The sequence below is a fragment of the Streptomyces sp. NPDC002566 genome, from assembly GCF_042889585.1.
Lineage (GTDB): Bacteria > Actinomycetota > Actinomycetes > Streptomycetales > Streptomycetaceae > Streptomyces.
Genome location: NZ_JBIARD010000003.1, coordinates 1 through 57,671, shown reverse-complemented (window position 1 = coordinate 57,671; position 57,671 = coordinate 1). Strand labels below are relative to the sequence as shown.

General features: G+C 70.5%; 46 protein-coding genes, 1 rRNA gene and 1 pseudogene (1 of these 48 running past the window's edge). 30 read left to right on the top strand and 18 right to left on the bottom strand.

The annotated features are described in order from the left end of the window. From ACFYXA_RS13045 to ACFYXA_RS13025, 5 genes are all read left to right on the top strand, one after another. Positions 1-848, top strand: partial view of a caspase family protein gene (locus ACFYXA_RS13045; protein WP_389031864.1) — the final stretch only. 4,417 nt of this gene lie to the left of the window's left edge; 848 of the gene's 5,265 nt are visible here — the last part of the coding sequence; its start codon lies off the left edge, out of view; its stop codon occupies positions 846-848. A 7-nt stretch (positions 849-855) separates the two neighbouring features. Then, positions 856-1,203, top strand: coding sequence for a hypothetical protein (locus ACFYXA_RS13040; protein WP_352247659.1), 348 nt, complete (start codon positions 856-858; stop codon positions 1,201-1,203). Beyond that, positions 1,200-1,850, top strand: a complete 651-nt coding sequence (locus ACFYXA_RS13035; protein ID WP_389031861.1) for a hypothetical protein — start codon at positions 1,200-1,202, stop codon at positions 1,848-1,850. Before ACFYXA_RS13040 ends, ACFYXA_RS13035 begins: the two co-directional genes overlap by 4 nt. Positions 1,851-1,950: 100 nt before the next feature. Continuing rightward, a complete protein-coding gene (locus ACFYXA_RS13030) occupies positions 1,951-2,856 on the top strand; it encodes a sterol desaturase family protein (protein ID WP_389031858.1) in 906 nt (301 codons plus the stop codon). Beyond that, complete coding sequence (locus ACFYXA_RS13025; protein WP_389031855.1) at positions 2,853-3,554, top strand: lysoplasmalogenase; 702 nt, start codon at positions 2,853-2,855, stop codon at positions 3,552-3,554. The genes ACFYXA_RS13030 and ACFYXA_RS13025 overlap by 4 nt, the downstream gene beginning before the upstream one ends. 72 nt (positions 3,555-3,626) lie before the next feature. Here ACFYXA_RS13025 and ACFYXA_RS13020 read toward each other — a convergent pair whose 3' ends face one another. Beyond that, positions 3,627-5,159, bottom strand: coding sequence for a S8 family serine peptidase (locus ACFYXA_RS13020; protein WP_389031852.1), 1,533 nt, complete (start codon positions 5,157-5,159; stop codon positions 3,627-3,629). Between the two features lie 293 nt (positions 5,160-5,452). Here ACFYXA_RS13020 and ACFYXA_RS13015 point away from each other — a divergent pair, with 293 nt between their 5' ends. The 3 genes from ACFYXA_RS13015 (at position 5,453) to moaA (ending at position 8,565) form a co-directional block, all read left to right on the top strand. Further along, a complete protein-coding gene (locus tag ACFYXA_RS13015) occupies positions 5,453-5,809 on the top strand; it encodes a DUF485 domain-containing protein (RefSeq protein WP_352247664.1) in 357 nt (118 codons plus the stop codon). Then, positions 5,806-7,425, top strand: a complete 1,620-nt coding sequence (locus ACFYXA_RS13010) for a cation acetate symporter (protein ID WP_389031848.1) — start codon at positions 5,806-5,808, stop codon at positions 7,423-7,425. Before ACFYXA_RS13015 ends, ACFYXA_RS13010 begins: the two co-directional genes overlap by 4 nt. A 150-nt stretch (positions 7,426-7,575) precedes the next feature. Next, complete coding sequence (gene moaA, locus ACFYXA_RS13005) at positions 7,576-8,565, top strand: GTP 3',8-cyclase MoaA (RefSeq protein ID WP_352247666.1); 990 nt, start codon at positions 7,576-7,578, stop codon at positions 8,563-8,565. Between the two features lie 38 nt (positions 8,566-8,603). Here moaA and ACFYXA_RS13000 read toward each other — a convergent pair whose 3' ends face one another. Both ACFYXA_RS13000 and ACFYXA_RS12995 read right to left on the bottom strand, forming a co-directional pair. After that, positions 8,604-8,822: a hypothetical protein gene (locus ACFYXA_RS13000; protein WP_130437472.1), complete on the bottom strand. Its 219-nt coding sequence runs from the start codon at positions 8,820-8,822 to the stop codon at positions 8,604-8,606. Positions 8,823-9,035: 213 nt separating this feature from the next. Next, complete coding sequence (locus ACFYXA_RS12995) at positions 9,036-9,452, bottom strand: DUF3099 domain-containing protein (protein ID WP_389031843.1); 417 nt, start codon at positions 9,450-9,452, stop codon at positions 9,036-9,038. Between the two features lie 201 nt (positions 9,453-9,653). Here ACFYXA_RS12995 and ACFYXA_RS12990 point away from each other — a divergent pair, with 201 nt between their 5' ends. Then, on the top strand, positions 9,654-9,932 hold the full coding sequence (locus tag ACFYXA_RS12990; RefSeq protein WP_351096794.1) for a GlsB/YeaQ/YmgE family stress response membrane protein: 279 nt from the start codon (positions 9,654-9,656) through the stop codon (positions 9,930-9,932). 153 nt (positions 9,933-10,085) lie between these two features. On the opposite strand, the gene tyrS is transcribed toward ACFYXA_RS12990, so the two are convergent. The 3 genes from tyrS to ACFYXA_RS12975 form a co-directional block, all read right to left on the bottom strand. Beyond that, positions 10,086-11,357, bottom strand: coding sequence for a tyrosine--tRNA ligase (gene tyrS / locus ACFYXA_RS12985; protein WP_389031840.1), 1,272 nt, complete (start codon positions 11,355-11,357; stop codon positions 10,086-10,088). A 67-nt stretch (positions 11,358-11,424) separates the two neighbouring features. Next, positions 11,425-12,819, bottom strand: coding sequence for a metallopeptidase TldD-related protein (locus tag ACFYXA_RS12980; RefSeq protein WP_389031837.1), 1,395 nt, complete (start codon positions 12,817-12,819; stop codon positions 11,425-11,427). A 168-nt stretch (positions 12,820-12,987) separates the two neighbouring features. After that, complete coding sequence (locus ACFYXA_RS12975; protein ID WP_389031834.1) at positions 12,988-14,511, bottom strand: TldD/PmbA family protein; 1,524 nt, start codon at positions 14,509-14,511, stop codon at positions 12,988-12,990. Between the two features lie 192 nt (positions 14,512-14,703). Here ACFYXA_RS12975 and ACFYXA_RS12970 point away from each other — a divergent pair, with 192 nt between their 5' ends. From ACFYXA_RS12970 to ACFYXA_RS12960, 3 genes are read left to right on the top strand one after another with little or no spacing between them, the layout of a single operon-like run. Further along, positions 14,704-19,971 (top strand): DEAD/DEAH box helicase, encoded by a 5,268-nt coding sequence (locus ACFYXA_RS12970; RefSeq protein WP_389031831.1) that lies wholly within the window; start codon positions 14,704-14,706, stop codon positions 19,969-19,971. Then, the gene (locus tag ACFYXA_RS12965; protein ID WP_389031828.1) at positions 19,968-22,979 is read left to right on the top strand and encodes a helicase-related protein; all 3,012 of its coding nucleotides are present in this window, start codon (positions 19,968-19,970) and stop codon (positions 22,977-22,979) included. The genes ACFYXA_RS12970 and ACFYXA_RS12965 overlap by 4 nt, the downstream gene beginning before the upstream one ends. After that, positions 22,976-27,475 carry an Eco57I restriction-modification methylase domain-containing protein gene (locus ACFYXA_RS12960; protein ID WP_389031825.1) on the top strand — a complete coding sequence of 1,500 codons (4,500 nt, stop codon included), beginning with the start codon at positions 22,976-22,978 and terminating at the stop codon, positions 27,473-27,475. Before ACFYXA_RS12965 ends, ACFYXA_RS12960 begins: the two co-directional genes overlap by 4 nt. A gap of 61 nt (positions 27,476-27,536) precedes the next feature. On the opposite strand, the gene ACFYXA_RS12955 is transcribed toward ACFYXA_RS12960, so the two are convergent. After that, positions 27,537-27,758: a DUF397 domain-containing protein gene (locus tag ACFYXA_RS12955; protein ID WP_389031822.1), complete on the bottom strand. Its 222-nt coding sequence runs from the start codon at positions 27,756-27,758 to the stop codon at positions 27,537-27,539. After that, the gene (locus ACFYXA_RS12950) at positions 27,755-28,621 is read right to left on the bottom strand and encodes a helix-turn-helix domain-containing protein (protein WP_389031819.1); all 867 of its coding nucleotides are present in this window, start codon (positions 28,619-28,621) and stop codon (positions 27,755-27,757) included. Before ACFYXA_RS12950 ends, ACFYXA_RS12955 begins: the two co-directional genes overlap by 4 nt. Before the next feature lie 154 nt (positions 28,622-28,775). Between ACFYXA_RS12950 and ACFYXA_RS12945 the strand changes: the two genes are divergently transcribed. The 6 genes from ACFYXA_RS12945 to ACFYXA_RS12920 all read left to right on the top strand — a co-directional run bounded on the left by ACFYXA_RS12945 (position 28,776) and on the right by ACFYXA_RS12920 (position 35,514). Then, complete coding sequence (locus tag ACFYXA_RS12945; RefSeq protein WP_389031816.1) at positions 28,776-29,249, top strand: ATP-binding protein; 474 nt, start codon at positions 28,776-28,778, stop codon at positions 29,247-29,249. Positions 29,250-29,376: 127 nt separating this feature from the next. After that, positions 29,377-31,581: an AAA family ATPase gene (locus tag ACFYXA_RS12940; RefSeq protein ID WP_389031813.1), complete on the top strand. Its 2,205-nt coding sequence runs from the start codon at positions 29,377-29,379 to the stop codon at positions 31,579-31,581. A gap of 20 nt (positions 31,582-31,601) precedes the next feature. Next, positions 31,602-32,816: an McrC family protein gene (locus ACFYXA_RS12935; RefSeq protein ID WP_389031810.1), complete on the top strand. Its 1,215-nt coding sequence runs from the start codon at positions 31,602-31,604 to the stop codon at positions 32,814-32,816. A gap of 706 nt (positions 32,817-33,522) precedes the next feature. Further along, a complete protein-coding gene (fabG, locus tag ACFYXA_RS12930; RefSeq protein ID WP_351096788.1) occupies positions 33,523-34,227 on the top strand; it encodes a 3-oxoacyl-[acyl-carrier-protein] reductase in 705 nt (234 codons plus the stop codon). Positions 34,228-34,232: 5 nt separating this feature from the next. Then, a complete protein-coding gene (fabI, locus tag ACFYXA_RS12925) occupies positions 34,233-35,000 on the top strand; it encodes an enoyl-ACP reductase FabI (RefSeq protein WP_130437479.1) in 768 nt (255 codons plus the stop codon). A gap of 163 nt (positions 35,001-35,163) precedes the next feature. Next, entirely contained in the window at positions 35,164-35,514 is a 351-nt protein-coding gene (locus ACFYXA_RS12920) for a hypothetical protein (RefSeq protein ID WP_352247682.1), read from the top strand. Between the two features lie 4 nt (positions 35,515-35,518). On the opposite strand, the gene ACFYXA_RS12915 is transcribed toward ACFYXA_RS12920, so the two are convergent. Beyond that, complete coding sequence (locus ACFYXA_RS12915) at positions 35,519-36,205, bottom strand: FadR/GntR family transcriptional regulator (protein WP_389031804.1); 687 nt, start codon at positions 36,203-36,205, stop codon at positions 35,519-35,521. A gap of 142 nt (positions 36,206-36,347) precedes the next feature. Here ACFYXA_RS12915 and ACFYXA_RS12910 point away from each other — a divergent pair. The 4 genes and pseudogenes from ACFYXA_RS12910 to ACFYXA_RS12895 all read left to right on the top strand — a co-directional run bounded on the left by ACFYXA_RS12910 (position 36,348) and on the right by ACFYXA_RS12895 (position 39,384). Then, positions 36,348-37,612, top strand: a pseudogene (locus ACFYXA_RS12910) (CynX/NimT family MFS transporter). Between the two features lie 633 nt (positions 37,613-38,245). Continuing rightward, positions 38,246-38,362, top strand: a complete 117-nt coding sequence (locus tag ACFYXA_RS12905) for an SGM_5486 family transporter-associated protein (protein WP_278044734.1) — start codon at positions 38,246-38,248, stop codon at positions 38,360-38,362. A gap of 185 nt (positions 38,363-38,547) precedes the next feature. Beyond that, positions 38,548-38,757, top strand: coding sequence for a hypothetical protein (locus tag ACFYXA_RS12900; RefSeq protein WP_352247686.1), 210 nt, complete (start codon positions 38,548-38,550; stop codon positions 38,755-38,757). A 108-nt stretch (positions 38,758-38,865) separates the two neighbouring features. Further along, positions 38,866-39,384, top strand: a complete 519-nt coding sequence (locus ACFYXA_RS12895) for a SixA phosphatase family protein (RefSeq protein WP_389031799.1) — start codon at positions 38,866-38,868, stop codon at positions 39,382-39,384. A 56-nt stretch (positions 39,385-39,440) separates the two neighbouring features. On the opposite strand, the gene serB is transcribed toward ACFYXA_RS12895, so the two are convergent. Together serB and ACFYXA_RS12885 are read right to left on the bottom strand one after the other, a co-directional pair. Further along, the gene (gene serB, locus ACFYXA_RS12890; protein WP_352247688.1) at positions 39,441-40,652 is read right to left on the bottom strand and encodes a phosphoserine phosphatase SerB; all 1,212 of its coding nucleotides are present in this window, start codon (positions 40,650-40,652) and stop codon (positions 39,441-39,443) included. Positions 40,653-40,784: 132 nt separating this feature from the next. Further along, positions 40,785-42,719 (bottom strand): streptophobe family protein, encoded by a 1,935-nt coding sequence (locus tag ACFYXA_RS12885; protein ID WP_389031795.1) that lies wholly within the window; start codon positions 42,717-42,719, stop codon positions 40,785-40,787. A gap of 256 nt (positions 42,720-42,975) precedes the next feature. Between ACFYXA_RS12885 and ACFYXA_RS12880 the strand changes: the two genes are divergently transcribed. Further along, a complete protein-coding gene (locus ACFYXA_RS12880; protein ID WP_389031791.1) occupies positions 42,976-45,504 on the top strand; it encodes an FHA domain-containing protein in 2,529 nt (842 codons plus the stop codon). Positions 45,505-45,596: 92 nt separating this feature from the next. Here ACFYXA_RS12880 and ACFYXA_RS12875 read toward each other — a convergent pair whose 3' ends face one another. From ACFYXA_RS12875 to ACFYXA_RS12865, 3 genes are all read right to left on the bottom strand, one after another. Continuing rightward, entirely contained in the window at positions 45,597-46,361 is a 765-nt protein-coding gene (locus ACFYXA_RS12875; RefSeq protein ID WP_389031787.1) for a transglycosylase SLT domain-containing protein, read from the bottom strand. Positions 46,362-46,711: 350 nt separating this feature from the next. Beyond that, a complete protein-coding gene (locus ACFYXA_RS12870) occupies positions 46,712-47,791 on the bottom strand; it encodes an S-adenosylmethionine:tRNA ribosyltransferase-isomerase (protein WP_389031783.1) in 1,080 nt (359 codons plus the stop codon). After that, positions 47,791-48,486, bottom strand: a complete 696-nt coding sequence (locus ACFYXA_RS12865) for an SDR family NAD(P)-dependent oxidoreductase (protein ID WP_389031780.1) — start codon at positions 48,484-48,486, stop codon at positions 47,791-47,793. The genes ACFYXA_RS12870 and ACFYXA_RS12865 overlap by 1 nt, the downstream gene beginning before the upstream one ends. Positions 48,487-48,724: 238 nt before the next feature. Here ACFYXA_RS12865 and ACFYXA_RS12860 point away from each other — a divergent pair, with 238 nt between their 5' ends. Together ACFYXA_RS12860 and ACFYXA_RS12855 are read left to right on the top strand one after the other, a co-directional pair. Next, positions 48,725-49,894 carry a GAF domain-containing sensor histidine kinase gene (locus ACFYXA_RS12860; protein WP_389031777.1) on the top strand — a complete coding sequence of 390 codons (1,170 nt, stop codon included), beginning with the start codon at positions 48,725-48,727 and terminating at the stop codon, positions 49,892-49,894. Then, the gene (locus ACFYXA_RS12855; RefSeq protein ID WP_130437491.1) at positions 49,887-50,528 is read left to right on the top strand and encodes a response regulator transcription factor; all 642 of its coding nucleotides are present in this window, start codon (positions 49,887-49,889) and stop codon (positions 50,526-50,528) included. Before ACFYXA_RS12860 ends, ACFYXA_RS12855 begins: the two co-directional genes overlap by 8 nt. An 84-nt stretch (positions 50,529-50,612) precedes the next feature. On the opposite strand, the gene ACFYXA_RS12850 is transcribed toward ACFYXA_RS12855, so the two are convergent. Beyond that, positions 50,613-51,389, bottom strand: coding sequence for a hypothetical protein (locus ACFYXA_RS12850; RefSeq protein ID WP_389031774.1), 777 nt, complete (start codon positions 51,387-51,389; stop codon positions 50,613-50,615). A gap of 306 nt (positions 51,390-51,695) precedes the next feature. Between ACFYXA_RS12850 and ACFYXA_RS12845 the strand changes: the two genes are divergently transcribed. The 3 genes from ACFYXA_RS12845 (at position 51,696) to ACFYXA_RS12835 (ending at position 54,137) form a co-directional block, all read left to right on the top strand. Then, positions 51,696-52,493, top strand: a complete 798-nt coding sequence (locus ACFYXA_RS12845; RefSeq protein WP_130437493.1) for an ABC transporter ATP-binding protein — start codon at positions 51,696-51,698, stop codon at positions 52,491-52,493. A gap of 83 nt (positions 52,494-52,576) precedes the next feature. Further along, the gene (locus tag ACFYXA_RS12840; protein WP_130437494.1) at positions 52,577-53,008 is read left to right on the top strand and encodes an NfeD family protein; all 432 of its coding nucleotides are present in this window, start codon (positions 52,577-52,579) and stop codon (positions 53,006-53,008) included. A gap of 169 nt (positions 53,009-53,177) precedes the next feature. Further along, a complete protein-coding gene (locus ACFYXA_RS12835; protein WP_352247696.1) occupies positions 53,178-54,137 on the top strand; it encodes an SPFH domain-containing protein in 960 nt (319 codons plus the stop codon). A gap of 28 nt (positions 54,138-54,165) precedes the next feature. Here the strand turns inward: ACFYXA_RS12835 and ACFYXA_RS12830 are convergent, their stop codons facing one another. The 3 genes from ACFYXA_RS12830 to ACFYXA_RS12820 form a co-directional block, all read right to left on the bottom strand. Then, positions 54,166-54,672: an HNH endonuclease gene (locus ACFYXA_RS12830; protein ID WP_389031769.1), complete on the bottom strand. Its 507-nt coding sequence runs from the start codon at positions 54,670-54,672 to the stop codon at positions 54,166-54,168. Between the two features lie 197 nt (positions 54,673-54,869). After that, a complete protein-coding gene (locus tag ACFYXA_RS12825) occupies positions 54,870-55,409 on the bottom strand; it encodes a YbhB/YbcL family Raf kinase inhibitor-like protein (RefSeq protein ID WP_389031766.1) in 540 nt (179 codons plus the stop codon). A gap of 53 nt (positions 55,410-55,462) precedes the next feature. Further along, positions 55,463-56,245, bottom strand: coding sequence for a sporulation protein (locus tag ACFYXA_RS12820; RefSeq protein ID WP_352247697.1), 783 nt, complete (start codon positions 56,243-56,245; stop codon positions 55,463-55,465). A 155-nt stretch (positions 56,246-56,400) separates the two neighbouring features. Here ACFYXA_RS12820 and ACFYXA_RS12815 point away from each other — a divergent pair, with 155 nt between their 5' ends. Together ACFYXA_RS12815 and ACFYXA_RS12810 are read left to right on the top strand one after the other, a co-directional pair. Then, positions 56,401-57,042, top strand: a complete 642-nt coding sequence (locus tag ACFYXA_RS12815; protein WP_389031762.1) for a DNA-3-methyladenine glycosylase — start codon at positions 56,401-56,403, stop codon at positions 57,040-57,042. A 539-nt stretch (positions 57,043-57,581) separates the two neighbouring features. Then, a 16S ribosomal RNA gene (locus ACFYXA_RS12810) occupies positions 57,582-57,671 on the top strand; the annotation flags it as partial.

Below are 57,671 nucleotides of genomic sequence, written 5' to 3'. Positions count from 1 at the left end.
GGTACGACATGCAGCGAGCCGTGCGCGTTCGTGCCCTGCACGACGGCCTCGACGTCTCCTTCGCCCTGCTGGCCGCGGCCTCGGCGCGCACTTCGCTCGCCTCCGCCGTCGACCGCCTGATCCGACTCGGCCCCCTCGTCGGCCTCGACGTCTCGGCGCTGGAGCGTGAGCGGCCGACGCTGCCGTCGGACCTCAGGCCGTCGGACGCCGATCTGATGGGCTGCTGGACCGCAGGGGACCGCGAGGCGGGCGACACCGTGGTCTGGCTCCATGCCCCGCATCCCGCTCTGCTGGTGGCCCACGCGCGTGACACCGACGGCACTCTCGGTGAGAGCATCGCGACACTGGTCCGCTACGAGCGGTTCGGCGCCACGTGGCGGGAGCCCGACGACACCGTGCCCTGGCGCGACCACCGCCCCACGGAACACGACAGCGCTTTGTTCCGCCCGGACCTCGTCGGCGACGGACCTGTCGGCCCCCTCTCCCTGATGCGCGTCGCCGCCCGCTTCGGCTGGACGCCGGCCCGAGCATGGGAACGACTGGAGCTCTACCGGCCGTTCGGGCTCGAACTTCTGCTGCCGAAACCCGACTTGCACACGGTCCCGGTCTGGCAGGACCTGATCCTCCTCACCGAGCGGTACACCGGCCAGGCTCCGGCGCTGAGCGGTGAGGTGACGGCGGACCGCATCGCCGTCACGGCCCGCGAGCTCGGGCAGACGACCCGCTGGGTGTACGACCGCCTCGCCCTGTACGCCTCCCTGTTCGATCTCATCCTGCCGTCCGCCCCGCCCGCGGCGGCCGCCCCGTCCCCGGCCGCCGAGCCTTGGCGGGGCGACGCGACCCCGTGAGGAACCCATGCCCGACCACGTCCCGACCGAGTTCCGCGAGCACGAGACCCAGCCGCGCCCCGACGAACCGTTCACCGTTGTCCGCTCCCAGGACGGCCGCTGGTACACGGCGGAAGGCCTCTGCCCCACCTGCAGGGCGGCCACCGTCTTCCGGGTCGCCTACGGCGTGCTCGGGCCGCCGAAGCGGCCGTGGCGCCGGGAACGGGAACAGCCCGAACCTCTCACCGGCCCGCTCCTGGTGTACTGCGCCTGCGGCTACCCGCACCCCGAGCGTCCGCCCGAGTCCCCCGACTCCGGGTGCGGCGCGTTCTGGGACGTCCAGGTGCCGCAGCCCCCGCAGGGGACCGCACCATGACCGACCTCACCAGGAAACGCTTCGCCCAGCTCGGCCAGCAGCTCCAGTACGACCAACTGGGCACAGTGCGGCGGCAGGCGGAGGGCTGGCGCAACGGCCTGACCGGGCTCACCGGGCTGGTCGGCGTCGTCTTCGTGCTCAAGGGGCGCGAGAGCGTTGCCGGCATGCCGGACGCCTGGCGCTGGAGCACCGCGCTGCTGCTCGTCCTGGCCTTCGTGCTGCTGCTCGCGGGTGCCCTGCGCTCCGTGCGGGCGGCGCACGGACAACTCGGCGAGCGGACCTGGCTGAGCGGCGACCGGCTGCTCACGGCGGTTCTCGACGAGGTGGAGCGCACGCAGCGCGCGTTGGTCGGGGCGCGCCGGCTGGCCGTCGCGGGACTGTGCGCGATCGTCGCCGCGATCGGGGTGTCCTGGCTGGTGCCGGTGGAGGGCGCGGCGGCGGGGAACGGCGGGGCCGGGCCGTACGTGGTGGTGAACACGGACCGGGCTGTGCGATGCGGGGAACTGGTCGCCGGGGACGCCGGCACGGTGATCATCAGGCAGGAGGAGAGGGAGAAGGGCGAGAAGGGGGCCAGGAGCACAGGCGCGGGGTGGATACGGATCCCCGTGGGTGAGATCCGGTCCATCGCCCCGGCCCCCCGCTGCTGAGACGTTGGCGGAGATCGCCAAGAAGCAAGCGCATACCCCCCTTGATACTTGTGGGTAACAACGACTAGCCGCAGGCCACCGGCGGAAATACCGTGCCCCCATGCCGAACCTGCCCGATGTCGTGCTGTGGTCGATACCCGCCTTCGTGCTGCTCTCCGTGGTCGAGATGATCAGCGTCCGCCTCCATCCCGACGAGGACGCGGCCGGATACGAGGTGAAGGACGCGGCCACGAGCGTCGGGATGGGGCTCGGGAGCCTCGTCTTCGACTTCCTGTGGAAGATCCCCATCGTCGCGGTCTACACCGCCCTCTACGAACTGACGCCGCTTCGCGTCCCCGTCCTGTGGTGGACGGTCCCCCTGATGCTGCTCGCGCAGGACTTCTTCTACTACTGGTCCCACCGCGGCCACCACGTCATCCGCATCCTGTGGGCCTGCCACGTCGTCCACCACTCCAGCGAGAAGTTCAACCTCACCACCGCCCTGCGCCAGCCCTGGACCTCGCTGACCGTCTGGCCGTTCTACGTCCCGCTCGTCGCCGCCGGCGTCCACCCGGCCGCCCTCGCGTTCTGCTCCTCGGCGAACCTCGTCTACCAGTTCTGGATCCACACCGAGCGCATCGACAAGATGCCCCGGTGGTTCGAGTTCGTCTTCAACACGCCCTCGCACCACCGTGTCCACCACGCCTCCCAAGGCGGCTACCTGGACCGCAACTTCGGCGGCATCCTCATCGTCTGGGACCGGCTCTTCGGGTCGTTCGTGCCGGAAGTGGAGCGTCCCGTCTACGGGTTGACGAAGAACATCCACACCTACAACCCGCTGAAGGTCGCCACCCACGAGTACGTCGCCATCGCCAAGGACCTGCGGGCGGCGCGCAGTTGGCGGGAGCGGGCCGGGCGGGTGTTCGGCGGCCCCGGCTGGCAGCCGGCGCCCGCGACGACCCCGCCCCCGACGGCTGCCCAGGCGGCGGCACCCGTCGAGCCGGCCGGGAAGAGCACGGCCGCGTGACCGGCCCCCGTAGCCCCCTCGCCTCCGGCCGCCTCCCCGGGATCCTCCTCGCCGCCTTCGCCCTCGCCGCCGCCGTCGATCTCCTCAGCCTCGCGGCCGGGTTCACCCCCGGCCACCAGGCGGCCAAGCCCCTCCTCATGCCCCTGCTGGCCGCCTGGGCGGCGCTCCGCGGCGCGCCCCGGCTCCTCCTGGCGGCCCTCCTCTGCGGCTGGGGCGGTGACGTCCTGCTGCTCTCCGGCGCCGAACCGGCCTTCCTCGCCGGCATGGCCTCCTTCGCCGCCGGCCACGTCTGCTACCTGGTGCTCTTCCACCGGCACGCGCCCGGCCCGCCCCGCGCGCGTGCAGCGCTCCTGGCCCCCTGCTACGCCGTCACCCTGGTCGTCGCCGTCGTCCTGCTGTGGCCCGACCTCCCGGCGGACCTCCGCGTCCCCGTCGCCGGCTACAGCACGCTCCTCACGGTGATGGCCTTCACCGCGGCGGCCCGGCTCGGGCTCGTCGCCGGCCTCGGCGGCGCGCTGTTCCTGCTGTCCGACACCCTCATCGCGACCGGCGTCGCCGACTGGCCCCAACTCCCGCGCCCCGACCTCTGGATCATGCTCACCTACATCGCGGCCCAGTCGCTGCTGACCCAAGGCGCCCTCGGCACACGGCCCGCGCCAACCCGGCCGCGACAACGGACGCCACGCGTCCCCGCGTGAGTCCGGTCGAGCGCGAGGGCCGGACGGCGAACCGTCCGGCCCTCGACTTCTCCGACGAGCAGTCCGCGTGGGTTACTTCACCGCACGCAGCGCGTTCACGATGCCGGAGCCGTAGAAGCCGTTGACCTCGTCGTCGCCCACGCACGTCGCGTCGACGACTCCGTCACCGTTGCCGTCGTACGGCTCGGTCGGGCAACCCGGGTTGTCCGCCTGCTTCTTGAGCAGCTTCTGCAGGGCCCCCGGCGACGCCCACGGGTGCGTGGACTTCAGCAGCGCGGCCACACCGGCCACGTGCGGGGACGCCATCGAGGTGCCCTGGAGGAAGCCGTACGCGTTGTTCGGCATCGTCGACAGGATGCGGCCGTTGGCCGACGGGGTGTCCGGGATCTGGTAGCGGTCGCCGCCCGGCGCCGCCACGTCGACCGCGTTCAGGCCGTACGTGGAGTAGTACGACTTGGCACCCTTGACGCCCGTCGCGCTCACCGTGACGACACCCTCCAACTGGGTGGGCACGTCGAAGCACTTGTGCGGGTCGATCGTCCGGGTCACCGGCGTGGTGGAGTCGTCCGGGCTGCTGGAGTCGACGATCGCGTCGGAGTCCAGGTCGTGGTTGGAGTTGCCCGCCGAGGCCACGTTGAGCGTGCCGCTGCGCTGGGCGTACACCTGCGCCCGGTTGACCGCGTCGACGATGGCCTTCTGGTCCGGGTCGTCCATGCAGTTGTACAGCCACGGGTCCACGTAGTAGCTGTTGTTGGTGATCTCGACGCTGTGCTCGGCGGCGAACACGAACGCGCAGACCACGTTCTCCGGGTAGAACAGGCCGTCCTTGGGGTCGCTGACCTTGATGCCGGCGACCTTCACCCCGGGCGCGACGCCGGCGACGCCGATGCCGTTGCGGGCGGCGGCGATCTCACCGGCGACGTGTGTGCCGTGGTAGTCCTGCGCCGTGTACGGGCGCCAGGCGCCCTCGGAGGTGTCCGCGACGCCGCCGACGCAGTTCGCCGACTGCGACGGCGAGAAGTTCGGGGCGAGGTCCGGGTGGGTGTCGTCGACGCCGGTGTCGATAACGGCGACCGTCACGTCCTTGCTGCCCGGGTTGATGTCGGCGGCCTTGTCGGCGCCGATCGCGCGCAGGTCCCACTGGTCGGCTTCCAGGGGCTCGCCCACGCCCGCCTTCGCCGACGCGCTCGCGGTCTTCGCGGCCTCGGCCGCCGTCAGCATCTTCGCCGCGCCCTCGTCGGTGGTCCCCGCGGCGCTGAGCGGCACGGTACGGGTCGCGCCCGCCGACTGCACCCCGCGCACCGCGCGTATCTGCGGACCGAAGTCGGGGTTCGCCGAGTGGGCGACGATCACGCCGATCTTCTCGTACGTCGTCACGACGGTGCCGCCGGAGGCGGCGATCGCCTTCTCCACCGACTTGATCGTGCGGGGATCCACCTTCGTGTTGACGACGTACGTCAAGGTGCCGGCGGCGGCCGTCTGCGCGGCGGGAGCCGTGACCGGGGCCGCGGAGGCGGCCGTCGGCAGGAAGCCGAGGGAGGCGGTCAGCGACAGCACGACGGGCACCGCGAGAGCGATACGGCGTCTGGAAGGCAGATGAGCCATGGGGTCTCCACATCATCCGGAAACGGGACCTGTCCGGGCAACTGTCGTGCCTGGGCAGGTACATGACGGGTGGTACCACCCGAAGCTATCTTCCTGACTCGCCGGCCAGCAATGACCTTTGACGACTACTTCCGGAACCACCCGGTCCGCGACGGGCGAAACGCCCCCGGGACGACGACTTCCGAAAGAACCCGATCGAGTTGAACCGCCCCCGGCGCACCGCCGTGACCTTGGGCAGGGAGCCTACGATCGAGCCCCCGCTCCACCCGTCGTCCGCAACGCGAGGAGACTCCGTGGCCACCGAGACACCGCCCCCCTCGAAGACCCAAGCCCGGCTCCCCTCCACCGAGGAGTTCGTCGCGGTGCAGGAGAGCGCGGAGTTCGGTGAACTGCGCCGCGCCCACCGGGGTTTCGCGTTCCCCCTGACCGTCGCCTTCATAGCCTGGTACCTGCTGTACGTCCTGCTGTCCAACTACGCCGGCGACTTCATGGGCACCAAGCTCTTCGGCAACGTGAACGTCGCCTTCGCCCTCGGCATCGCCCAGTTCGGCACCACGTTCCTCATCGCCTGGTGGTACTCGCGGCACGCCGCCGCGAAGCTCGACCCCAAGGCGGACGCCATCAAGTCCCGGATGGAGGGCGGCGCATGAGCCCCGCGATCACACTGGCAGCCGGCGAGGCGAGCGAGCACCGGCCCCTGATCATCACCCTGTTCGGCCTGTTCGTCGTCACCACCCTCGTCATCACCGTCTGGGCGGGCCGCCAGACCAAGGACGCCGCCGACTTCTACGCGGGCGGACGCCAGTTCAGCGCCTTCCAGAACGGTCTCGCGGTCTCCGGCGACTACATGTCGGCCGCGTCCTTCCTCGGCATCGCCGGCGCCATCGCCCTCTTCGGCTACGACGGCTTCCTCTACTCCATCGGCTTCCTCGTCGCCTGGCTGGTCGCCCTGCTCCTGGTCGCCGAACCGCTGCGCAACTCCGGCCGCTACACCATGGGCGACGTCCTCGCGTACCGCATGCGCCAGCGCCCCGTCCGCACCGCCGCCGGCACCTCCACCATCGTCGTGTCGATCTTCTACCTGCTGGCCCAGATGGCGGGCGCCGGCGTCCTGGTCTCCCTGCTGCTCGGCATCACCTCCGACGCCGGCAAGATCCTGATCGTCGCCCTGGTCGGCGTCCTGATGATCGTCTACGTCTCCATCGGCGGCATGAAGGGCACCACCTGGGTCCAGATGGTCAAGGCCGTGCTCCTCATCGGCGGCACCCTGCTGATCACCTTCCTGGTCCTGCTGAAGTTCGACTTCAACATCTCCGACCTGCTCGGCAAGGCCGCCGAGAACAGCGGCAAGGGCACCGCCTTCCTGGAGCCCGGCCTCCAGTACGGCGCGACCGGCACCTCCAAGCTGGACTTCATGTCCCTGGGCATCGCCCTGGTCCTCGGCACCGCCGGCCTGCCGCACATCCTGATCCGCTTCTACACCGTTCCCAACGCCAAGGCGGCCCGGAAGTCCGTCAACTGGGCGATCGGCATCATCGGCGGCTTCTACCTGATGACCATCGCGCTCGGCTTCGGCGCGGCCGCCCTGATCTCCCAGAAGGAGATCATCGCCTCCAACCCGTCCGGCAACACGGCCGCCCCCCTGCTCGCCCTGCACCTCGGCGGCGTCGACTCGACCTGGGGCGCGATCCTGCTCGCCACCATCTCCGCGGTCGCCTTCGCGACGATCCTCGCCGTGGTCGCCGGCCTCACCCTCGCCTCCTCCTCGTCCTTCGCGCACGACATCTACGCCAACGTCATCCGCAAGGGAAACGCCACGGAGAAGGAGGAGATGAAGGCGGCCCGCTGGGCGACCGTCTTCATCGGCGTCGTCTCCATCGCCCTGGGCGCCCTCGCCCGCGACCTCAACGTGGCCGGCCTGGTCGCCCTGGCCTTCGCCGTCGCCGCCTCCGCCAACCTCCCGACCATCCTCTACAGCCTGTTCTGGAAGCGGTTCACCACCCAGGGCGCCCTGTGGTCGATCTACGGCGGCCTGGTCGTCGCCGTCGGACTGGTGCTGTTCTCACCGGTCGTCTCCGGCGACCCCAAGGCGATGTTCCCCGACGCCGACTTCGCCTGGTTCCCGCTGAAGAACCCCGGCATCATCTCCATCCCCTTCGGCTTCCTCATGGGCTTCCTCGGCACGGTCCTGTCCAAGGAGAGCCCGGACACCGGCAAGTACGCCGAGCTGGAGGTCCGCTCCCTCACGGGCACCGGCGCCCACTGACCCGCCTGCCCGCACGCGGGGCCGTCGCGTACCACCGCGACGGCCCCGCGCCGCGTTCCGGTGATCGCGCCGCCCCCGATGTCGGAGCTGTCGCGTAGGCTCGCAGGTGACGGAAGAAGAGGACTGTTCCGCGACGAGGGAGGGGGCCCCGTGCTCATCGACACCTTCGGCCGAGTGGCCACCGACCTGAGGGTCTCGCTGACCGACCGCTGCAACCTGCGCTGCACGTACTGCATGCCCGAGGAGGGCCTGCAGTGGCTGGCCAAGCCCGACCTCCTCACGGACGACGAGATCGTCCGCCTGATCGACATAGCGGTCACCTCCCTCGGCATCGAGGAGGTCCGCTTCACCGGCGGCGAACCGCTGCTGCGCCCCGGCCTCGTCGGCATCGTGGAGCGCGTCGCCGCCCTGACCCCGCGCCCCCAGACCTCGCTGACGACCAACGGCATCGGCCTCAAGCGCACGGCGACGGCCCTGAAGGCCGCCGGCCTCGACCGCGTCAACGTCTCACTCGACACGCTGCGCCCCGACGTCTTCAAGGCCCTCACCCGCCGCGACCGCCACAAGGACGTCCTCGACGGCCTCCGGGCCGCCCGCGACGCGGGCCTCGACCCGGTCAAGGTCAACACCGTCCTGATGCCCGGCCTCAACGAGGACGAGGCCCCCGACCTGCTGGCCTGGGCCGTCGAGCACGACTACGAGCTGCGCTTCATCGAACAGATGCCGCTGGACGCCCAGCACGGCTGGAAGCGCGACGGCATGGTCACGGCCGGGGACATCCTCGCCTCCCTGCGCACCCGCTTCGACCTCACCGCGGAGAGCGTCGAGGAGCGCGGCTCCGCCCCCGCGGAACGCTGGATCGTCGACGGCGGCCCGCACCGCGTGGGCGTGATCGCCTCGGTCACCCGCCCGTTCTGCGCGGCCTGCGACCGCACCCGCCTCACCGCCGACGGCCAGGTCCGCACCTGCCTCTTCGCCCGCGAGGAGACCGACCTCAGGGCGGCCCTGCGCTCCGGCGCCCCCGACGAGGAGATAGCCGCCCTCTGGCGGGAGGCGATGTGGGGCAAGAAGGCCGGCGCGGGCCTGGACGACCCCTCGTTCGTCCAGCCGGACCGACCGATGTCCGCCATCGGCGGCTGAGGCCACGCGGGGGCCTGCAAACGTTGCCTGCCGCAGCCCTAGGATCCTGCGGGCGCCTGCCAGTCCTCGAAGCGCACCACGTCCTTCAGGAAGCCCCGGACGCCGAGGAACTGCGACAGATGCTCGCGGTGCTCCTCGCAGGCCAGCCACGTCTTGCGCCGCTCCGGCGTGTGGATCTTCGGGTTGTTCCACGCCAGCACCCACACCGCGTCGACGCGGCAGCCCTTGGCGGAGCAGATGGGGGTCTCGTCACTCACGGACGTCACTCACAGATTCGTCTCGCCTGTATGCACACAAAAGGCGACGCCGAGCAGCCACGGGGGGAGCTGCCCGGCGTCGGTCTGTCGCTCCGACGGGGGATGCGGAGCGTCGTACGAAGTATGTCACGGCCAACTGGCCCCGGGGCACCGGAACAACATGATTGATCTGAGCTTTTCTTGAGCTTGGCTCACAGTCGACGCACCGCCGCCTCACGGCCGCGGCTCGGCCGGACCGCCCTGCGGTTCCTCGTGGAGGGACTGCGCGCCCCGCCCTCCGGATTCCGCGGAACGCTCCTCTTGGGACCCGCGCTCGTCCGCCTCGGGCGGCTGGATCATCGGCCGCGTCGGCATCGTCACGAACGTCGTCGGCAGCCCCGGCGCGTTCTCCCGCCCGGCGTTGGCGATCACCACCGCGATATAGGGCAGCACCAGGCCGAGGACCAGCGCCACGATCGCCACATGCCGTTCCACGTTCCACAGCACCGCGGCCAGGACCACCGACACCGTACGGACGGACATCGAGATCACATACCGCCGCTGACGGGCCCGGACGTCGTCCTGAAGCCCCTGCCGGGCCCCGGTGATCCGGAACACCTGGACGTTTCCGCCGCCACTCTGCTTCCGCATCGCGTTCCACCATCCGCCCGCGTCGAACACTCCCCGGGCTCCACCGTACGCCGCGGCCCGGCCGCCTTCGAGGCCGGGGCCGCCCCGGCACGCGGGAGACCGCTACGCCGTCCCGTGTACGACATCACCCGACATGCGCCGTACGGCGGACGGGCTGAAACTGGGGGCAATGCTCACGTCGAGCCGTACGAGGAGGCAGCCATGGGCTGGTTGTGGGCGATCATCGTGGGATTCGTACTGGGCCTGATCGCCAAGGCGATCATCCCGGGCAAACAGCACAGTCCGCTCTGGCTGCTCACCATCTTCGGCATCCTCGGCGCGGTCGTCGGCAACGCCGTCGCCCGGGGGTTCGGCGTCGACGAGACCCCCGGCATCGACTGGAGCCGGCACATCTTCCAGCTGATCGCCGCGATCATCATCGTCGCCTTCGGCGACATGCTGTACACGCGGACACTGGGCAAGAGAAAGCAGAGGGTGTGACGGGAAGCCATTTGCAGGCGCCCGAAGGGCGCCGCAAATGAGGGGCGCGGGGCAGTGTTGACCTGCGGCTCCGCCGCGTGGCGCGACCAGCCACGACGCACGCGCGGCCCGCAACAAACCCGCACCCCTACGGCGCTACCCGCGGAGCGAACCTCAGCCGCCGGTCACGACCTCCACCGCCGCCAGGTTCTTCTTGCCGCGCCGCAGCACCAGCCACCGCCCGTGCAGCAGGTCCTCCCGCGCCGGGACGTGATCCTCGGCGGTGACCTTCACGTTGTTCACGTAGGCCCCGCCCTCCTTCACCGTCCGCCGCGCGGCCGACTTGCTCGCCACCAGCCCGACCTCGGCGAACAGGTCGACGACCGGACCGAGCTCGGCGACCTTGACGTGCGGCACCTCCGACAGCGCCGCCGCCAGCGTCCGGTCGTCCAGGCCGGCCAGCTCACCCTGCCCGAACAGGGCACGGCTCGCCTCGATCACGGCGGCCGTCTGCTCGGCGCCGTGCACCAGCGTGGTCAGCTCCTCGGCCAGCGCCCGCTGCGCGGCCCGCGCCTGCGGCCGCTCCTCGGTCTGCCGCTCCAGCTCCTCCAGCTCCTCCCGCGAGCGGAAGGACAGGATGCGCATGTACCGGGAGACGTCCCGGTCGTCCACGTTCAGCCAGAACTGGTAGAACGCGTACGGCGTCGTCATCTCCGGGTCGAGCCAGACGGCGCCGCCCTCGGTCTTGCCGAACTTGGTGCCGTCGGCCTTCGTCATCAGCGGCGTGGCGATCGCGTGCACCGAGGCCGACGGCTCCAGCCGGTGGATCAGGTCCAGGCCGGCCGTCAGGTTGCCCCACTGGTCGCTGCCGCCCTGCTGGAGCGTGCAGCCGTAGCGCCGGTAGAGCTGGAGAAAGTCCATGCCCTGCAGGATCTGGTAGCTGAACTCGGTGTAGCTGATGCCCTGGTCGGACTCCAGCCGGCGGGCCACCGAGTCCTTCGTCAGCATCTTGTTGACGCGGAAGTGCTTGCCGATGTCCCGCAGGAACTCGATCGCGGACAGACCGGCCGTCCAGTCGAGGTTGTTGACCATCACGGCCGCGTTCTCGCCCTCGAAGGACAGGAACGGCTCGATCTGGCCGCGCAGCTTGTCCACCCAGCCCGCCACCGTCTCCGGCGCGTTCAGCGTGCGCTCGGCGGTCGGGCGGGGGTCGCCGATCAGACCCGTGGCGCCGCCGACCAGCGCCAGCGGCCGGTGACCGGCCTGCTGGAGCCGGCGCACGGTGAGCACCTGCACCAGATGCCCGACGTGCAGGGACGGCGCGGTCGGGTCGAAGCCGCAATAGAACGTGACGGGACCGTCCGCGAGCGCCTTGCGCAAAGCGTCCTCGTCGGTGGACAGGGAGAACAGCCCCCGCCACTTCAGCTCGTCGACGATGTCCGTCACGGTTCTCGTGTCTCCTCGGTGATCTTCTTGACGCCCTCGGCCGGTCGAGTGACCGCCGGCTACGAGGTTATACGCCCTGACTGACAGAGCTCATATTGAAATCCGGCACCCGCAGCGCAGGCATGGCGGCCCGGGTGAACCAGTCGCTCCACTCCCTGGGCAGCGTCGTCTCCGTGCGCCCCGCCTCGGTCGCCCGGCCCAGCACGTCGACCGGCGACTCGTTGAAGCGGAAGTTGTTGACCTCGCCCACCACCTCGCCGTTCTCCACCAGGTACACGCCGTCCCGGGTCAGACCGGTCAGCAGCAGCGTCGCCGGATCGACCTCACGGATGTACCACAGGCAGGTCAGCAGCAGCCCGCGCGTGGTGTTCGCCACCATGTCCTCCAGGGAGCGGTCGTCGCCGCCGTCCAGGATCAGGCTGTCGCTGCCGGGGGCGACCGGGAGGCCGGTCAGGGCGGCGCTGTGCCGGCTGGTGCTGAGGCGCTCCAGCTCGCCCTCGCGGATCCACTCCGTGGAGGCGATCGGCAGCCCGTTGTCGAAGACCGACCGGTCGCCGCCGGAGGAGTGCGCGATCACGAACGGCGCCGACTCCAGACCCGGCTCGTACGGGTCGCTGCGCAACGACAGCGGCAGCGCGGCCAGCCGCTCGCCCACCCGCGTGCCGCCGCCCGGCTTGGAGAACACCGTCCGGCCCTCGACCGCGTCCCGCCCCGACGCCGACCACAGCTGGTAGATCATCAGGTCCGCCACCGCGGTCGGCGGCAGCAGCGTCTCGTACCGCCCCGCGGGCAGCTCGATCCGCCGTTGCGCCCAGCCCAGCCGTACGGCCAGCTCCGCGTCGAGCGCCGCCGGGTCGACGTCCCTGAAGTCCCGCGTCGACCGGCCCGCCCACGCCGAACGCGTACGGTCCGGCGACTTGGCGTTGAGCTCCAGCGTCCCGTTCGGCTGGTCGTGCCGCAGCCGCAGCCCCGTCGAGGTGCCCAGGTACGTCGACACCAGCTCGTGGCTGGCGAAGCCGTACAGCTCCCGGCCGCCCGCACGCGCGCGTGCGAACGCCTCGCCCAGCGCCGGCGCGAAGTCGGCGAACACCGCGGACGAGGTCTCCGCGGGCGCCTCCGTGAACTCCGGGGACGGCGCGACGCCCGTCACCAGCGGCTGCGCGTCCTCCGCGGGGCCGGCACCGCGCGCGGCGGCCTCGGCGGCCCGCACCAGCGGCTCCAGCTCGTCCCGGGTGACCGCCGTCCGGGAGACGACCCCGGAGGCCGTGCCCTCGGCGCCGTCCACCGTCGCGATCACGGTGAGCGTGCGGGAACGCGTCACGCCGTTGGTGGTGAGCGCGTTGCCCGCCCAGCGCAGGTTGGCGCTCGACTGCTCGTCCGCGATGACGACACAGCCGTCGGCCCGCGACAGCTCCAGCGCCCGCTCCACGACCTCGTGCGGCTTCTCGACGCGGGCGCTCATCGGCCGGCCTCCTGGGTGGTGTTGAGACTGTGCTTGCCCGGGGGACGACCCCCGGGCCCCCGGCCGGACTCGATGCTGGCGCTCATCGGCCGGCCTCCTGGGTGGTGTTGAGACTGTGCCTGCCCGGGGGGCGACCCCCGGACCCCCGGCCGGACTCGATGCTGGCGCTCATCGGCCGGCCTCCTGGGTGGTGTTGAGGATGTTGACGCCCTTGAACAGGGCGGAGGGGCAGCCGTGCGACACCGCGGCCACCTGGCCCGGCTGGGCCTTGCCGCAGTTGAACGCGCCGCCGAGGACGTACGTCTGCGGCCCGCCCACCGCCGCCATGGAACCCCAGAAGTCGGTCGTCGTCGCCTGGTAGGCCACGTCCCGCAACTGCCCGGTGATCCGCCCGTTCTCGATCCGGAAGAAGCGCTGCCCGGTGAACTGGAAGTTGTACCGCTGCATGTCGATCGACCAGGACCGGTCGCCGACGACGTAGATGCCCCGGTCGACGCTCCCGACCAGGTCCTCCGTCGACATGCCCGCCGGGTCGGGCCGGAGGGACACATTGGCCATGCGCTGCACGGGCACGTGACCGGGGGAGTCGGCGAAGGCGCAGCCGTTGGAACGCCCCAGCCCGGTGAGCTTCGCGATCCGCCGGTCCAGCTGGTAGCCGACGAGCGTCCCGTCCTTCACCAGGTCCCAGGACTGGCCCTCGACGCCCTCGTCGTCGTAACCGATCGTCGCCAGGCCGTGCTCGGCGGTGCGGTCGCCGGTGACGTTCATCAGCTCCGAGCCGTAGCGCAGCTTGCCGAGCCGGTCGAACGTGGCGAAGGAGGTGCCGGCGTAGGCGGCCTCGTAGCCGAGCGCGCGGTCCAGCTCGGTGGCGTGGCCGATGGACTCGTGGATGGTCAGCCACAGGTTGGACGGGTCGACGACCAGGTCGTACAGCCCCGGCTCCACACTGGGCGCCCGCATCTTCTCGGCGAGCAGCCCGGGGATCCGCTCCAGCTCGTCGTCCCAGTCCCAGCCGGTCCCGGTCAGGTACTCCCAGCCCCGCCCGACCGGCGGCGCGATGGTCCGCATCGAGTCGAACTCGCCGCTGGACTCGTCCACCGACACCGCCGTCAGCGACGGGTGCAGCCGCACGCGCTGCTGCGTGGTCACCGTCCCGGCCGTGTCGGCGTAGAACTTGTTCTCGTGGACGGTGAGCAGCGAGGCGTCCACATGATCGACCCCGTCGGCGGCCAGCAGCCGGCGGCTCCAGTCGCCGAGCAGCGCCGCCTTCTCCTCGTCGGGCACCGTGAACGGGTCGATCTCGTACGACGACACCCACGTCTTCTCGGCGTGCACCGGCTCCTCGGCCAGCTCCACGCGCTCGTCCGACCCGGCCGCCCTGGTCACCTGCGCCGACAGCTTGGCCATCGCCACGGCCTGCGAGGCCACCTTGGCGGCCCCGTCCATCGTCAGGTCCACGCCCGACGCGAACCCCCAGGTCCCGCCGTGCACCACCCGCACCGCGTACCCGAGGTCGGTCGTGTCCGACGACCCGGCCGGCTTGGCGTCCCTCAGCCGCCAGGACGCGCTGCGCACCCGCTCGAACCGGAAGTCGGCGTGCTCGGCCCCGAGCGCCCGCGCACGAGCGAGCGCGGCGTCGGCGAGGGCACGCAGGGGTAGCGCCAGAAATGTCTCGTCGATCTCATGGGCCACGAAGTCCTCCCCGTCTGGTCTGTGGATGTCCGCAGTGAACCATGCCGTGCGGACCTGTGGACGACCACCGGCTTTCGCGGGTTCAGTCAGCGCTCAGGCAGTAGGCTGATGAACCGTCGGCGACCAGGGGGTGTCGTTCTCGGGCAACGGTGCCGGCGGAGCCGCACAGCAGCAAGGGGAGCGCAGACCAAGATGGACGTCTTTGGGGTCCACCAAAATCTGATCAGCGATTACGACGCCTTCACGAGTTCGTTGGTATCCGTCCGGGACAGGGATATCCGGCAACACCTCGAAGAGGAGCGTGCGCGTAAGGCGCGCTGGCCTGACCCTCGCATCTCACTCAATCCGAATTTCCGCAGTGGTGGTACGGTCGCCGAACTCGTCGATGCCGGAGTCCTGCATCCCATGTGCCGCGACTATTTCCGTGTCAAGGAACACTCGGACGATCCCGGTTCCCGGACTCTGACCCTCCACCGCCACCAGCGAGAAGCGATCGATGCGGCGGCTCGTCGACATTCGTACGTCCTCACCACCGGCACCGGATCCGGCAAGAGTCTCGCCTACATTGTTCCCATCGTCAACGAGGTGCTGCGCCACCCGAACCCCGACGGCATTTCGGCAATCGTCGTTTACCCCATGAACGCACTCGCGAACAGCCAGGAATACGAACTCGCCCGGTATCTGAAATGGGGAATTCCAGAGGCGGATCGTCGAGTTACCTTCGCCCGGTACACCGGCCAGGAGGATGCCGAGGGAAAGGCGGCCGTGCTGCGTTCCAAGCCGGACATTCTCCTGACGAACTACGTAATGCTTGAGTATCTCCTCACGCGTCCCCACGAGCGGGAGGAACTCATCGGGGCGGCCCAGGGCCTCAGGTTTCTGGCTCTGGACGAGTTGCACACCTATCGCGGTCGGCAGGGTGCGGATGTCGCCTTCCTGGTGCGCAGGCTCCGCGACGCCTGCGCCGCCCCTCGCCTTCAGTGCATCGGTACGTCCGCCACCATGGCCAGCGCTGCCACGTTTGAGGACGCCCAGGAGAAGGTCGCGGACGTCGCCACCCGGCTGTTCGGCACGCCGGTGCGGCCCGAGCATGTGATCGGCGAGACCCTGGAACGGTCCACCGACCCGAGGGCCCACCTTGCGCTGCCCGCCGCCGAACGCAGGGCGGCGCTGGCAGAGGCGGTCCGCCGTGCCGAGCGGGAACCGCACGCGCTGTCACACGACTATTCGGTGTTGAAGGCCGATCCTCTCGCCATCTGGGTGGAGGACTCCTTCGGCCTGGTCGAGGACGAGAAGGCCGACGGACGACTGGTGCGCAGGACTCCGGTGACCGTCCCCGCCGCGGCAGCCGTCCTGAGTGGGGACTGCGGCGAGAGCCAGGAGGTGTGCCGCACTGCGATCGAGGCGATTCTCAGAGCCGGTGCGAAGGCGCTGCACCCGCAACACCGACGCCCGCTGTTCGCCTTCAGGCTGCACCAGTTCCTCTCCAAGGGCGACACCGTCTACACCAGTCTCGAACCGGCAGAGCAGCGCCATCTGACCAGCCAGTACCAGGTCAGTGTGCCCGCGCAGCGGGACAAGCCGCTGATCCCGCTGGCGTTCTGCCGCGACTGCGGGCACGAATATCTGGTGATGACCCGAGAGGACGGCGCGGCCGGGCCACGCTTCGTCGCTCGCAGGGACCCCGAGGCGCCGGCCGAGGACGGCGACGGCTACCTGTACGTCAGTGAGGAGCGGCCCTGGCCGACCGCGCCCGACGAGATCCTGGCACGACTCCCGGACAGCTGGGTGGAGACCACCGAGGCCGGGACCCGTGCCATCGTGCAGGCCCGCAGCAGCGACGTCCCGCGCGAAGTCCGCATCGCTCCGGACGGAACGGTCCTCGCGGGAGAAGGGCAGGGCCTGCGCGCCTGGTGGATCGCTGCTCCCTTCCGCTTCTGCCTGCGTTGTCGCGTCAGCCACGAACAACTGCGCGCCCGCGATTTCGCGAAGCTCGCGACCTTCGCGGCCGAGGGCCGTAGCTCGGCGGTCTCCCTCATCAGCTCGAGCGTGGTGCGGTCCCTGCGTGGCCAGCAGGACATCGACGAGCGGGCACGCAAGCTCCTCACCTTTGTCGACAACCGCCAGGACGCCAGCCTCCAGGCCGGGCACTTCAATGACTTCGCCCAGGTCACCCAGATCCGCGGCGCCCTCTACCGGGCACTTGCAGCGGCGGGCCCGGCAGGACTGCGCCATGACGCGCTGCCGCAGGCCGTCGAGGAAGCGCTGGGCCTGCCCATGGAGGCCTTCGCCCGTAATCCGGGGGCCAAGTACAGCCAGCGGGAATCCGCCCGCTCGGCCCTGCGAGCGGTCCTCGGTTACCGCGTCAACGCCGACCTCGAACGCGGCTGGCGCATCACCATGCCCAACCTCACCCAGACCGGGCTGCTGCGTTTCGAGTACACCGACCTGCGGGAGATCGCGGCCGACCAGGAGTGCTGGCAGGACGCACCCGCCGCGCTCGCCGGTGACTCCCCCGAACACCGCGAGCACCTCGCCCGGGTCCTCCTGGACGAGCTCCGCCGCTCACTGGCGGTCGACGAGCCGCTGCTGACGCAGGAAGGCTTCGACCAGCTCCGGCGCCAGTCCGAAGCCCACCTGCTCGGCGTCTGGGCGCTCCCCCCGAAGGAGCCCGGCGTGCCCTCGCGAGTCGCCTTCCCCGGCAGCGGCCCCAAGGGAGCCCCCTCCGGCGAGGCCATCTACCTCAGCGGACTCGGGGCCTACGGACGCTTCCTGCGCCGCCCCGGCCAGTTCCGCGAGATCCCCGGGCTCGCCGGGAAGCGGATGTCCGTGGCGGACGCGGATGCGGTGATCCGGGGTCTGCTGCGCGTCCTGGAGACTCAGGGCCTGGTCGCGATCGTCCGCGAGGAGCGGGACGGCTCACGCGGCCACCAGGTCAGGGCCGCCGCGCTGCGCTGGCTGCCGGGCGACGGGCTCGCTCCCGAGCCCGACCCGCTGCGCAAGGTCGGCGATCCCGACGCCGAGCCGCACGTCAACACCTACTTCAGAAACCTCTACCGGGACACCGCGTCACAGCTGCTCGGTCTCGAAGCCAGGGAGCACACCGCGCAGGTCCCCTCCGACCTGAGGGAGGAGCGTGAGAAGGCGTTCCGCGAGGGTGACCTCAGCCTGCTGTACTGCTCGCCGACCATGGAACTCGGTGTCGACATCGCCACCCTGAACGCGGTGGCGCTGCGCAACGCCCCGCCCACCCCGGCCAACTATGCCCAGCGATCGGGCCGGGCCGGCCGTTCCGGGCAGCCCGCGCTGGTCACCACGTACTGCTCGACAGGCAGCGCCCACGACCAGTACTACTTCCGGCGCCCCGAGCTGATGGTCGCGGGAAGTGTCACACCGCCCCGCCTCGACCTGGCCAACGAGGAGCTGCTGCGCAGCCACGTCCACGCGATCTGGCTGGCCGAGACGGGAGCCGCCCTCGGCCGGCGCATGACCGACTTCATCGACGCCGAAGCTGTCGCACGGGCTCCCGGCGAACCGGTGCCGCTCCGGCTCACCGAGGCCATGCGCACCCAGCTCGACAGCGAGGCGGCCCGCCGCCGGGCCATCGACCGTGCCACCGCCGTGCTCGAACCGCTCCTCGGCGACCTCCGGGCACGCACCACCTGGTGGTACGACGGCTGGATCGAGGATGTCGTACGCACCGCACTGCGCCGCTTCGACGACGACTGCGAGCGCTGGCGCCGCCTGTACCGTGCGGCGCTCGCCGAGCGCGAGGAGCAGCACCGCATCGCGGGGGACCTCTCGGTCGATCCTCGCAGCCGACGCGTTGCCCAGGCACGCCGCGCCGAGGCCGAGAACCAGCTGAAGCTGCTGCGCAACGAGGACAGTGAGGAGTCCTTCAGCGACTTCTACACCTACCGCTACTTCGCCTCCGAGGGGTTCCTCCCCGGCTACTCCTTCCCCCGCCTCCCGCTCGCCGCCTACATTCCCGGGCAGCGTGGGGAAGGACGCCTCGGACAGAGGAACGGGGCGTACATCCAGCGCCCCCGCTTCATCGCGATCTCCGAGTTCGGCCCCGGAGCGTTGATCTACCACGAGGGTCAGCGATACGCCGTCGACCGGGTCCAGGTCCCCATGGGCGCCACCCCGGGACAGGTCGCCACAAGCGACGTGCGGATCTGTGCCAACTGCGGTACCTGGCACGACCGTTCGGACGGGGTCGATCGGTGCGACGACTGTGAGGTTCCCCTCTCCCTCACACTGAGCCGGACCATGCTCCTGTCCACCGTCCACGCCTCACCGGTACGCCGGATCTCCTCCGACGAGGAAGAACGGCTCAGATCCGGCTTCGAGTTGCTGACGGGCTACCAGTTCTCGCAGGGCGGTGGGCGGCTGGACGCCACCGCTGCGGACGACGACGGTCCGGTGCTGACCGTGAGCTACGGCGACACGGCACGGGTCCGGGTCTTCAACATCGGCCGCCGCAAGCGGAAGCAGCCCGCGGACCGAGGCTTCTGGCTCGACCCCATCCAGGGCAGGTGGCTCAGCGCCAAGAAGGCGGGGGAGATCCAGGAGGCATCGGCCGAGGACGAGGCCCTTACCCCGTTCGCCTCCGCGGACCGCACCCTCCAGGTCATCCCCTATGTCGAGGACCGCAAGAACATCGCCGTGCTGCGCCTGGCCGAACCGGTCGAGGACGAAACGGTCGCCGTCACCCTCCGCTATGCCCTTGAACGCGGCATAGAGGCCCGCTACCAGCTCGAGGACGCCGAGCTGGACAGCCAGGACCTCCCGGACGACGAACAACGCGGACGGATGCTCCTCATCGAGGGCGCCGAAGGCGGGGCCGGGGTGCTCCGGCTCCTCCACGACGACCCCGAAGCGCTCGCCGAGGTCGCCCGGGCCGCTCTGCGGATCATTCACGTCGACCCGGGCGACGGCCGTGACCTGGACCGGGCCCCCGGTGCCGTGGAACGCTGCGAGCGGGGCTGCTACGACTGTCTGCTCACGTACAGCAACCAACGCTTCCACACCCGTATCGACCGGCACGCGGCGGTCCCCCTTCTGATGCGGCTGGCCGCCTCCACCACCCGGGGCGCGCGGCAGGTGACCCCCGCCGCGCAGCGGGCCCAGGCGCTCGCCCTGGCTACGGAGCACGCGCGGGGACCGGTCGCCGACTTTGTAGAGTGGCTGGGCCGCTCGGGCCACCGCCTCCCCGACGAGACGCACCCCGAGCGAGCCGGCGACCCGGCTCGCCCCGACGTCGTCTACCGCCTTCCTGGCGCGGACGTCGCCGTCTACGTGGACGAACCGGGCGGCTGGCATCTCGACCGACAGGCCGAGTTCCGGTTGATCGACGACGGCTGGCTCGTCATCCGGGCCGGCTCGGAAACCAAGGAGTGGGAGAACGCCGTGCGTGCACACCCGGACGTCTTCGGCCCCGGACGGAGCATTCGATGACGTTCCCCAGTACCTCAGCGCAGTCGCCGAGGCCTCCCCGGGCCCCGGGCGACCTGATCTCCGCCCGTGGCCGCGACTGGGTAGTGCAGCCCGGTTCGCCCGGCGGACTGGTGATCGCCCAGCCTCTCGACGGGGACCGCGAATTCGTCACCGCGCTGTTCCCGCACGAGATCAGGGACCCTGGTTTCGGTAGGCCACAGGCGGTACCCGGAGAGGTCGGCGACTTTGCCTCCGCCGGGCTGCTGCGCACCGCCCTGCGGATCGCGGCGAGCCACGGAGCGGGCCCCTTCCGTTCGCTGGCGTCCATCTCGGTGCAGCCCCGCCAGTACCAGCTCGTACCGCTGATGATGGCGCTGCGCATGGACACCGTACGGCTGCTCATCGGAGACGACGTCGGCATCGGCAAGACCGTCGAGGCCGCCCTCATCGGCAAGGAGCTCATCGAGCAGGGCTCGGCCACCGGCATGGTGGTGCTCTGCTCGCCATCTCTCGCCGAGCAGTGGCAGAGCGAGCTGCGCGAGAAGTTCGGCATGGAGGCGGAGCTGGTACTGCCCTCCACCGCGGCCCGGCTCCAGAAGGGGGTCGAGCAGGGGCAGACGCTCTTCCAGCGCTACCCCTACACGGTCGTGTCCACCGACTTCATCAAGCAGTCCGACCGCCGTGAGGCGTTCCGACGCACCTGCCCCGACCTGCTGATCGTCGACGAGGCGCACACCTGCGTCGGCGCGGGTACCGGGCACCAGCAGCGGTACGAGCTCCTCAGTTCCCTCGCCCAGGATGAGAACCGCCATCTGATCCTCGTCACCGCGACCCCGCACAGCGGCGACGCCCACGCCTTCGCCAAGCTCACCGGATTGCTCGACCCCGGCCTGAAGGGCCTCGACCCCTCGCTGCCCGCGCACCGCGACCGCCTCGCCCGCCACTTCGTGCAGCGCCGCCGCCGCGACATCAGGCGCTACCTCGACCAGGACACGCCGTTCCCCAGTGACCGCATGCTGCGACCGCTGCCCTACCAACTGGGCTCGGAATACGCCCAGTTCGTCAGGGATGTCATCGCCTACGCGCGCGAGCAGGTCCGTCGCCCCGACGGCTCCTTCAAGCAGCGCCTCACCTGGTGGTCCGTACTGACCCTGCTGCGCTGCGTCCTGTCCTCGCCCGCCGCCGCGGTCGAGACCCTCACCGTCCGGGCCGCTCTCGCCGCTGCCCGCAGCGAGGAGGAGGCCGACCGGATCGGCCGCGCCGCCGCCATGGAACTCGTCGACGACGAGGCCACCGAAGGGTTGGACTCGGTCCCCGGCGCCCTCCTCGACACGGACGACATCGGCGACAACGCCCGGGGCAGCCGCAAGCTGAAGGCGTTCGCCGAGCGGGCCGCAGCCCTCGCGGGCCCGGACACCGACGCGAAGCTTCGTACCCTCGTCGACGAGGTGAAGGGCCTCCTCGTCGACGGCTACGACCCGATCGTCTTCTGCCGCTTCATCCCCACGGCCGAATACGTCGCCCAGCACCTGGCCGACGCCCTCGGGCGCAGCGCCCACGTCGACGCCGTCACGGGCAAGCTGCACCCGGACGCCCGCCAGGCCCGCATCGACGAACTCACCGCCAAGCGCGGCCGGCATGTCCTGGTCGCCACCGACTGCCTTTCCGAAGGCGTCAACCTCCAGGACGACTTCGGTGCCGTCGTCCATTACGATCTGTCCTGGAACCCGACCCGGCACGAGCAGCGCGAGGGCCGCGTCGACCGCTTCGGGCAGTCCCGCGAGAAGGTCCGCGCCGTCACCCTGTACGACACCGACACCGGCATCGACGGCCTCGTCCTGAACGTCCTGATTCGCAAGCACCGGGACATCGCCGACCAGATCGGCGTCATCGTCCCTGTCCCCGACGGCGGTGAGGGTGTCCTGCGCGCGCTGGCCAACAGTCTTCTGGTGCGCGGGCAGGGCGCGGACGAGCAACTCACCCTCGACTTCGGCACGGACGAGCTGTTCAGCCAGGCGCGGGAACGGCTCTACAAGGAGTGGGAGAGTGCCGCCGACCGGGAGTCGAAGGTACTGACCAAGTTCGCCCACAGCGGCTTGCGGCCCGATGAGGTCCAGGCTGAACTGGAGGCCCTGCACCAGGCGTTGGGCGAGCCCGCCGACATCGCCGACTTCACCCGGGAGACGCTGAAGGCGTTGGGCTCGGCTGTACGCCCCGACCCACGCTCCACCGGATTCACCGCCCCAGTGGGCCCGCTGCCGCGCGGGCTGCGTCACGCGCTCGGCATTTACGAAGACCTGGACCAGGGCGAAGGCCCCGGGGCCGCTCCGGCTCCCGCGCGCACGGCCGCGAAGGGCAGGGCACGCACGGCGACGCCTGCCCCAGAGCTCGTGTTCCGGCAGGACCTGCCGGTCGCGGCGGGGCAGCACGCCCTCTTCCGTGGCGACCCGGCCGTACGGGCCGTGGCCCGCTACGTCCTGGACTCCGCTCTCGACCCGAAGCTGAGCGAGCACGACCGCCCCGCCCGGCGGCTCGGCGTCATCCGCACCACCGCCGTCTCGGCGCGCACCGTGCTGCTTCTGGCCCGCTACCGCTTCCGCCTCACCCTGCCTCCCCGCCGCACCGGCCAGGAAAAGGGCAAGCCTCAGGAACTGGTCGCCGAGGACGCCCAGCTGCTGGCCTGGCGCGCCACCGACGACGGCTCCCGCGAATGGCTCACCGACGACGAGATCGCGGACCTGCTGCGCGCCTCCCCTGACCGCAACACCATCCCCTCCATGCGTGAGCAGCAGATCGGCCGCGCCCTCGACGAGCTCGACGAGGCCGAGGTGGAACAACGCCTCGAAGCCCACGGCCGCGATGTCGCCCGCCGCCTCGAAGCCGCCCACCAGCGGGTACGTGAGGCCGCCGGCGAACGCGGCCGGGCACGCGGCGCCGCCGCGGTCCGCCGCATTACCGCTGAGCCGGCAGGCGACCCCGACCTGCTGGGTGTCTACGTGTACGTCAAGCGCCCCGGAGGCTCCAGGTGACGACTCTCGCCCCCGATCACCTCCCGGCGAGCACGGCCGTACGTGTCGAAGGCGCCCTGCTCTCCGCCGACCTGATCAACAAGATCCGTTTCGGGGACAGGGAGCTTCCCGGTGCCGCCCCCGCCGACTACGGCCTGCCGCGCGGCGTGCGCGTGGAGGACGCGGCCAGCCGCAAATGGGAGTACCTCAAGGCCACGTACGCGTCCTTCCGCGAGCAGCTCGCGGCGCTCGGCCCCGAGGCTGACTCGGCGAAGCTGACGTACCGGGAATGGCTGAGCGTCCTCCTCGACGAACTGGGCTACACGGGCCGTACCGCCGTGCACAAACGGCGGGGCATCGACGTCCCCGGTCGTAAGTCGGGCGAGTACCGCGTCAGCTACCTCTGGCAGTCCCACCTGCCCATTCACATCCTGCGCTGGGACATCGAGCTCGACCGGGCCATCGGCAACGACCGGGCCCCCCAGTCGATGCTCCAGGAGCTCCTCAACGTCTCTGACAAGCATCTATGGGCGCTGCTCTCCAACGGCGGGGTGCTGCGCGTCCTGCGGGACTCCACCGCGCTTGTCGGCTCCGCGTACGTCGAGTTCGACCTCGACGCGATCTTCGGCGGCGACCAGTTCGCGGACTTCCAGCTCCTGTACGCGATGCTTCACGCCTCCCGCTTCGAGCTGACTCCCAAGCCGGAGAAGAAGCGCCGCGCGGCGGCCGTCGCCGACGAGCCGGAAGACGAGGCAGAGGAGGGCACGCTCGACGAAGCGGCGACCGCCGTGGACGACATCGCCGAGCTGACCCCCGCCGACTGCCGCATCGAATGGTGGCGCGCCTTCGCCATCGAGACCGGCATCCGCGCCCGCGACCGCCTGCGCAACCAGGTCAAGGCTGCCCTCGGCATCCTCGGCAGCGGCTTCCTCAAGGCCAATCCCCAACTCGGTGAAGCCCTCACCAGAGGCGGCAAAGCGGCCCTGGACGACTTCCACCACGAACTGCTCCGCCTGGCCTACCAGCTGGTGTTCCTCTTCGTGGCGGAGGACCGCGACGCCCTCCTGCTGCGACCCCAGGAGAACGCCTCCCCCGAGGAGGCCGAAGCCCTGGACAAGGCCCGCGACCTCTACACTCGCTACTTCTCCACGGCCCGCCTGCGCCGCATCGCGTCCCGCAGGCCGGGCGACCGCAACACCGACCTGTGGGTCGGCCTGCGCACCGTCCTCAACGCCCTCGGGGCGGAAGGCGGCCTCGAAGCGCTCGCGCTCCCCGAACTCGGCGGCCTGTACTTCCGCTTCGAGGACGACGAACACGAGTGGTCGGCGCTGCTCCCCGGCAGCCCCGAACCTCTGCGCGCCGCCGACCTGCCGAACGAGAGCCTTCTCCCCGCGGTCAGACTGCTTTCCCGTATCTACGACCGCCAGGGCCGCCCCAGCCGGGTCGACTACCGCCACCTGGGCGCCGACGAACTCGGCAGCGTCTACGAATCCCTTCTGGAACTCATCCCGCGCCACAACCCGGCGAAGGAGGAGTTCTGGCTTCAGGACCTGGTGGCGGGCAACAAACGCAAGACCACCGGCTCGTACTACACACCGTCCGTCCTGATCGAGAAACTCCTGGACAACGCCCTCGACCCGGTGATCAAGGAGCGCGAGGCATCCGGCATCCCGGACGACCTGCTCAAGATCCGTTTCGTGGACCCGGCCTGTGGATCGGGACATGTCCTGGTCGCGGCCGCCCGTCGCATCGCTCTGCGCTACGCCCAGATGTACGACGACGAGCTTGAGCCTGCGCCGGAGCGGATCCGTGAGGCGATGTCCAAGGTCGTACGCCACTGTGTCCACGGCGTCGACATCAACCCCCTGGCGGCGGAGATCGCCAAGGTGTCCCTGTGGCTGGAATCCCTCACCCCGGGTGAGCCGCTGGCCTACCTCGACGACCGCATCAAGGTCGGCAACGGGTTGCTCGGTACGACACCGAAGCTGCTGGAGTCAGGAATCCCCGACACGGCGTTCAAGAAGCTGGAGGGCGACGAGGCCAAGGCGGTCACCGAGGCCCGCGACCGCAACCGCAAGGAACTCAAGGGCGTCCAGGTCTGGGTCCAGACCCAGCTCGGCGAGCCCGCGACCAACACCAGCACGGCGACGGTGCGGGTGGCGGCCGAGAAGGCCGCGAAGCGCCCGGCCAACAAGGGCCTCGCGGCCATCCGCGAACTGGCCAAGCGGCACCGGGAGTTCGAGCGTGACCCGGAGCTCAAGCGGCTCAAGAAGGTCGCCGACGCCTGGTGTGCGGCGTTCATCTGGCCGAAGCGCGCGGATGCGCCCGTTCCCATCACGACAGGGACGCTGGCCAAGCTGGAACGGGGCCTGGAGCTTGAGGGCATCCCGAAGCCCGAGCCGAAGATGGGGGAGGAGGTCGTTGAGGAGACGGACGAGGAGGTGGAGTGGCGGGAGCGTGCGGGCGAGCGTGAACTGCGCGACATCGTCTCCCGTAACCGCTTCTTCCATTGGCACCTGGAGTTTCCGCGTGTGTTCCGGGTGGAGGACGGGGAGGCGGAGGACGCGAACCCGGCTACAGGGTGGCAGGGGGGCTTCGACGCGGTGCTGGGGAATCCACCGTGGGAGCGGGTGAAGATCCAGAAGAAGGAGTGGTTCGCCGCCCAGAACCCGTACGTTGCCGACGCGGCCACGGCGAACGAGCGCGAGGCGCGCATCAGCGAACTCCTCCAGACCGTCGACGAACACGGCCAGGTGATCGAGGCCGACCGCAAGCTCCACCGTGAGTACCTCACCGCCCAGCGCGAGTCCAAGGGCACGACCAATATGCTCCGCGACTCGGGCATCTTCCCGCTGACAGGCAAGGGCGACGTCAACACGTATGCCGTCTTCGCGGAGAAGGCGCGGATGCTGCTGGGTAGGGAGGGGATGGTGGGGCTGGTCCTGCCGACGGGGATCGCGACGGACAAGACGACGTCGGTATTCTTCGCGGATCTGGTGGAGCGGCGACAACTGACGACGGTGCTGGATCTGGAGAACGAGGAGAAGCTGTTTGCGGACGTGCACAACCAGTACCGTTACTGCCTGTTCACGTTCGGTGGGCCTGACCGTGAGTTCGGGCAGGTGCGACTTGCGTTTCGGGCGCGGCGGCCGGATCAGCTGGACGCGCGGGAGTTCACGCTGGACGCCGAGGGGTTCCGGCGGATCAACCCGAACAGCCGGACGGCGCCGGTATGCGAGAGTGAGAAGCACCTGCGTGTGCTTCAGGGGATCTACGAGCGGGTGCCTCTTCTCTGGCGCAAGGCGCAAGGGGAGACGGAGGCCAACGCCTGGGCGCTGGGGCCGTTCCTGCGGATGCTCGACATGGCCACGGACTCGAAGTCATTCCGCTCGGCCGAGTGGCTCCAGCAGCAGGGTTGGGTTCGGACCGGGACCGTCTTCGTGAAGGGGAATGAGCGCCATTTGCCCCTCTACGAGGGGAAGTTCGCCCACCACTTTGATGGCCGGTTCGCGACGTACGAGAACGCGACGCAGGCTCAGATCAACAAAGGCACCCTGCCAAGGCTGGACACAGGCGCACATCAGAACCCTGTGACGCTGCCATTGCCACGCCATTGGGTGGCCGAGGCACTGGTCGACGCGCGACTGGCGGAGGATCTGGCGAAGCAGCGGGAGGAGTGGCCGCACGACTGGCTGCTCGGGTGGCGTGATGTGTGCCGTGCATCGGATCAGCGGACGGTCATTGCATCAGTGCTGCCTCGGACCGCCGTGGGACACAAGTTCCCTCTGATGTTTCCGGCTCACGCGCCGGACCTGCTTCTGGCGAACCTCTCGGCCCACGTCCTCGACTTCGCAGCCAAGCAGAAGTACGCGGGCGCCTCCCTGGCCTACTTCACGTTCGAGCAGCTCCCTGTTCTCACCCCCGACGAATACGCCAAGCCCGTTCCCTGGCTCGGTAACCAGCTCCCCGAGTCCTGGATCCGCTCTCGCGTCCTTGAACTCACCTACACCTCCTATGAGATGGCTCCCTGGGCCAAGTACCTCGGCGACGAGAACCCCCCCTTCATATGGGATGAGGAACGCCGTTTCCTCATGCGGGCCGAGCTCGACGCCGCGTACTTCCACCTCTACGGCATTGAGCGCCAGGACCTCGACCTCGTCATGGACAGTTTCCGCGCCTTCCGTAACAGGAAGCCGGAGCTGTTCGAGCGTACGAAGAAGGAAATCACCCGCGTCTACGAGGAGATGGCGTCCGGCGCTCCATACGTCACCCCCCTCACCCCGCCCCCGGGCGCAGGCCCCCGCCACGCACCCGGCACCAGTCCTCTGACCCGGGTGGCTCCGCCGTCGCCGCCGAGCCCGACGGTGAGTCTGCCGACCCAGCCGAAGAAGGCGGGTCCGGCCAGGAGGGCGAAGAAGGTCTCCGAGGTCGACCAGTTGGGCGGAGGACTGTTCGGCCTGGACGAGGTCGAGGGAGTCGACATACAGCTCGACATCTTCTCCTCCGGCGACGAGTAAACCCGCGCAGGCAGGCGAGTGGCCGCCACCCGAACCATCCGGGCGGCGGCCACTCGCGTACTCAGAGCTCGCCGGCGAACACACCCGCGCGGAAGGCCGCCCACTCCGACGCGGTGAACCGCAGAGGCTCCCGCTCCGGGTTCTTCGAGTCCCGTACCGCCCGGCCGCCGCCAGGCAGTTCGGCTATCTCGACGCAGTCGTTCTCGGCGCCGCTTGCGGATGCCTTGCGCCAAGCAGCGTCAGTGAGGTCCAAGGCATACAGGTCGGTCTTGCGGTCGGTCACTGTCTCAGGCCTTCTTCCAGTTCGGCGATGCGGACGAGCGAGTCCTCCACGGAGAGCGCCGTAGCCCGGATACGCTCGTACGCCCTCTCGAAGGGCGCCGCGTCTTCACCCTCAACGTAAGTCGCGCTCCCGGCGTTCTCCAAGAGGACAACATCCGGTAGTGGGGGCCTGAACTTGGTGAGGCTGAACCCTCCTTCGAGCCCTGGATGTGCGGTGGAGCCCAGCGGCATGACCTGGACGGTCACGTTGGGGAGTTCGGAGGCGTCCATCAGTTTGCGAAGCTGTTCGCGCATGGTGGCCGGACGCGCGGCGAACCGCTGGTGCAGCGCGGCCTCGTGGATGATGGCCCACAGTTCCAGCGGAGTGCCCGGCCGGGTCAGTACGGACTGTCGCGCCATGCGGACCTCCGCGAGCGCGGCCACCTCCTCGGGCGTTCGGGTCGTCGTGATTCCGGTGATCGTCTCGCGGGCGTAGGCGGCGGTCTGGAGCAGCCCCGGGATCAGCAGCGGGGTCCAGGCGCAGACCTGCTCGGCGTCCGATTCCAGGGAGATGTAGTCGGCGTACGCAGGCTGCACGATCCCCGAGTAGGCCTGCCACCAGCCCTTCTTCGTGGTGTCACTGCGTAGCGTCTCCAGTACGGAGCACACGTCCGGGTCTGTCACCCCGTACACCTTGAGCAGTACGGCCAAGTCGCCGGGCCTGATGCCCTGAAACGCGTTCTCGATCTTCGACATCTTCGGGCCGTTCCATCCCATCGCCTCGGCGGCCTGATCGAGGCTGAGGCCCGCTTCGTTGCGGAACCTGCGCAGGGTTGCTCCGAGGCGACGCCGTCGGACTGTCGGAACCATGGGGGAGTTGGGCATGTGGCAAGCCTGCACCGAACACGAGGCTCCTGGGCACGAGTCGCTGGATCCGTCACCCGATTGGGTAGAAAGGTTGCGATCGATCGAGGAATGGGTCCAACCTCAACCTGGCTGCAACCGCGCCAAGTTGGCGAGCGAACCCCAAGGAGCCCTTGTGTGCCTCACCCCCCACCCCATCACTTCCGCCGCCTCCCTGGGTCACTACCTCACTCCCACCCCCACCGGCTTCACCCTCCACATGTCCGCCTCCCCGCGAAACCTCCACGCCGCCCGAGGGCTCACCGCCCAAGCCCTGCGCGGCACTGGCGCCGGACCCGACATGGTTGATGCCGCCCAGCTCGTCCTGTCCGAGCTGTACGGGAACGCGGTGCGCGCCTGCGGCGACTACGTGCCGTTGGTCGCCGAGGTGGAGGCCGTACCGACCGGGGTGTGGGTGCGGCTGCACGACCCGGACGGGAGCCGACACCCACGACGTGTGCCCGGCGTCCGACTCGACGACGCTCAGGCCGAGTCGGGGCGCGGTCTGCCCCTCATGGACCTGCTCGCCCCCGGCTGGGACGTGGTGACCACGCCCGTTGGGAAGCAGGTCCGCTGCCTGCTGTCGCCGGACCTCGGCGGAGCCAACTGACCGTACGGGCAACCGGTCATCGGCAGGCGGGGCGGGCGGGGCAGGCGGCGCACCGGTGACTGTCAGTGCTGGGAGTTAGTCTCTCCGGTGGGTGGAGTTGAAGGTCAGCTCCGGACGGAGGGAACCCGTGACCACGCCTTTCGAGGTCAGCGCCAGAGCAGTCCACCGGGCGGCGACGATCCTTCTCGAGCACACCCAGGACGGCCTCCCTTTCCGACGGCTGTGGCCGCTCATCCAGGAGGCTGACCCCGACCTGGAGGACGACTTCTGGGGCGTCGCCCCGAATGCCACACGGGGTGTCGACGTCAACCTCAGCCACAACGCCACCAGTCTCGTCAAGGCGGGCTGGCTCTGCCGCAGGCGTCGGGTGTGGCGGCTGACGGGGTTGGGTGTTCAGGCCCTCGCCGAGTATCCGAAGCCGGTCGACTTCCTCAGCGAGGCGGGGGAGCGCTACATGGACTGGCGCAGGAACCGCGACGCGTTCGACGCGGCCGCCGCCCTGCTCCAGCTCCTCCCCGACGGTCGCTGGCTGGACATCGAGGACCTCGCCGCCGAGTACGAGGTCGACGCGTACACACTCGCCTCGGTCTTCCAGGGCACCCGCCCCGACGGCTGGTACCTCGCGCTCGACCACGAGGGCACGACCGTCGGGATGGGCATCACACTGCTGGCGAACGAGATCGAGACCTGGCGGAACTTGCTCAGTGAGGACGGTCTCCTCGACGAGCAGTATTCAAGCCAGGACGTCGTACGGGCGCTTCCCGGAAGGAGACTGACACGGGAGGAGATCACTGCCCTCGTTCTCGGCGAACCGGCCGACGACCCAGTCCTGCCCGAGCGGCCCCGCAAGGTCTGGGTGCTGCGCGGTACGGACGAGGGCGGTGCGAGCCTCATCCGTACGCTCTGGCGTGAGGAGTCCGTGGTCACCCTCGACGCCGGACGCATGTCACCGCTGCCCGAGGGCGCGGGCCCGCAGCGGGTGCGCAAGGCCGTCGATGACGCATACGAATCGTCGTCGATCGGCCGCAGGGAGGAGCTGGCCAAGGAGCTGCACACCTTCGTCGCCCGGATACAGGATGGCGACATCGTGGTCTGCACCGACGGCGCCAAGGGATACCTCGGAGTGGTGGGCGGCCCGGCCGTGTACGTGTCGGGCACCGCGGGCGCGTACCGGCGCAAGGTCGACTGGCGCAACCTCGACGCCCCGCTCGACATCGCCAAGGACCTCGGCGACGCGCTGCTCGGCCGGCTCGGGGATGCCGACGCCCGGATCGTCGACATAAGTGAGTTCGCGCCCCGCCTCGAAGCTCTCATAGGGCCGGATCCTGTGGAGGAGGTGCCGCCCGCCGACATCGAGCCTCAACTGCCTGACGTCACCGCGGCGTTGCTGGAGGAACTCACCCAGGACGAGAACTCGACCTGGCTCCAGGAGTGCGTGGAGCTGCTGCGTGTGAAGCCCCAGTTGGTCTTCCACGGGCCGCCCGGCACCGGCAAGACGTACACCGCGCTGGCACTCGCCCGCCATTTGACCGGCGGAAACCCCGGCAACGTACGGCTCGTGCAGTTTCACCCGGCCTATTCCTATGAGGACTTCTTCGAGGGCATCCGGCCCAGGCTCGCCAAACCGGGTGCCGAGACGCGGTCGGAGGACGGCGGCTCGGGAGTGGTCTTCCACCTCGCGAAGGGCCCACTGCGCAGGCTCGCCGACGCGGCCGAACTCAGGCCCGCCGAGATCTTCGTCCTGGTCATCGACGAGATGACGCGCGGCAATCTCGCCAAGGTCTTCGGTGAGTTGTACTTCCTGCTCGAATACCGCAAGCAGTACATCCATCTCCAGTACGGCTCGGACGAGGGCAACGGCTTCCGGCTGCCGCCCAATCTGTTCATCCTCGGCACCATGAACACCACGGACCGCAGCGTCTCCCTCATGGACGCGGCGATGCGGCGGCGCTTCTCCTTCATGGAACTGCATCCTGAAGTCGAGCCGCTGGCAGGCATGCTGGAGCGCTGGCTCGACGGCCAGGGCCGGTCCCAGGACGCGGCGAAACTCCTGGTTGAACTCAACAGGCGCATCGGCGACAGTCCCTCGGGCGACCAGGAATTCCGTATCGGCCCGTCCTACTTCATGCAGCCGCTAGCACACGGCGGCCGTGGCGCACTCGAACGGCTGTGGCGGACCCAGATCATCCCGCTGCTCACCGAGTTCCACTGGGGGGACGGCACCGACGTAGCGGCCGACTACGCGCTCGACGTGCTGCTCAGCCACCTCGGGCTCGGCGAGGAAGCCGCTGACGACGCCGAGACGGCTAACGGCAGTGGTGGTGCCCCGTGACGGCCGTCCCACTGGTCCGGTTGAAGGAGGCTGACGGCTGGAGGGAGTGGCAGCTCACCCCCGAGCAGATCGTGGCCCTCGACGAAAGCGAACTCGTTCGGGTGCGGCCCTCCCGTCGGATCGGCTGGTGCCGCCTGGAGGCCCGCGATCGGGTCGGCGTCGCCAGAGTCGGCCACGGCAGGGCGCAGGTCCAGCTCTCGGTCACACCTAAGGTGACCGTGGACCGACTCCTCTACCTCCTTGGTTACGCTGACGAGGAGTGGCTCCACGACGGCGGTCCGGTGGACGTTGCGACCCGCGCCGATCTCCTGCCGGCCCTCGCGCGTGCTTACACGCGAGCCGTCCAGAGAGCCCTGCGGCAAGGAGTGCTGCTCGGCTACCGGGAGACGGAGGCATCCGAACCTGTACTGCGCGGAAGGCTCCGGGCGGCGGCACAGATGAGCCGCCGGCCCGGCCTTGCCCTGCCGCTGGAGGTCGCCTACGACGAGCACACCGTCGACATAGCGGAGAACCAGCTGCTGCTCGGCGCCGCACGGCGGCTGCTGCGCGTTCCAGGAGTCGGCGGGGCACAGCGCACGACCCTCCACGCTCTGGCCGCACGCCTCGACGGGGTGACCCCACCGGTTCTCGGCGCCCCGCTCCCACTTTGGCGACGGGACCGACTGAACTCCCGCTATCACCGGCCGCTCGCCCTCGCCGAAGTCATCCTCGGGGGGGCGTCGTACGAACTCGAGGATGGGCGGGCCGTCACCGTGGACGGCGTGATGTTCCAGATGTGGCGGGTGTACGAAGCGTTCCTTGCCCGCGCGCTGGGGGAGGCGCTGATCCGTAGAGCGGGCGGCAGGTACAAGACGCAGGATCGTGACCACTTCTTTGGGGCGCCCCGCAAGTACGTCCTAAAACCCGACCTGATCCACTACTTCCCGGTGCCCACTGGTGGACGCCGGGCCGCCGTGGTCGTCGACGCAAAGTACAAGCGCGGCTTCCACCGCGACGACCTTTACCAGATGCTCGCGTACTGCGTGCGCCTCGGTCTCACGGATGGTCATCTGGTGTACGCGTCCGGCCGCGCTGATGTTGTACGGGTGCCGGTGGGCGGCGGCGAAGTCAGACTGCACCGCCACGTGGTGGACCTGAACCAGAGTCCACAACAGATGAACCGGAGCATTGACGGGCTTGCTAGAGCGGTACTGAAACACATAGCCACGAAGGGTCCGCAAGGTGTGGGTACGTAGGTACATTCAGCGGGGCGAGACATTCCAAGGTCACTCGACACGGGAACGTTATCGCCATACTGTTCCCGGCGGAAAGCCCCCTGCAGCGGTGCGCGCACTTGGTGGCGGCGCGCAAAATCATGTTGCCTCGGCAGGCCGTCAAAGCAGGCCGCGTCACCATGTCCCCGACAGTGTCGACCCGCTGGCCACCCTCCTCGCGGAGCGCGAGGAGGACCACCGTTGATCTACGTGGACTCCTCGGCGCGCGTCGCCTGGATGTCTCGCCGCAACTACTGGACCGCGCTGGACGCTTATCTCGGCGACGCAGGGAGGCGTCCTATGGCCACGAGCAGTCTGGGCTGTGTCGAAACGATTCGCAGGCTCGACCTGATGGGGACGTTCCCGGCGCCATGGCCGAGCTGGAACGCAGAGCGGGCGAAATCCTGCTGACTTCGGAGGTGCGACAAACAGCTGCCGCGCTGACCGGCCGCCTGCCCACGGCGGCCACCGTTCATGTGGCCAGCGCGCTGTCTCGGAGACATCCTCCCGCCTTGCCGTCACCAGCCCATTCCGGGGGCGTGGGCGGTCAGGCCTGCCGCGTCCGGGTGGTGACTGTGGGGACCCGACAGTTCCCGCCGCGACGCCCTGTCGCCCCCGGCTTCGGCGGCCGGTCCCTCGGAAGGATAGTTTCGACGAGTACCAGACTGCCGATCGAAAGGGTGATCCGTTGAGCCGCTCGGTTCTCGTCACCGGAGGAAACCGGGGCATCGGCCTCGCCATCGCCCGCGCGTTCGCCGACGCCGGCGACAAGGTCGCGATCACGTACCGCTCGGGGGAGCCGCCGGCCGGCTTCCTGGCCGTCAAGTGCGACATCACCGACCCCGAGCAGGTGGAGCAGGCCTACAAGGAGGTCGAGGAGGCCCACGGCAACGTCGAGGTCCTCGTCGCCAACGCCGGCGTCACCAAGGACCAGCTGCTGATGCGCATGTCCGAGGAGGACTTCGCGTCCGTCATCGACACCAACCTCACCGGCACCTTCCGTGTGGTCAAGCGCGCCAACCGCGGCATGCTGCGCGCCAAGAAGGGCCGCGTCGTGCTGATCTCCTCGGTCGTCGGGCTGCTCGGCTCCGCGGGCCAGGCCAACTACGCCGCGTCCAAGGCCGGTCTGGTCGGCTTCGCGCGATCCCTGGCCCGTGAGCTGGGCTCGCGCAACATCACCTTCAACGTCGTCGCGCCCGGATTCGTCGACACCGACATGACCAAGGCGCTCACCGACGAGCAGCGCGAGGGCATCGTCTCCCAGGTGCCGCTCGGCCGGTACGCGCAGCCGGAGGAGATCGCCGCGACGGTGCGGTTCCTCGCCTCGGACGACGCCTCGTACATCACTGGAGCCGTCATCCCCGTTGACGGCGGACTGGGAATGGGTCACTGATCACCATGAGCGGAATTCTCGAGGGCAAGCGCGTCCTGATCACCGGTGTGCTGATGGAGTCCTCCATCGCCTTCCACGCCGCCAAGCTGGCCCAGGAGCAGGGCGCCGAGATCATCCTCACCGCGTTCCCGCGGCCCACGCTGACCGAGCGCATCGCCAGGAAGCTGCCGAAGCCGACCAAGGTCATCGAGCTCGACGTCACCAACGACGAGCACCTCGGGCGCCTCGCCGACATCGTGGGCGAGGAGCTCGGCGGCCTCGACGGCGTCGTCCACTCCATCGGCTTCGCGCCCCAGGACGCGCTCGGCGGCAACTTCCTCAACACGCCGTTCGAGTCGGTCGCCACGGCCATGCACGTCTCGGCGTACTCCCTGAAGTCGCTCACCATGGCCTGCCTGCCGCTGATGCAGAACGGCGGCTCGGTCGTCGGTCTGACCTTCGACGCCCAGTTCGCCTGGCCGCAGTACGACTGGATGGGCCCCGCCAAGGCCGCCCTGGAGGCCACCAGCCGCTACATGGCCCGCGACCTCGGCAAGCAGAACATCCGCTGCAACCTCGTCTCGGCGGGTCCCATCGGCTCCATGGCCGCCAAGTCCATCCCGGGCTTCGGCGAGCTGGCCTCCGTGTGGGACACCCGCTCCCCGCTGGAGTGGGACCTCAAGGACCCCGAGCCCGCCGGCCGCGGCATCGTCGCGCTGCTGAGCGACTGGTTCCCGAAGACCACCGGCGAGATCATCCACGTCGACGGCGGTCTGCACGCCATCGGCGCCTGACGCCCGACAGCGCGCAGCACGGGTGATGGCCCGCGTCCGGGAGGGCGCGGGCCATCACCCGTTCGGCCTAGCTGACCGGGCGCGGGGCGGGTCCGGCACGCCACTCTGAGGTGCGGGTTCGTCACCGCGGTCCCCTCCCCAGCACGGTCGAGGAGGTTCCCTTGTGCGCCTGTCTCGCAGCCTCGCCCCACTGACCGTCGCCGTCTGCCTCGTCCTCGCGCTGCCGTACGACGCGCTGTCGCACACACGCGTGGAGGCACCGGAACCCACCGCCACCCCGGAGTCGCTCGGCGCGGAATGCCGGATCGACGTCCGCGGCTCCCATGTGGTCGCCCACTGCCACAATCCCGACGCCGGCGTCGACCGCGTTCGCCTGCACATCGAGTGCGCGCGCTGGTGGGACCTCGACACCGACACCGCCCCCGCCGACGCCGGGCCCGCCATGACCGTACGACTGGCCGGCCGCTGCTGGATGGAGGTCCGCGCGGCCTGGGTCAGCCATCAGTGGCGGTGAGCCCTCACGCGGGGGCGGTGAAGCGTCCGGGCCTGCACTGGAACGGATAGCCCGCCGCCTCCGCGCCGGCCGCCGCCGCGTCCCGGGCCCGGATCGCGTCCACCAGAGGCGCGTGGTCCATGTACGCCTCCGGCGTCAGCTCCTCGCCGACGTCGGCGCGCAGCCAGTCCCGCAGCACCTCGCCCAGGTCCGCGTACATCGCCGTCATCGCGTCGTTGTGGGACGCGGCCACCACCGCCAGGTGGAACGTCGCGTCCGCCGCGACGAACGCCTCCGCGTCGCCCGACCGCCACGCCTCCTCGCGCCGCCGCAGCAGCGCGTCGAGCTGCTTGAGGTCCCTCTCGGTACGCCGCTCGGCGGCCAGCTTCGCGGCGCCCGACTCCAGCGTGGAGCGCAGCTCGGCGATGTGCCGGGGGTCGGCGCCGGCGAATCGGCGGTGCATCACGCCGGCCAGCTCGCTCGTGGCGACGACGTAGGTGCCCGAACCCTGCCGGATGTCCAGCAGGCCGTTGTGCGCCAGCGCGCGGACCGCCTCCCGGACCGTGTTCCGGGCGACGCCGAGCTGCTCGACCAGCGCCGGTTCCGTCGGGATGCGTGAGCCCACCGGCCACTCGCCCGAGGTGATCTGGGTGCGCAGCGCGGCGATGACCTGTTCGGAGAGAGCCGAGCGGCGGGGATGGCTCAGGGGCATGGCACACCTTCGTCCGGACGGAATGGACAGTCAATCATCCTATGATTCTATGATGGGCGACATGGTGAGCGAGGAGAACACGGAGACACGGACGTCTACGTCCACGACCCTGCCCGGCGCGCGGGCGGCCGAGGGCGATCCGATGCGGACGACGGACATGTCTCTGTCCGCGAGCCGGCCGCCCAGTACGCCCACGCGCGCGTGGCGGACGCGACTGGTCGTGGTGGGCATCGTGCTGGCCGCCCTCAACCTCCGCCCCGCCATCACCAGCCTCGGCGCCCTCCTCGAAGAGGTCCGCGACGACCTCGGCATGAGCGGCAGCGTCGCCGGCCTGCTCACCTCGGTGCCGCCGCTCTGCTTCGCTGTCTTCGGCCTGGCCGCACCCCGGCTCGCCCGCCGCTTCGGTCCGGGCGCGGTCGTCTGCGCGGGCATGGCCGCCATCGGCGCGGGCCTGCTCATACGGCCCTGGGCCGGCGGCACGGCCGGCTTCCTGGCCGCCAGCGCCCTCGCCCTCATGGGCATCGCCGTCAGCAACGTCCTGATGCCCGCCATCGTCAAGCGCTGGTTCCCCGACCGGGTCGGCTCCATGACCGGGCTGTACTCCATGGCCCTCGCCCTCGGCACCGCGACCGCCGCCGCGGCCACCGTGCCCGTGACCGAGGCGCTCGGCGGCGACTGGCGGCTGGGACTCGCCGTCTGGGCCGCCCTCGCCGCGGCGGCTGTCCTCCCGTGGCTGGCGCTCACACGCGAGCGGGGCGAGGCGACCTCGGCACGCACTGAGGCCGCCACCGGCGGGGCTGTCGGCGGCGGGGCTGCCGGCGGGCTGCGGATGACCCGGAGCCGCACCGCCTGGGCGCTCGCCGTGTCTTCGGGCTCCAGGCCACCGCCGCCTACATCACCATGGGCTGGATGGCGCAGATCTTCCGCGACTCGGGAGTCGCCGCCGGCACGGCCGGTCTGCTGCTCGCCGTCACCATGGCGATGGGCGTGCCGCTGGCGTTCGTCATCCCGCGCGTGGCGACCCGGCTGCCGCACCAGGGGCCGATCGTCATCGCGCTGGGCCTGTGCGGACTCGCCGGATACGCCGGCCTCTACGTCGCGCCCGCCGGCGGCGCCTGGGCGTGGGCGCTGCTGCTCGGCGTCTCCAACTGCGCGTTTCCGCTGGCGCTCACGATGGTCGGGATGCGCGCCAGGACGGGCGCGGGCGTGGCCCAGCTGTCGGCCTTCGCGCAGAGCACCGGCTACCTGATCTCCATCCCGGGCCCGCTGCTGGTCGGGGTGCTCTACCAGCACAGCGGCGGCTGGGGACTGCCCCTCGCGCTGATGGCGGCGCTCATGGTCCCGCAGATGGCGGTGGGCGTCCTGGCAGGCCGCGACCGCACGGTGGAGGACGAGGCAGCCCGCTGACGCGGGGTATCGGCTCCTCACCGACCTCGGCGACCGCCCCGGTGACACGGGTCGACCGCTCCCCGCTGCCCCGGAGGGTCCGCTGGCCCGGGCGACCGTCTCGCTGTCGAGGCGGCGGTTCCGCTTGTGCCGGCGGGCGGCCGCCTCGGGCCTGCCGGGCGGTCGCCCTTGCTGGGCCCCGCGACCGTCTCGCGGAGTAGGCGGTGTCTCCGCTTGTCCCGGCGGGCTGCCGCCCCGGATCTGCTGGGCGGTGGCCCCCGCTGGTCCCGGTGAGCGTCCCGCTGAGCGAGGCGGTGGCTCTGCTTGTCCCGGTGGGCTGTCGCCCTCGGGCCTGCCGGGCAGTGGTCCCTGCTGGCCGTGGCGAGCGTCCCACTTGTCGAGGCGGCGGCTCCGGTCGTCCCGGCGGGCTGCCGCCTCGAGCCTGCCCGGCGGTGGTACCTGCCGGCCGACGGCCGGCCTCGCGGACACGGACCGCCCCCCGGCCGACGGCCCCCCAGGCCTCCCGAACGGTCACTGAACCCGCCGCCGTCGCAGCCCCCGGGACCATCGCCCCGCCGACAAGAGCCCGATCCCGGCGGGTCCTCGGCGTACCCCCGGACCATGCCCCCGTGCGCCGGGTGCGAGACTTGGTTCATGCCAGTGCTCGATCCGAATCCCGGGAACGGCCAGAAGAAGATGCTGCTCGTCTTCGGCTCGTTCTTCCTCATCTTCGTGGTCATCGCCGTCATCGCGACGATCGCCTCGCCCTGACGCACCCGCCGCCCGCGCGCCGATCCTCCGCACGACGGTGGGGTTAACCCCCCATCCCCTAGGGGGCCAGGGTCAGGGTCAAGTGGGTGGATCACCGGATGGGCCGCGGGCCTCCGCGTCCGTATCTTCGAAGTGTGGCCGCAGGGGGCGGTCCACGGACCACTCGAAGCCCAGCGGAGGCACCCATGTCGGCGCACACGCAGACCCGGCCCCACCCGGCCGCCCAGCGCGGCGGCGTCGGCGCCCTGCTGCCCTGGTGGGCGCTCGCCCTGCCCGTCCTCGCCTTCGTCGGCCTGCTCCTGCTGATAATCAACCCCTCCGACGCCCACGCCGCCACGGACGACCCGGTGATCGCACAGCTCGCCGACCACGTGAGGCAACTGCTCGCGCGGTAGGAAAGTCGATCACGCCCCGGGCACACGCCTCACACACCCCGGGTCACCGGTGAAGACCCATGTCAACTCCCTGCGCCACATGGCGTGTTTCATGCGAAGCTGGGAGCCATGAGCGTCGCAGAACCCCGCAGGATCGTCCTCTTCCGGCATGCGAAAGCCGACTGGCCACAGGTGACCGACCACGAGCGGCCGCTCGCGGAGCGGGGCCGCCAGGACGCCGCCGTCGCCGGACGCAAGCTGACCGACACCGGCATCTCCATCGACCTCGCCCTGTGCTCCACCGCGACCCGGACCAGGGAGACGTGGAAGCTCGCCGTCCATGAGTTCCCGCACCGGCCGAAGACCGTCTACGAGGAGCGGATCTACGAGGCTTCCCCGGGCGAGCTGATCGCCCTGCTCAACGAGACGCCGGACGACGTCCGCAACCTCATCCTGGTCGGCCACAACCCCGGCGTCCAGGGCCTCGCCGACATTCTCTCCGGCACGTCGGAGGGGGACGCTCGCGAGCGGATGAACGGCCGCGGCTTCCCCGCCGCCGCCTTCGCCGTCGTCTCCTTCGACGGCCCCTGGAAGTCCCTGGAGCCCGGCACGGGCACGCTGCTCGACTACTGGGCGCCCTCGGAGTGAAGATCCCGTGACGGTGACGCGGGGCCCGGCATCCCACCGGGCCCCGGCGACCGGGACTACTCGACGTGCGTGTCCGCCGCCTCCACCTCTTCGCGGGTGACGCCCAGCAGGTACAGGACGGTGTCCAGGAACGGCACGTTCACCGCCGTGTGCGCGGCCTGGCGTACGACGGGCTTCGCGTTGAAGGCGACGCCGAGACCGGCCGCGTTCAGCATGTCCAGATCGTTCGCGCCGTCACCGATCGCCACCGTCTGGGAGAGCGGCACGCCCGCCTCCGCGGCGAACCGGCGCAGCAGCCGCGCCTTGCCCGCGCGGTCCACTATCTCGCCGGTGACCCGGCCGGTCAGCTTGCCGTCGACGATCTCCAGCGTGTTGGCCTGGGCGAAGTCCAGCCCGAGCCGCCCCTTCAGATCGTCGGTGACCTGGGTGAAGCCGCCGGAGACGACGCCCACCTGGTAGCCGAGCCGCTTGAGGGTGCGGATCAGGGTGCGCGCGCCCGGTGTCAGCCGCACCTCGGCGCGCACCTTCTCCACGACCGAGGCGTCCAGTCCCTCCAGCAGCGCCACACGCGCGTGCAGTGACTGCTCGAAGTCGATCTCGCCGCGCATCGCCGCCGCGGTCACCTCGGCGACCTTGTCCTCACAGCCGGCGTGCGCGGCGAAGAGCTCGATCACCTCGTCCTGGATCAGGGTGGAGTCCACGTCCATCACGATGAGCCGCTGGGCCCGCCGGTGCAGGCCCGCCGCCACCACGGCCACGTCGACGCCGAGCGCCGCCGCCTCGGTGACCAGGGCCGTGCGCAGGGGTTCCGTCTCCACGCCGGACACGGCGAACTCGACTGCCGTGACGGGGTACTTGGCGAGCCGGAAGATACGGTCGATGTTGCCGCCGACCTTGGTGATCCGGGCGGCGACGGCGGCCGTCGCCTCCGCCGTCAGCGGATGCCCGAGCACGGTGACGAGGGAGCGGCCGAGGCCACGGGGCCGGTTGTCGCCGATGCCGGAGATGATCTCCGCCTGCATCTTCATCGACTCCGCCCAGCTGTGGACGGTCTTGCGCAGCTCCCCCTCCATCCCCTTCGGCGGCTCGGTCACGAGCGCGCACAGCACCATCCGTCCCCGCGTGACGACCTGCTCGATGTCGACCACGTCGACGGAGTAGGCGGCGAGGGTGTCGAAGAGACCTGCCGTGATGCCCGGCCTGTCCTTGCCGAAGATCTTGACGAGGAGAGTCGGGACGTCGGAGGACGTGATCTGTGAAGCGTTCATGGTGGTATCCACCGTATCCGGGACGCCCTGCCCACCGCCGCCGAGGTCCGCCTGACGGACAGCGAACTCCAGGTGTCGTGCGGGTGACATCGAGTGAGCCCCGGCCGGTCACCGAGGGGCCGCCCCGACCGGTCACCGGTCGGGCGGGGGAGGGGACCGCGGCGGGGGAGGCGGCGGTGGCAGCCGGCAGTCGCCCGGCGAACGCTCCTCGGAGTCGTCCCTCCGCGCCGGCGAACGCGGCGGAGGACCGACGGGCCCGATCATGGTCGGAGCGTTGTGAAGACCGCCCCCCGGCCCCGCGTCCTCCGGCCCCGCGTCCTCCGGCCCCGCGTCCCCCGGCCCCCGCATAGGCTCCGGCCCCCGCAAAGTCTCCGGTATCCGCAGATACGGATTCGTCGCCGGGTTGGGCGGCCGGTAAGGCGTCCCCGGGGCGTACGGCCCGCCCGAGTCGCCCGCCGCCGAGTCGCCCGCCCCCGAACCGCCCGCCGCCGAGCCGCCCCCGCCGGACCCCGGGCCACGCCCACCCCGGGACGGAGAAGCCGCAGTCGCCGCCACCTCTCCCCGGGCCGATGCCGACGCCCGTCCACCCGCCGCTCCGGTCGCCCACGCCAGCAGCGCGCCGACGGCTCCCGCCGCCGCGCCCCACACCGCGCCGAGGAGCAGCGCCATGCCGAGGCGGCCGTGCAGGTCGAGACCGGCCCCGAAGGCGTCGAAGCCGAGCACCGACAGGGAGGCGTCCACGGACACACCCGTCAGCCAGGCGAGCAGCGGCGACGCCACCGCCGTAGCGGCCCCCAAGGGCAGCGCGCACCCCGCGGCGAAGCCGGCCAACCCCGGCTCACGGCCGACCGCACCCCTCCGCACCGGAGTCCGTACTGCCGTCAACACCCCCGCCAGCAGCATCATCGCGGCCACAGCGACCCCCAACAGCCAGACACGCGAGTCCAGTTCGGTCAGGCGGGCGAGCGTCACCGGCTGGTCGGTGCGCACGGCGAGCAAGTCGTCCACAGGGTCCGGCAGTACGTGCGTCAGCGCGCCCGTCGCACGGCCGTCGAAGGGGACGAACAGGCCCAGGCCGACGCCCAGCCACACCCCGTTCGGTGCGCCGAGCAGCGCCGCTCCGGCTATCCGCTTCGGGTGGTCGTCGCCGACCGCCGCGTAAGCCGCCGCCGCGAACCCGGCCGCCACGGCGACCAGCAGTACCGTCACGACGGCGGACACCGCGGGCCGCACCACCCGGTGGACCGCCTCCCACCCGCGAGGAAGAGGCGTACGGCGCGAGGCCAGCAGGGCGATCAGCAGCACCCCCGCCGACCAGCCCACCGCGCCCAGCAGCGTCGGCACGGTGTCGACGGTGAAGCCCACCGCCGCCCGCGCGTCGACGAGATCGCCGAGCCGGTCCGGCAACAGCCCCCCGACGCCGTCCAGATCACCGAGATCGCCCAGCCCGGGGACCGTGACGCCGCCCGCGCCCCCACCCCCGCCGGACAGGTCGTCCAGCCCCAGGGACGAGCCGTCGAACGTGATGACGTCGTGCCCCGCCCAGGCCAGCCCGCCCATCGTCGCCACGAACAGCGCGACCACCGACCCCGCCCGCGCCACGAGTTCGGCCGGCGCGATCACGGCTCCCGCCGTGCGCAGCGACCGCAGGAAGAACCACGACAGCAGCAGCGCCCCGACCAGGCTCACGCCCAGTGGCGTGATCTCGACGGCCGTCGTCGCCTGCGCCCCCGTCAGCCCGAACGCGGACACATCGCCCGACGGCTTCACCGAGCCGCCCGCGCCGAGCGCCACCACCGCGGCCGTCATCGGACCCAGCGAGCCCGCCGCGTCCGCCCCCAGCAGATGCAGCCCGAGCGCCGCCGTGCCCGCCATCGCGATCAACGCCCAACTCACCCCGGCGACCGCGCACACCAGCACATCCGCCCAGGGCACGCACGCTCCGTGCCTCCCGCCCCGGCCGCGCCCCCCGTTCCGGCCGTACCCCTCGCCCCGGCGTTTCCCCCCGCCCCGCCCGTTCCCCCCGCTCCGGACTCCGTCGCTCCCGACTCCGCTGTGGGCACTCATGCAGAACCCCCCGATCCGCGGCGAACCGCGGTGCGGCGGCGAAGATCGCCGCTTCCGTCCCCCCTCGCGTGCGTTTACCACTCTCCGGCCCGGTTTCAACCCCGTCAACGGCACCGGCCGTTGCCCGTCCGTGCGGTCTTCACAAGGCCCGACTTTCGGACAGGGGGCACCGCCTGAAATAGTTCCCGACGATGTTCGACATCCCTAGACTCCCTGCGACGGGGGTAACTCGGGGGACTACTCAGTGGGGCGTGGAGTGCCGGAACTCGTACTGGAATTGAACGGACGCACCTGGACGCTCGATCCGTCCAGGAACTACACCCTCGGACGTGATCCGCAGGGCGACATCGTCCTCGACGACGCCAGGGTCTCCTGGCGGCACGCCACGGTCAGCTTCAACGGCCGCGGTTGGGTCCTGGAGGACCACGGCAGCACCAACGGCACGTACGTGCAGGGCCGGCGGGTCCAGCAGGTGGACATCGGCCCCGGCTCGGCGGTGCACCTGGGCAACGCCACCGACGGGCCGCGCCTGAACCTCTCCGGGGCGGCGGAGCCCGTCGCCCAGCCTCAACAGCAGCCGTACGCCGCGCAGTCGGCGAACGCCGGCTGGTCCCAGCCCGCCCCGCCCCAGCCGCAGGCCGACTGGCAGCAGCCGCAGCAGCCGCAGCAGCCCGCGCCGCACGTCCCGCAGCAGCCGGGACCCAGCGAGTCGTACGTGTCCAAGGTGGCCGGCGACGGCGCGGGGGCGCCGCCGGTCTACGGCGACCGCAGCCCCACCACGTTCCACCAGTTCTCCTTCGGCCGTGTCATGCGCATCGGCCGTGCCCTGGAGAACGACCTCGTCGTCTCCGACCTCCAGGTCTCCCGCAACCACGCCGAGTTCCACTCGACGCCCGACGGCCGCATGGAGATCCGCGACCTCGGCTCCCACAACGGCACGTACGTCAACGGCCAGCCGATCGCCAAGGGCGGTTCGCAACTGCTCGGCCCGACCGACGTCGTGGGCGTCGGCCACTCGACGTTCCGGATCGTCGGCGACCGGCTCGAGGAGTTCGTCGACACCGGCGCCGTGTCCTTCTCCGCCCGCCATCTGACCGTCACGGTCGACGGCGGCAAGCAGATCCTGAAGGACGTCTCCTTCGGCGTCCCGGAGAAGTCCCTGGTGGCGGTCATCGGCCCGTCCGGGTCCGGAAAGTCCACGCTGCTCAAGGCGCTGACCGGCTACCGGCCCGCCAACGAGGGCGACGTCCTCTACGACAACCGCAACCTGTACAAGCAGTTCGCGGAGCTGCGCCAGCGCATCGGTCTGGTCCCGCAGGACGACATCCTGCACAAGGAGCTGAGCGTCAAGAAGGCCCTCAAGTACGCGGCCAAGCTGCGCTTCCCGGCCGACACCACGGCCGCCGAGCGCGAGGCCCGCATCGACGAGGTGCTGCGCGAGCTGAAGCTCGACATCCACAAGGAGAAGAAGGTCACCTCCCTCTCCGGCGGCCAGCGCAAGCGTGTCTCGGTGGCCCTGGAACTGCTCACCAAGCCGTCGCTGATCTTCCTGGACGAGCCGACCTCCGGCCTCGACCCGGGCATGGACCGCGATGTCATGAAGCTGCTGCGCGACCTCGCCGACGACGGCCGCACGGTCCTCGTCGTCACCCACTCCGTGGCCGAACTCGCCCTGTGCGACAAGCTGCTGGTGATGGCCCCGGGCGGCGCGGTCGCCTACTTCGGCCCGCCCGAGGAGGCGCTGAACTTCTTCGGCTACGACACCTGGGCCGACGTCTTCTCCGCCTTCGAGAACTACCGCGACTACGACTGGGCGGGCCGCTGGAAGGGCTCGCAGCACTACCAGATGTACGCCGCGGACATCGACGCCATCGCGCCGCAGTCCGTACAGGTCCCGCCCATGCAGGCGATGAAGCCGCCGAAGCCGCAGGGCTGGATGTCGCAGTTCGTCACACTGGTGCGCCGCTACACCTCGGTGATCGCCTCCGACAAGGGCTTCCTTGCGCTGATGGTGATCCTTCCGGCGGTCCTCGGCGCGGTGAGCCTGCTGATCGACCCGGACCGGGGGCTGCTGCCCAACCCGGTCAACCCGCGCAGCGGCCGGATCATCCCCAACGGCACGGCCACCACCGTCCTGCTGATCCTCGCGGTCGGGGCGTGCTTCGCCGGCGCGGCCAACTCCGTGCGTGAGCTGATCAAGGAGCGGGTGATCTACGAGCGGGAGCGGGCGACCGGCCTGTCCCGCTCGGCATACCTGATGTCCAAGGTGTTCGTGCTGGGCATGATCACCGTGCTGCAGGGGCTGCTGGTCGGCGTCATCGGCCTGTCCAGCCGGGAGATCCCGCAGGAGGGCCTCGTCCTCGGCAAGCTCACGCTGCTGGAGCTCTCCCTGCCGATCATGGCCCTGGGTTTCACGTCGATGATGTTCGGCCTGATCATCTCGGCGCTGGTGAAGACCGCCGAGAAGACCATGCCGCTGCTGGTGATGTTCGCGATCATCCAGGTCGTCTTCACGGGCTGCCTGTTCGCCCTGCACGGCTCGATCGGCGCCAACGAGTTCTCGTACCTGATGCCGTCGCGCTGGGCGGTCGGCGCCGCGGGCGCCACGCTGGACTTCAACCGGATCAGCCCGCCGGAGACGCCCGGCGACAACGACCCGCTGTGGGAGCACACCGTCGGCGCCTGGAGCCTGGACATGGCCGCCCTGATCGCCCTCGGCGTGATCTGCGGGTTCTTCGTGTCCCGCTTCCTGCGCCGGCACGAGCCCGAGGTCATGCGCAAGTAGCGTCGCCGCGGGCCGCGCCCGCACGACGCCCGAGGGCGGCTCCCCGGTCCGGGGGGCCGCCCTTCCGCGTGTCCGTGCGTCCCTGTGGAGGATCAGTACGCGCTGTCGACGTTGTCCATCGAGCCGTACTTGTCGGCCGCGTAGTTGCACGCGGCGGTGATGTTGGCGACCGGGTCGTAGATGTTCCAGGAGGTGCCCGGGACGTGGTAGGCCGCGAAGGTCGGCGGGATCACCTGCAGCAGACCCTTCGACGGGATGCCGTTGATGGCGTTGATGTCCCAGTCGTTGATCGCCATCGGGTTACCGGAGGACTCGCGCATCACGTTGCGGTGGATGCCGCTGTAGGAGCCGGGGATGCCGTGCTTCTTCATGATGTCGAGCGACTCGCGGATCCAGCCGTCGAGGTTGTTCGAGTAGCTCTTGGCGGCGACCTGCTTGACCGCGACCTGCTGGACGGCGACGCGCTTCACGGACCGGTTCGCGGCGCGCTCCTCCGCCCGCTCGGCCGCGCGCTCGGCCGCCCGCTCGGCGGCGGCCTTCTTCTTGGCGGCGGCAGCGGCGGCCGCCTCCTTCTTCGCCGCAGCGGCAGCGGCGGCGGCCTTCTTCGCGGCCGCCGCGTCCACGGCCGCCTTCTTCTTCGCCTCGATGGCCTGGACCTTCAGGCTGGCGCCTGCCAGCTGGTCGGTCACACCGGCCTTGACGTCCCGCACCGGCTCGGAGCGGTAGGCGACGTGGGACAGGGGAGCAGCGTCCGTCGTGGTCGTGTGCGCGTCGGCCGGGACCACCGAGAAGGCGATGGCAGCAGCGCCGAGCGTGGCGGCACCGGCGATCGCGATCTTGTGAGTGTTCTTGGGCATGCGGAAGGACCTCTTCGAATAGACGGGAGGTCGCTCTTTCGTCCGACGGCGGACACGGGTGCTTTTCCGGCACGAACGCCGCGGTCCGAAACCGCGGCGCTGAGCGACGAGAGCAATTCTTAGCGGCCGCAAAATCCGGTGGCAAAGGTGTGACGTACGAAGCCCGATAGTGGATCAGGGAAGGGCAAAACGGGACAGACCAACACGTCTGTCCCGTTCGGAAGGGGGTGGTTTGTGTCCTATTGGCTTTCGTACGTGATGTGCGCCCTATGTGCGGGCTCACATGCCCCCTCGATCGTTCTCACCGGCAGTTGCGCAAGCAATGCTCTGTGTGAGTGTGCGCGACTCCTTCACGCCCCCTCCACGACTCCCGTCCCCGGCAGGAGGAGGTGCACATCGCCGAACTCGTGCCACAGGTAGCGCCCCCGCACCGCCTGCGCGTACCCGTGCTCCAGCGCGGCCCGCCCCGCCACCGCCTCCAGCATCAGCAGATGCGAGGCCTCCGGCTCGTGCAGCCCGGTCAGCAGAGCGTCCACCGCCCGCACCCCCCGCTCCGGAGTGACGACGAGATCCGTCCACCCCTCACGCGCGCGTACGACCCCGTCCGTCCCGACCGCCGACTCCACGGCCCGCACGGCCGTCGTCCCCACCGCGATCACCCGGCAGCCGGCGGCCCGCGCGGCGCCGATCGCCCGCGCCGACGCCGCGGACACCGCGAACCGCTCCGGATACGGAGGCTCGTGCGCCTCCGCCGAGGCCACCCCCGTGTGCAGCGTCACCGGCGCGAACCCCACACCACGGCTCACCAGCTCCGCCACCAGCCGCGCCGTGAAAGGCCGCGCCGCGCTCGGCATCTCCGCACTGCCCGCCCCGTCCGCGGACGGCAACGCGAACACCGTCTGGTACGCCGACAACGGCTGGTCCCGCTCCGTGTACGCGTACCGGATAGGACGCCCGTGCGCCCGCAGCAGCCCCGGCACCGCCCCACCCGACACCCGAGCCCACCACAACCGCCCGCTGCCACCGCTCAGCGGCTCCTCCAGGACCAGCCCCGCACCGCCCGGCAGCCCCACCCGCGCGCCCGCCGGCCCGCCCGTACGCGCACGCGTGGTCCCCTTCCCGTCCGGATCCCGCAGCTCGACCGCCCACCGTCCGTCGTCACCCCGGGTGGAGAAGTGCACCACCACGGGCGCGGACCCGATCCGCCCGTCCACCGCCGCCGCCAGCGTCGGCGAGGTGTTCACCACCAGCAGATCCCCGGCCCGCAGCACCGACGGCAGCTCACGGAACGCGTGATGCGTCACCTCGGTGCCCCGCGACACCAGCAGCCGTACGTCGTCCCGCTCCCGCCCCGGCCCGCGCCGCTCGGCCGGCACCCGCGCCGACCTCCCCGCGGAAAGCCCGCCCGGCGCCCGCACAGCCGACGACATCACCGCACCTCCAGCAGCGCCGGCGCCGCGTACCGGCCGCTCGCCGGCCGCTCCTCGACCAGCCGCAGGAAGGCCGGCGCCACATCGCCCGGCTCCGGCCGCGCGTCCCCGTCCCCCGGCACGGCCGCCGCGTACAGGTCGGTCGCCATGTCCCCCGGATCCGCCGCCCACACCCGCAGCCCCGGCTCCTCCGCCGCGAGCACCGCCGCGAGCTGGTCCAGGGCCGCCTTCGACGCCCCGTATCCGCCCCACGTCGCATACGCCTCGGCCGCCGCGTCCGAACTGACCGCGATCACCGCCCCCGCCGGCGCCGCCCGCAGCAGCGGCAGCGCCTCCTGCACCAGACCCAGCGCCGCCACCACGTTCACCTCCAGCGCCCGCCGCAACCCGTCCAGGGCCAGCTCCTCCAGCCGCACCAGCGGCTCGGCGCCCAGCGCGCTCGCGTTGCTCACCAGCAGATCGCAGCCGCCCAGCCCCCGGGCCGCCGCCACCAGCGCCGAACGGTGCCCCGCGTCCACGACGTCCCCGGCGAGCGCCTCCACCCTCGTCCCGTGCACCGCGACCGCCGCCGCCGTCTCCTTCAGCACCTCCGCGGTCCTGGCGTCCAGCACCAGGTCCCACCCCCGCGCGGCCAGCGCCTCGGCCAGCGCCCGCCCCAGCCCCTTCGACGCCCCCGTGATGATCGCTACCGGCATGGCAAACCGTCCCCTCGTCCGAACCGCCGCACGGCGGTCCCCTCACGCTAGGAACGCCCCGCCCCCACCGCCTCGGCCGTCGGACCGGCGCCACCGGGACCCTTCGTCGTACGCCCCGGTGCCCAGGCCCCGCGATCCACGTCCACGAGAGGGGGACCCCGGACCTAGGTCCGCGGCCCTACCCCGATGCGTCACGGGTCCGATCCGCGGTGTCACACCCCGCCGGTACCGTGAGGACATGAGTCAAGGCCCCCGGTCCGGCCTCGCCGCGGTGAGCTCCGCGCTGCTGGCCATGAGCAGGCACCTGGAGGTGCGCGACGTCCTCAAGACGATCGTCGCCTCAGCCCGCGAGCTGCTCGACGCGCAGTACGCCGCGCTCGGCGTCCCGGACGACCACGGAGGCTTCGCCCAGTTCGTCGTCGACGGCGTCAGCGAGGAGCAGTGGAAGGCCATCGGCCCCCTGCCCCGCCAGCACGGCATCCTCGCCGCCATGCTCCACCAGGCCCGCCCCGAGCGCCTCGCCGACGTCCGCGAGGACCCCCGCTTCGAGGGCTGGCCCGCCGCCCACCCCGACATGTCCGACTTCCTGGGCCTGCCCATCCGCGACGGCGACGAGATCATCGGCGCCCTCTTCCTGGCCAACAAACTGCACCCGGAGAACGCGGACACCCCGCACCGGAAGCCCGAGAGCGGCTGCGGCTTCACCGAGGACGACGAGGAACTCCTCTCCATCCTCGCCCAGCACGCCGCGATCGCCCTCACCAACGCCCGCCTCTACGAGCGCAACCGCGAACTCACCATCGCCGAGGAACGCTCCCGGCTCGCCCACGAGTTGCACGACGCGGTCAGCCAGAAGCTGTTCTCCCTGCGCCTGACCGCCCAGGCCGCCGCCGCCCTCGTCGACCGCGACCCCGCCCGCGCCAAGGGCGAACTCCAGCAGGTCACCGCGCTCGCCGCCGAAGCCGCCGACGAACTGCGGGCCGCCGTAGTGGAGTTGCGCCCCGCAGCACTCGCCGAGGACGGCCTCGTCGCCACCCTGCGCACCCACGTCCAGGTCCTCGACCGCGCCCACACCGCGCGCGTCACCTTCACCAGCCGAGGCGTCCGCGCCCTCCCCGCCGCACAGGAGGAGGCCCTGCTGCGCGTCGCTCAGGAGGCGCTGCACAACGCCCTGCGCCACTCCGGGGCCGACCACGTCGACGTCACCCTCCACAAACGCGGCCCCGACACGGTGCTGCGCATCACCGACGACGGCAAGGGCTTCGACCCCACCACGGTCCGCCGCGCCGGCCGCCACCTCGGCCTGGTCTCGATGCGGGACCGGGCCGGCGGGATCGGCGGCAGCCTGACGGTGGAATCGGCGCCCGGGAAGGGCACCACGATCGAGATGGAGGCCCCCGGTGGCTGACCCAATCAAGGTGCTGCTCGTCGACGACCACCAGGTCGTCCGCCGGGGACTGCGCACGTTCCTCGAGGTGCAGGACGACATCGAAGTCGTCGGCGAGGCCTCCGATGGCGCCGAAGGCGTCGCCCGCGCCGAGGAGCTGAAGCCCGACGTCGTGCTGATGGACGTCAAGATGCCCGGCATGGACGGCGTGGAGGCGCTGCGCACCCTCCGTGAACTCGCCAACCCCGCACGCGTGTTGATCGTCACCAGCTTCACCGAACAGCGCACGGTGGTCCCCGCCCTGCGCGCCGGCGCCGCCGGATACGTCTACAAGGACGTGGACCCCGACGCGCTGGCCGGCGCGATCCGCTCCGTCCACGCCGGGCACATCCTGCTCCAGCCGGAGGTCGCGGGCGCGCTCCTGTCCCAGGAGGAAGCCAACTCGGGTCAGGGCAGGGGAGGTTCGCTCACCGAGCGGGAGCGGGAGGTGCTGGGCCTGATAGCGGACGGCCGCTCCAACCGTGAGATCGCCCGCGCCCTGGTGCTCTCGGAGAAGACGGTCAAGACCCACGTCTCCAACATCCTGATGAAACTCGACCTCGCGGACCGCACCCAGGCCGCCCTGTGGGCCGTACGCCACGGAGCGGCCGGCTGACAGCCGCCGGGTGACGGGGGAGGGGGACGCAGGCGGCACCCCGCCGGGCCCAGCCCCCCCCGGCGGACGCACCGCGCCCTCACCTCACCCCCACGCCTCCCCGACGGAGTTGTACGCGGCGACCTGCGCCCGCCGGGCCGTCCGCTCCACCGGCCGCAACGCCTCCCCGCGCGCCGCCATCTCGGAAGCGCTCACCGCGCCCCCATCCCCCCGCTCCTGAGCCAGGGACACCAGCAACGACACCCGCTGCGCCAGCTCCAGCACCCGCACCGCCCGAGGCGGATACCCCGGCGCCAGCACCTCCCGCCCCCGCTCCGCCCGCGCTCGGTACGCGTCGATCGCCGCCTCCGCCACCGGCCCCGACCCCGCCACGTCCAACCGCGACAGCACGGCCGTCGCCTCCCGCAACGCCTCCGCCAACTCCCGCTCCGCCTCGCCCAGCGACGGCACATCCGCGGGCGGCGCCTCCCGCACCGCGAGGCAGTGCCACACCACCTCCACGTGCACATCGCCCGAGGGCCCGGCCTCGGACACCTCGGGCACCAGCCCGAACGCCGCCCCGTGACACACCACGGCCTCCCGCGCGTCCAGTGCCCGCGCGTTGAACTCCGGCGGCCCGCTCAACCCCAGCGGATGCCCCGGCGCCGGCAGCGCCAGCCGCAGCCCGCGCACCCCCAGCGCCCGCATCCGCCCCAGCGCCAGCGTGAGCCCGACGGGCGCCGTCTCGCCGGGCAGCCCCTCCACCCGGTGCACCGCGTCCTCCCCGACGATGGCGAGCACGGCGTCGTCCGGCGAGACAAGTCCGGCCAAAAGGGCATTTCCCCAAGCAGCAAGGCGACCAGAGCGCGGTTCCGAAAGCATTCCCCCACCCTAGGGCGTGCTTCGAAAGCCCCTCCCCCACTGCCTCAAGGGCGTGGGAGGTATCCCCAGGCTCCTCCGGGCGGACGACGCTGCTTTCGAAGCACGCCCTGGGCGCAGTGATCGAAACCCATCCCGGCGTCGCCCGGAACCGTCGGAAGGGCCCAAGGACCGGACCGAGGGGACGGGTCCCCCGACCGGTGGCGTAGATTTTCCCGGAGGGCCGCGCCCACCCGCGCGCGGCGGTCCGAGCCACAGGCGTACGCGACGACCGAGTCCGGCCACACTGCAAGGGGAGACAACGCGCTCATGAGCGATGTTCTGGAGCTTCAGGACGTATCCGTGGTCCGTGAGGGCCGGGCTCTCGTGGACCAGGTCTCCTGGTCGGTCAAGGAGGGCGAGCGCTGGGTCATCCTCGGCCCCAACGGAGCCGGCAAGACGACCCTGCTGAACGTCGCCTCCAGCTACCTCTACCCGAGCAAGGGCACCGCCACCATCCTCGGCGAGACCCTCGGCACCCCCGGCACCGACGTCTTCGAGCTGCGCCCCCGCATCGGCATGGCCGGCATCGCCATGGCCGACAAGCTGCCCAAGAGCCAGACCGTCCTGCAGACCGTCCTCACCGCCGCCTACGGCATGACGGCCGGCTGGCAGGAGGAGTACGAGGCCGTCGACGAGCAGCGCGCCCGCGCCTTCCTCGACCGACTCGGCATGAGCGACTACCTGGAGCGCAGGTTCGGCACCCTCTCCGAGGGCGAGCGCAAGCGCGCCCTCATCGCCCGTGCCCTGATGACCGACCCCGAGCTGCTCCTCCTCGACGAGCCCGCCGCCGGCCTCGACCTCGGCGGCCGCGAGGACCTCGTACGCCGCCTCGGCCGCCTCGCCCGCGACCCCATCGCCCCCTCGATGATCATGGTCACGCACCACGTCGAGGAGATCGCCCCCGGCTTCACCCACGTCCTCATGATCCGCCAGGGCAAGGTCCTCGCCGCCGGCCCCGTCGAGCTGGAGCTCACCTCCCGCAACCTCTCCCACTGCTTCGGCCTGCCTCTCGTCGTGGAACAGGTCGGCGACCGCTGGACCGCCCAGGGCCTCCCGATGTCCTGACCCCTGCACCGCGCGGCACATCCCGGCGACCGCCCCCTTTCGCGCCCTGTCGGCAGCGGGACCCTCGGTCCTACGATGAACGCGTGGACGACATCGACGCGTGGGTGTGGTGGCTCGTCGGCGCGGCAGCACTGGGCATACCGCTCGTGGTGACCGCCATGCCGGAGTTCGGCATGTTCGCGGCCGGCGCCGTCGCGGCCGCGGTCGCCGCGGGACTCGGCTTCGGCGCCGTCACCCAAGTCCTCGTGTTCGTCGCGGTGTCCGTCGCCCTCATCGCCGTAGTCCGCCCCATCGCGAACCGGCACCGCACCCAGCGCCCCCAATTCGCCACTGGAGTGGACGCGTTGCGCGGAAAGCAGGCAGTCGTCCTGGAACGCGTCGACGGCTCGGGCGGACGCGTCAAGCTCGCCGGGGAGGTCTGGTCGGCCCGCGCGCTCGACACGGACCGCGCCTACGAGGTCGGACAGGAGGTCGACGTCGTGGAGATCGAGGGGGCCACGGCGATCGTCATCTGACCCCGCGCATCCGGCCCCGCACAGCTGACCTTGCACAACTCCCGCACCACGTAAGTGAACCGAACGGCCCACGAGCCACACGACGGTCTGTCAGACTCGACCAGCAAGATCTTCGACAAGCATAAGATCTTCCAGAAGCGCCGAGGCGGAGAAGGGTACGGGGAACGCGATGGAACCGGTCATCATCGTCCTGATCATCCTGGTGGTGTTGGTCTTCATCGCCCTGATCAAGACGATCCAGGTCATCCCGCAGGCGAGCGCCGCCATCGTCGAGCGCTTCGGCCGCTACACGCGGACGCTCAACGCGGGCCTCAACATCGTCGTCCCGTTCATCGACACCATCCGCAACCGCATCGACCTGCGCGAACAGGTCGTGCCCTTCCCGCCCCAGCCGGTGATCACCCAGGACAACCTGGTCGTCAACATCGACACGGTCATCTACTACCAGGTCACCGACGCCCGGGCCGCCACCTACGAAGTCGCCAGCTACATCCAGGCGATCGAGCAGCTCACCGTCACCACCCTGCGCAACATCATCGGCGGTATGGACCTCGAACGCACCCTGACCTCCCGCGAGGAGATCAACGCGGCCCTGCGCGGCGTCCTCGACGAAGCGACCGGCAAGTGGGGCATCCGCGTCAACCGCGTCGAGCTCAAGGCCATCGAACCGCCCACCTCCATCCAGGACTCGATGGAGAAGCAGATGCGCGCCGACCGCGACAAGCGCGCCGCCATCCTCACCGCCGAAGGCACCCGGCAGGCGGCCATCCTCACCGCCGAGGGCGAGAAGCAGTCCCAGATCCTGCGCGCGGAGGGCGAGGCCAAGGCCGCCGCCCTGCGCGCCGAAGGCGAAGCCCAGGCCGTCCGCACGGTCTTCGAGGCCATCCACGCCGGCGACCCGGACCAGAAGCTGCTCTCCTACCAGTACCTCCAGATGCTCCCGAAGATCGCCGAGGGCGACGCCAACAAGCTCTGGATCGTCCCCAGCGAGATCGGCGACGCCCTCAAGGGCCTCTCCGGCGCCATGGGCAACTTCGGCAACCTCGGCGGCGGTTCGAGCAGCGGCACCAACGGCGGCGGCACCGAGAAGCGCATCCCGGAACGCCGCGAGAAGCCGTCGATCGACTGACGGCACCTCAGGGCCCCCGGGAACATGCCTAGGCCGCGTCCACGGACAGCCACTCCGGCAACGCGGCCAGGTCCTCCTGCCCCAGCGCCAGCAACATGGCGTCCTGCGGCGAGGGTTCGAACGGCTCCCGCAGCAACGGCATCCCCGCCTGCTCCGGAGTCCGGTCCGCCTTACGGTGGTTGTCCTCCGCGCACGAGGCGACCGTGTTCAGCCACGAGTTCCGCCCGCCCTGCGCCCGCGGCACCACGTGGTCCACGGTCGTCGCCCGCCGCCCGCAGTACGCGCACCGGTGCCGGTCCCTGACCAGCACACCCCGCCTCGACCACGGAGCTTGTCTTCGGAACGGCACCCGTACGAACCTGCACAGCCGGATCACCCGGGGCGCCGGTATGTCGACCGCGGCTCCCCGCATCCGCAGTTCGGGGTGGGCCTGCTCGACGACAGCCTTGTCCTGAAGCACGAGAACGACGGCTCGGTTCAACGTCACCGTCGACAGCGGCTCGAAGCTCGCGTTCAGTACCAGCGTGTCCCGCATACCAGCCCACCTCCTGTGTGCACCGGCCCACCCCCTGGCGGGCTGGGATCAACTCTGGCCGGGCACGCCGAGATGGACAACGCAATATCTGCTGCTCCGAAGCGGGGCGACCCCCGCGACCCCCGGCAACAAAAATGCCCGCCCCTGATCAATTCCAAGACCAGAGGCGGGCAAACGTTGAATGAACGATGACGAGGTCAGTTCCCGGCGGAAACCTCGTACTCACCGATCAGCTGCGCCCGCGCGAGCGTGTGGAAGCGCAGGTTGAAGCCGACCGCGGCCGGCGACGCGTCGGAGTCCGGCCCCAGCTTCTCCTGGTCCACCGCGTACACCGTGAACACGTACCGGTGCGGACCGTCCCCGGGCGGCGGAGCGGCCCCCACGAACTCCTTGGTCCCGGCGTCGTTGCGCGCGTGCACGGCGCCCTCCGGCAGCCCCTCGAACTTGCCGCTGCCCGCACCGACGGGCAGCTCCGTCACCGAGGCCGGAAGGTCGAAGACCACCCAGTGCCAGAACCCGCTCCCGGTCGGAGCGTCGGGGTCGTAGCAGGTCACGGCGAAGCTCTTGGTCTCCGGCGGAAAGCCCTCCCACCGCAGGTGCGGCGAGGTGTTCCCCGCCGCCTGGACCTGAGCACTCCTGAGCGTCGCCCCTTCCGCGACGTCCTCGCTCGTCACCGTGAACGACGGCACGGGCGGATGGAAGTCGTGGGGCAGCGGCCGCCGCTTGAGCTCGGTCACCTCGGTACCTCCTGAATCGGTTCTGGAGTCAGTAGTTCCGTTCCGTGCCGAGCCTAGAACCAGTTGCGCTTGCTGCCGACCTCGGAGAGCCACTGGTTGAGGTACGCCGCCCAGTCGGTCCCCTGGTAGTCGTGCAGCCCCACCTGGAAGGAACGGAACGTGTCGCTGCCCTCGCTGAACAGCCCGGGCTTCTTGTCCATCTCCAGCACGACGTCCATGGCGTGCGCGTCGGCCACGAAGCTCAGTTCGACCTGGTGCAGCCCGCGGTACTGCGCCGGCGGGTAGAACTCGATCTCCTGGTAGAAGGGCAGCTTCTGCCGGGTACCCCGGATGACGCCGCGCTCGAGGTCCGCGCTCTTGAAACGGAAGCCCAGCTGGATGAAGGCGTCCAGGATCGCCTTCTGCGCCGGAAGCGGGTGCACGTTGATCGGGTCCAGGTCACCGGAGTCAACGGCCCGGGCGATCTCCAGCTCGGTCGTCACCCCGATGTTCATCCCGCGCAGCGCCTGACCGTCGATCATCGTGACCGGCGTCTCCCACGGGATCTCCAGCCCGAACGGCACCGCGTGCACCGCGCCGGCCTGCAGCTCGAACGCCCCGCCCAGCCGCTGCTTGGTGAACTCGATGTCCTGCTTGTACTCCTGGTCGCCGCTCTCCACCTCGACCTTGGCCTGCAGACCGACCGACAGCCCCTCGATCTGCTGGTTGACGGAGCCGCCCTGGATGCGCACCTCGCCCTGGACGACGCCACCCGGGACGACGTTGGCCTCGGTCAGCACCGTCTCCACCGAAGCACCGCCGGCTCCGAGACTCGCGAGCAGCTTCTTGAACGCCATGACTCTCCCTCTACGACCTACGACCTCTGTGACGGGATCCCTGATCCCTACAAACGCGATCCGGCCGCGGCCGGTTCCGCGATCCCACCCTGGCAAGCCGAGTGCCCGCTGACCACCCCCGACGCACCCACCCGGCTGCACTACGCTCGGAGGGCATGATCGCGACCCCCGACCGTACGCCCTTGCCCCGGTCCTTCTTCGACCGCCCCGTCCTGGAAGTCGCCCCCGACCTCCTCGGCCGCCTCCTCGTCCGCACGACCCCGGATGGTCCGATCACCCTGCGCCTCACGGAGGTCGAGGCCTACGACGGCCCGAACGACCCCGGCTCGCACGCCTATCGCGGCCGCACGGCCCGCAACGACACGATGTTCGGCCTGCCCGGACACGTGTACGTCTACTTCACCTACGGCATGTGGCACTGCATGAACCTCGTGTGCGGTCCCGAGGGGCGGGCGAGCGCGGTCCTGCTTCGTGCCGGCGAGATCGTCGAGGGGGCCGAGCCGGCGCGCAAACGTCGACTCTCGGCCCGCAACGACAGCGAACTCGCCAAAGGTCCGGCCCGCCTGGCGACCGCTCTGGACGTCGACCGGTCCCTCGACGGCACGGACGCCTGCACCGCCGGGGACACCCCCTTGCGCGTCCTGGCGGGTACGCCCCTTGCGTCGGACCTGGTGCGCAGCGGCCCCCGCACCGGAGTCTCCGGCGATGGGGCCGTGCACCCCTGGCGCTACTGGGCGGCTGACGACCCGACGGTGAGCCCGTACCGGGCCCATGTACCGAGGCGCCGGCGAAGTTGACTCGCCTCGGGCCGGGGCGTAATGTAGCCCGAGCCGCTTGACCCGGTTACGGCGTTCGCCAGTAGCTGGAGCGGCCAACCCACTACCTACGACGCCCCTCAGAGGGGTCGAATTCGTCATGTCCCCATGCCTGAATTCGAATCTCGGTTGACTCGATTATGAGTTGGCGAAGGGATCGGCTAACGTAGTGAATGTCGAAAGGCCGACAGGCGAAAGCCCAAAGCCCGAAGACAAACCCGCCGACTGGGAATCGGACGCCGAAAGGGTCTGATAGAGTCGGAAACGCAAGACCGAAGGGAAGCGCCCGGAGGAAAGCCTGAGAGAGTCTCTCGGGTGAGTACAAAGGAAGCGTCCGTTCCTTGAGAACTCAACAGCGTGCCAAAAATCAACGCCAGATATGTTGATACCCCGTCTACGGCAGTGATAGCCGTGGATGAGGTTCCTTTGAAACAAACACAGCGAGGACGCTGTGAACGACCGGACTTATTCCGTCCGATCGTTCCGCTCATCGTGGTGTTCATCCCGATTACGGGAAAACATTCACGGAGAGTTTGATCCTGGCTCAGGACGAACGCTGGCGGCGTGCTTAACACATGCAAGTCGAACGATGAACCACTTCGGTGGGGATT

Coding starts and splice junctions, on each gene's coding strand:
- ACFYXA_RS13040 (WP_352247659.1), top strand. CDS start 856: ATGCCCGACCACGTCCCGACCGAGTTCCGCGAGCACGAGACCCAGCCG.
- ACFYXA_RS13035 (WP_389031861.1), top strand. CDS start 1,200: ATGACCGACCTCACCAGGAAACGCTTCGCCCAGCTCGGCCAGCAGCTC.
- ACFYXA_RS13030 (WP_389031858.1), top strand. CDS start 1,951: ATGCCGAACCTGCCCGATGTCGTGCTGTGGTCGATACCCGCCTTCGTG.
- ACFYXA_RS13020 (WP_389031852.1), bottom strand. CDS start 5,159: ATGGCTCATCTGCCTTCCAGACGCCGTATCGCTCTCGCGGTGCCCGTC.
- ACFYXA_RS13010 (WP_389031848.1), top strand. CDS start 5,806: ATGAGCCCCGCGATCACACTGGCAGCCGGCGAGGCGAGCGAGCACCGG.
- ACFYXA_RS12995 (WP_389031843.1), bottom strand. CDS start 9,452: ATGCGGAAGCAGAGTGGCGGCGGAAACGTCCAGGTGTTCCGGATCACC.
- ACFYXA_RS12990 (WP_351096794.1), top strand. CDS start 9,654: ATGGGCTGGTTGTGGGCGATCATCGTGGGATTCGTACTGGGCCTGATC.
- ACFYXA_RS12980 (WP_389031837.1), bottom strand. CDS start 12,819: ATGAGCGCCCGCGTCGAGAAGCCGCACGAGGTCGTGGAGCGGGCGCTG.
- ACFYXA_RS12970 (WP_389031831.1), top strand. CDS start 14,704: ATGGACGTCTTTGGGGTCCACCAAAATCTGATCAGCGATTACGACGCC.
- ACFYXA_RS12965 (WP_389031828.1), top strand. CDS start 19,968: ATGACGTTCCCCAGTACCTCAGCGCAGTCGCCGAGGCCTCCCCGGGCC.
- ACFYXA_RS12950 (WP_389031819.1), bottom strand. CDS start 28,621: ATGCCCAACTCCCCCATGGTTCCGACAGTCCGACGGCGTCGCCTCGGA.
- fabI (WP_130437479.1), top strand. CDS start 34,233: ATGAGCGGAATTCTCGAGGGCAAGCGCGTCCTGATCACCGGTGTGCTG.
- ACFYXA_RS12915 (WP_389031804.1), bottom strand. CDS start 36,205: ATGCCCCTGAGCCATCCCCGCCGCTCGGCTCTCTCCGAACAGGTCATC.
- ACFYXA_RS12905 (WP_278044734.1), top strand. CDS start 38,246: ATGCCAGTGCTCGATCCGAATCCCGGGAACGGCCAGAAGAAGATGCTG.
- ACFYXA_RS12900 (WP_352247686.1), top strand. CDS start 38,548: ATGTCGGCGCACACGCAGACCCGGCCCCACCCGGCCGCCCAGCGCGGC.
- ACFYXA_RS12895 (WP_389031799.1), top strand. CDS start 38,866: ATGAGCGTCGCAGAACCCCGCAGGATCGTCCTCTTCCGGCATGCGAAA.
- serB (WP_352247688.1), bottom strand. CDS start 40,652: ATGAACGCTTCACAGATCACGTCCTCCGACGTCCCGACTCTCCTCGTC.
- ACFYXA_RS12885 (WP_389031795.1), bottom strand. CDS start 42,719: ATGAGTGCCCACAGCGGAGTCGGGAGCGACGGAGTCCGGAGCGGGGGG.
- ACFYXA_RS12875 (WP_389031787.1), bottom strand. CDS start 46,361: ATGCCCAAGAACACTCACAAGATCGCGATCGCCGGTGCCGCCACGCTC.
- ACFYXA_RS12870 (WP_389031783.1), bottom strand. CDS start 47,791: ATGTCGTCGGCTGTGCGGGCGCCGGGCGGGCTTTCCGCGGGGAGGTCG.
- ACFYXA_RS12865 (WP_389031780.1), bottom strand. CDS start 48,486: ATGCCGGTAGCGATCATCACGGGGGCGTCGAAGGGGCTGGGGCGGGCG.
- ACFYXA_RS12860 (WP_389031777.1), top strand. CDS start 48,725: ATGAGTCAAGGCCCCCGGTCCGGCCTCGCCGCGGTGAGCTCCGCGCTG.
- ACFYXA_RS12850 (WP_389031774.1), bottom strand. CDS start 51,389: ATGCTTTCGGAACCGCGCTCTGGTCGCCTTGCTGCTTGGGGAAATGCC.
- ACFYXA_RS12845 (WP_130437493.1), top strand. CDS start 51,696: ATGAGCGATGTTCTGGAGCTTCAGGACGTATCCGTGGTCCGTGAGGGC.
- ACFYXA_RS12835 (WP_352247696.1), top strand. CDS start 53,178: ATGGAACCGGTCATCATCGTCCTGATCATCCTGGTGGTGTTGGTCTTC.
- ACFYXA_RS12830 (WP_389031769.1), bottom strand. CDS start 54,672: ATGCGGGACACGCTGGTACTGAACGCGAGCTTCGAGCCGCTGTCGACG.
- ACFYXA_RS12820 (WP_352247697.1), bottom strand. CDS start 56,245: ATGGCGTTCAAGAAGCTGCTCGCGAGTCTCGGAGCCGGCGGTGCTTCG.
- ACFYXA_RS12815 (WP_389031762.1), top strand. CDS start 56,401: ATGATCGCGACCCCCGACCGTACGCCCTTGCCCCGGTCCTTCTTCGAC.